51 protein-coding genes (1 of these 51 running past the window's edge) are annotated in these 57,671 nt (G+C 43.1%); 37 read left to right on the forward strand and 14 right to left on the reverse strand.

Annotated elements, in window-relative coordinates:
• Window positions 1–133 precede the first annotated feature (133 nt).
• The 4 genes from V6C11_RS07725 (at window position 134) to V6C11_RS07740 (ending at window position 4,983) form a co-directional block, all read left to right on the forward strand.
• On the forward strand, window positions 134–844 hold the full coding sequence (locus V6C11_RS07725; protein WP_333530561.1) for a hypothetical protein: 711 nt from the start codon (window positions 134–136) through the stop codon (window positions 842–844).
• Between the two features lie 88 nt (window positions 845–932).
• Window positions 933–1,604 carry a response regulator transcription factor gene (locus tag V6C11_RS07730; RefSeq protein WP_333530562.1) on the forward strand — a complete coding sequence of 224 codons (672 nt, stop codon included), beginning with the start codon at window positions 933–935 and terminating at the stop codon, window positions 1,602–1,604.
• Complete coding sequence (locus tag V6C11_RS07735; protein ID WP_333530563.1) at window positions 1,601–2,914, forward strand: sensor histidine kinase; 1,314 nt, start codon at window positions 1,601–1,603, stop codon at window positions 2,912–2,914. Before V6C11_RS07730 ends, V6C11_RS07735 begins: the two co-directional genes overlap by 4 nt.
• Before the next feature lie 284 nt (window positions 2,915–3,198).
• Window positions 3,199–4,983, forward strand: a complete 1,785-nt coding sequence (locus V6C11_RS07740; RefSeq protein WP_333530564.1) for a transporter substrate-binding domain-containing diguanylate cyclase — start codon at window positions 3,199–3,201, stop codon at window positions 4,981–4,983.
• A gap of 235 nt (window positions 4,984–5,218) precedes the next feature.
• On the opposite strand, the gene V6C11_RS07745 is transcribed toward V6C11_RS07740, so the two are convergent.
• Window positions 5,219–7,012, reverse strand: a complete 1,794-nt coding sequence (locus tag V6C11_RS07745) for a MutS family DNA mismatch repair protein (RefSeq protein ID WP_333530565.1) — start codon at window positions 7,010–7,012, stop codon at window positions 5,219–5,221.
• Window positions 7,013–7,186: 174 nt separating this feature from the next.
• Between V6C11_RS07745 and V6C11_RS07750 the strand changes: the two genes are divergently transcribed.
• From V6C11_RS07750 to V6C11_RS07765, 4 genes are all read left to right on the forward strand, one after another.
• Window positions 7,187–8,866 (forward strand): putative bifunctional diguanylate cyclase/phosphodiesterase, encoded by a 1,680-nt coding sequence (locus V6C11_RS07750; RefSeq protein WP_333530566.1) that lies wholly within the window; start codon window positions 7,187–7,189, stop codon window positions 8,864–8,866.
• Window positions 8,867–8,994: 128 nt separating this feature from the next.
• A complete protein-coding gene (locus tag V6C11_RS07755) occupies window positions 8,995–10,362 on the forward strand; it encodes an N-acetylmuramoyl-L-alanine amidase (RefSeq protein WP_333530567.1) in 1,368 nt (455 codons plus the stop codon).
• Window positions 10,363–10,455: 93 nt separating this feature from the next.
• Entirely contained in the window at window positions 10,456–11,064 is a 609-nt protein-coding gene (locus V6C11_RS07760) for a LysE/ArgO family amino acid transporter (protein WP_333530568.1), read from the forward strand.
• 122 nt (window positions 11,065–11,186) lie between these two features.
• Entirely contained in the window at window positions 11,187–13,100 is a 1,914-nt protein-coding gene (locus V6C11_RS07765) for a methyl-accepting chemotaxis protein (protein ID WP_333530569.1), read from the forward strand.
• 294 nt (window positions 13,101–13,394) lie between these two features.
• Here the strand turns inward: V6C11_RS07765 and rarD are convergent, their stop codons facing one another.
• Window positions 13,395–14,348 carry an EamA family transporter RarD gene (rarD, locus tag V6C11_RS07770; RefSeq protein ID WP_333530570.1) on the reverse strand — a complete coding sequence of 318 codons (954 nt, stop codon included), beginning with the start codon at window positions 14,346–14,348 and terminating at the stop codon, window positions 13,395–13,397.
• A 159-nt stretch (window positions 14,349–14,507) separates the two neighbouring features.
• Between rarD and V6C11_RS07775 the strand changes: the two genes are divergently transcribed.
• Both V6C11_RS07775 and V6C11_RS07780 read left to right on the forward strand, forming a co-directional pair.
• Window positions 14,508–15,233, forward strand: a complete 726-nt coding sequence (locus tag V6C11_RS07775) for a YwiC-like family protein (protein WP_333530571.1) — start codon at window positions 14,508–14,510, stop codon at window positions 15,231–15,233.
• A gap of 647 nt (window positions 15,234–15,880) precedes the next feature.
• Entirely contained in the window at window positions 15,881–16,579 is a 699-nt protein-coding gene (locus V6C11_RS07780) for a response regulator transcription factor (RefSeq protein WP_333530572.1), read from the forward strand.
• Window positions 16,580–16,630: 51 nt separating this feature from the next.
• Here V6C11_RS07780 and V6C11_RS07785 read toward each other — a convergent pair whose 3' ends face one another.
• Together V6C11_RS07785 and V6C11_RS07790 are read right to left on the reverse strand one after the other, a co-directional pair.
• A complete protein-coding gene (locus V6C11_RS07785; protein ID WP_333530573.1) occupies window positions 16,631–17,005 on the reverse strand; it encodes a YlbF family regulator in 375 nt (124 codons plus the stop codon).
• Window positions 17,006–17,071: 66 nt separating this feature from the next.
• Window positions 17,072–17,806: a YkgJ family cysteine cluster protein gene (locus tag V6C11_RS07790; RefSeq protein WP_333530574.1), complete on the reverse strand. Its 735-nt coding sequence runs from the start codon at window positions 17,804–17,806 to the stop codon at window positions 17,072–17,074.
• Between the two features lie 529 nt (window positions 17,807–18,335).
• On the opposite strand from V6C11_RS07790, the gene V6C11_RS07795 reads away from it, so the two are divergent.
• The 7 genes from V6C11_RS07795 to V6C11_RS07825 all read left to right on the forward strand — a co-directional run bounded on the left by V6C11_RS07795 (window position 18,336) and on the right by V6C11_RS07825 (window position 27,834).
• Complete coding sequence (locus tag V6C11_RS07795; protein ID WP_333530575.1) at window positions 18,336–18,938, forward strand: 4Fe-4S dicluster domain-containing protein; 603 nt, start codon at window positions 18,336–18,338, stop codon at window positions 18,936–18,938.
• Window positions 18,939–18,940: 2 nt separating this feature from the next.
• Window positions 18,941–19,813, forward strand: coding sequence for a CoB--CoM heterodisulfide reductase iron-sulfur subunit B family protein (locus V6C11_RS07800; protein ID WP_333530576.1), 873 nt, complete (start codon window positions 18,941–18,943; stop codon window positions 19,811–19,813).
• A gap of 430 nt (window positions 19,814–20,243) precedes the next feature.
• Window positions 20,244–21,416 (forward strand): sulfate adenylyltransferase, encoded by a 1,173-nt coding sequence (gene sat, locus V6C11_RS07805; protein WP_333530577.1) that lies wholly within the window; start codon window positions 20,244–20,246, stop codon window positions 21,414–21,416.
• A gap of 349 nt (window positions 21,417–21,765) precedes the next feature.
• Window positions 21,766–22,209 (forward strand): adenylyl-sulfate reductase subunit beta, encoded by a 444-nt coding sequence (aprB, locus tag V6C11_RS07810; RefSeq protein ID WP_333530578.1) that lies wholly within the window; start codon window positions 21,766–21,768, stop codon window positions 22,207–22,209.
• A 35-nt stretch (window positions 22,210–22,244) separates the two neighbouring features.
• Window positions 22,245–24,122: an adenylyl-sulfate reductase subunit alpha gene (gene aprA, locus V6C11_RS07815; RefSeq protein ID WP_333530579.1), complete on the forward strand. Its 1,878-nt coding sequence runs from the start codon at window positions 22,245–22,247 to the stop codon at window positions 24,120–24,122.
• 315 nt (window positions 24,123–24,437) lie between these two features.
• Window positions 24,438–25,682 (forward strand): CoB--CoM heterodisulfide reductase iron-sulfur subunit A family protein, encoded by a 1,245-nt coding sequence (locus tag V6C11_RS07820; RefSeq protein WP_333530580.1) that lies wholly within the window; start codon window positions 24,438–24,440, stop codon window positions 25,680–25,682.
• Window positions 25,683–25,686: 4 nt separating this feature from the next.
• Complete coding sequence (locus tag V6C11_RS07825) at window positions 25,687–27,834, forward strand: hydrogenase iron-sulfur subunit (RefSeq protein WP_333530581.1); 2,148 nt, start codon at window positions 25,687–25,689, stop codon at window positions 27,832–27,834.
• 285 nt (window positions 27,835–28,119) lie between these two features.
• On the opposite strand, the gene V6C11_RS07830 is transcribed toward V6C11_RS07825, so the two are convergent.
• Window positions 28,120–28,281 carry a hypothetical protein gene (locus V6C11_RS07830; protein ID WP_333530582.1) on the reverse strand — a complete coding sequence of 54 codons (162 nt, stop codon included), beginning with the start codon at window positions 28,279–28,281 and terminating at the stop codon, window positions 28,120–28,122.
• A 1,207-nt stretch (window positions 28,282–29,488) separates the two neighbouring features.
• Between V6C11_RS07830 and V6C11_RS07835 the strand changes: the two genes are divergently transcribed.
• The 3 genes from V6C11_RS07835 to larA all read left to right on the forward strand — a co-directional run bounded on the left by V6C11_RS07835 (window position 29,489) and on the right by larA (window position 33,331).
• Window positions 29,489–30,607: an HD-GYP domain-containing protein gene (locus V6C11_RS07835; protein WP_333530583.1), complete on the forward strand. Its 1,119-nt coding sequence runs from the start codon at window positions 29,489–29,491 to the stop codon at window positions 30,605–30,607.
• 98 nt (window positions 30,608–30,705) lie between these two features.
• Window positions 30,706–31,842 carry a S1C family serine protease gene (locus tag V6C11_RS07840; protein ID WP_333530584.1) on the forward strand — a complete coding sequence of 379 codons (1,137 nt, stop codon included), beginning with the start codon at window positions 30,706–30,708 and terminating at the stop codon, window positions 31,840–31,842.
• Window positions 31,843–32,080: 238 nt separating this feature from the next.
• A complete protein-coding gene (gene larA / locus V6C11_RS07845; protein ID WP_333530585.1) occupies window positions 32,081–33,331 on the forward strand; it encodes a nickel-dependent lactate racemase in 1,251 nt (416 codons plus the stop codon).
• Window positions 33,332–33,349: 18 nt separating this feature from the next.
• On the opposite strand, the gene V6C11_RS07850 is transcribed toward larA, so the two are convergent.
• From V6C11_RS07850 to V6C11_RS07860, 3 genes are all read right to left on the reverse strand, one after another.
• Window positions 33,350–34,627, reverse strand: coding sequence for a polysaccharide deacetylase family protein (locus V6C11_RS07850; protein ID WP_333530586.1), 1,278 nt, complete (start codon window positions 34,625–34,627; stop codon window positions 33,350–33,352).
• A gap of 6 nt (window positions 34,628–34,633) precedes the next feature.
• Entirely contained in the window at window positions 34,634–35,812 is a 1,179-nt protein-coding gene (locus V6C11_RS07855) for an MFS transporter (protein WP_333530587.1), read from the reverse strand.
• Window positions 35,813–36,038: 226 nt separating this feature from the next.
• Window positions 36,039–36,497: a divergent PAP2 family protein gene (locus V6C11_RS07860; RefSeq protein ID WP_333530588.1), complete on the reverse strand. Its 459-nt coding sequence runs from the start codon at window positions 36,495–36,497 to the stop codon at window positions 36,039–36,041.
• 220 nt (window positions 36,498–36,717) lie between these two features.
• Here V6C11_RS07860 and V6C11_RS07865 point away from each other — a divergent pair, with 220 nt between their 5' ends.
• The gene (locus tag V6C11_RS07865; protein WP_333530589.1) at window positions 36,718–37,770 is read left to right on the forward strand and encodes a glycosyl hydrolase family 18 protein; all 1,053 of its coding nucleotides are present in this window, start codon (window positions 36,718–36,720) and stop codon (window positions 37,768–37,770) included.
• A gap of 25 nt (window positions 37,771–37,795) precedes the next feature.
• On the opposite strand, the gene V6C11_RS07870 is transcribed toward V6C11_RS07865, so the two are convergent.
• Window positions 37,796–37,945, reverse strand: a complete 150-nt coding sequence (locus tag V6C11_RS07870) for a hypothetical protein (RefSeq protein ID WP_333530590.1) — start codon at window positions 37,943–37,945, stop codon at window positions 37,796–37,798.
• A gap of 184 nt (window positions 37,946–38,129) precedes the next feature.
• On the opposite strand from V6C11_RS07870, the gene V6C11_RS07875 reads away from it, so the two are divergent.
• The 5 genes from V6C11_RS07875 (at window position 38,130) to V6C11_RS07895 (ending at window position 42,986) form a co-directional block, all read left to right on the forward strand.
• Window positions 38,130–38,351 (forward strand): ferrous iron transport protein A, encoded by a 222-nt coding sequence (locus V6C11_RS07875; protein ID WP_333530591.1) that lies wholly within the window; start codon window positions 38,130–38,132, stop codon window positions 38,349–38,351.
• A 25-nt stretch (window positions 38,352–38,376) separates the two neighbouring features.
• The gene (feoB, locus tag V6C11_RS07880; protein ID WP_333530592.1) at window positions 38,377–40,329 is read left to right on the forward strand and encodes a ferrous iron transport protein B; all 1,953 of its coding nucleotides are present in this window, start codon (window positions 38,377–38,379) and stop codon (window positions 40,327–40,329) included.
• A gap of 4 nt (window positions 40,330–40,333) precedes the next feature.
• Window positions 40,334–41,572 (forward strand): D-alanyl-D-alanine carboxypeptidase family protein, encoded by a 1,239-nt coding sequence (locus V6C11_RS07885; protein WP_333530593.1) that lies wholly within the window; start codon window positions 40,334–40,336, stop codon window positions 41,570–41,572.
• Between the two features lie 62 nt (window positions 41,573–41,634).
• Complete coding sequence (locus tag V6C11_RS07890; RefSeq protein WP_333530594.1) at window positions 41,635–42,084, forward strand: Fur family transcriptional regulator; 450 nt, start codon at window positions 41,635–41,637, stop codon at window positions 42,082–42,084.
• Between the two features lie 191 nt (window positions 42,085–42,275).
• Window positions 42,276–42,986 carry a DUF421 domain-containing protein gene (locus V6C11_RS07895; protein ID WP_333530595.1) on the forward strand — a complete coding sequence of 237 codons (711 nt, stop codon included), beginning with the start codon at window positions 42,276–42,278 and terminating at the stop codon, window positions 42,984–42,986.
• Between the two features lie 63 nt (window positions 42,987–43,049).
• Here the strand turns inward: V6C11_RS07895 and V6C11_RS07900 are convergent, their stop codons facing one another.
• Window positions 43,050–43,241: a hypothetical protein gene (locus V6C11_RS07900; RefSeq protein WP_333530596.1), complete on the reverse strand. Its 192-nt coding sequence runs from the start codon at window positions 43,239–43,241 to the stop codon at window positions 43,050–43,052.
• A 43-nt stretch (window positions 43,242–43,284) separates the two neighbouring features.
• On the reverse strand, window positions 43,285–44,127 hold the full coding sequence (locus V6C11_RS07905; RefSeq protein WP_333530597.1) for an Mrp/NBP35 family ATP-binding protein: 843 nt from the start codon (window positions 44,125–44,127) through the stop codon (window positions 43,285–43,287).
• Window positions 44,128–44,482: 355 nt separating this feature from the next.
• On the opposite strand from V6C11_RS07905, the gene motA reads away from it, so the two are divergent.
• Together motA and V6C11_RS07915 are read left to right on the forward strand one after the other, a co-directional pair.
• Window positions 44,483–45,286: a flagellar motor stator protein MotA gene (motA, locus tag V6C11_RS07910; protein ID WP_333530598.1), complete on the forward strand. Its 804-nt coding sequence runs from the start codon at window positions 44,483–44,485 to the stop codon at window positions 45,284–45,286.
• Window positions 45,258–45,971, forward strand: a complete 714-nt coding sequence (locus V6C11_RS07915; RefSeq protein WP_333530599.1) for a flagellar motor protein MotB — start codon at window positions 45,258–45,260, stop codon at window positions 45,969–45,971. Before motA ends, V6C11_RS07915 begins: the two co-directional genes overlap by 29 nt.
• Window positions 45,972–46,226: 255 nt before the next feature.
• On the opposite strand, the gene V6C11_RS07920 is transcribed toward V6C11_RS07915, so the two are convergent.
• From V6C11_RS07920 to V6C11_RS07930, 3 genes are all read right to left on the reverse strand, one after another.
• The gene (locus V6C11_RS07920; RefSeq protein ID WP_333530600.1) at window positions 46,227–46,382 is read right to left on the reverse strand and encodes a hypothetical protein; all 156 of its coding nucleotides are present in this window, start codon (window positions 46,380–46,382) and stop codon (window positions 46,227–46,229) included.
• Window positions 46,383–46,485: 103 nt separating this feature from the next.
• Complete coding sequence (locus V6C11_RS07925) at window positions 46,486–46,704, reverse strand: FeoA family protein (RefSeq protein ID WP_333530601.1); 219 nt, start codon at window positions 46,702–46,704, stop codon at window positions 46,486–46,488.
• Window positions 46,705–46,934: 230 nt separating this feature from the next.
• On the reverse strand, window positions 46,935–47,078 hold the full coding sequence (locus V6C11_RS07930) for a hypothetical protein (RefSeq protein WP_333530602.1): 144 nt from the start codon (window positions 47,076–47,078) through the stop codon (window positions 46,935–46,937).
• 180 nt (window positions 47,079–47,258) lie between these two features.
• On the opposite strand from V6C11_RS07930, the gene V6C11_RS07935 reads away from it, so the two are divergent.
• From V6C11_RS07935 to mraY, 9 genes are all read left to right on the forward strand, one after another.
• On the forward strand, window positions 47,259–48,155 hold the full coding sequence (locus tag V6C11_RS07935; protein ID WP_333530603.1) for a patatin-like phospholipase family protein: 897 nt from the start codon (window positions 47,259–47,261) through the stop codon (window positions 48,153–48,155).
• Window positions 48,156–48,425: 270 nt separating this feature from the next.
• Entirely contained in the window at window positions 48,426–49,232 is an 807-nt protein-coding gene (locus V6C11_RS07940) for a histidinol-phosphatase (protein WP_333530604.1), read from the forward strand.
• Window positions 49,233–49,457: 225 nt separating this feature from the next.
• On the forward strand, window positions 49,458–49,886 hold the full coding sequence (gene mraZ, locus V6C11_RS07945; RefSeq protein WP_333530628.1) for a division/cell wall cluster transcriptional repressor MraZ: 429 nt from the start codon (window positions 49,458–49,460) through the stop codon (window positions 49,884–49,886).
• Between the two features lie 74 nt (window positions 49,887–49,960).
• A complete protein-coding gene (gene rsmH / locus V6C11_RS07950; protein ID WP_333530605.1) occupies window positions 49,961–50,902 on the forward strand; it encodes a 16S rRNA (cytosine(1402)-N(4))-methyltransferase RsmH in 942 nt (313 codons plus the stop codon).
• A 37-nt stretch (window positions 50,903–50,939) separates the two neighbouring features.
• The gene (gene ftsL, locus V6C11_RS07955) at window positions 50,940–51,467 is read left to right on the forward strand and encodes a cell division protein FtsL (protein WP_333530606.1); all 528 of its coding nucleotides are present in this window, start codon (window positions 50,940–50,942) and stop codon (window positions 51,465–51,467) included.
• Window positions 51,468–51,509: 42 nt separating this feature from the next.
• Window positions 51,510–53,651 (forward strand): stage V sporulation protein D, encoded by a 2,142-nt coding sequence (locus tag V6C11_RS07960; RefSeq protein WP_333530607.1) that lies wholly within the window; start codon window positions 51,510–51,512, stop codon window positions 53,649–53,651.
• A gap of 121 nt (window positions 53,652–53,772) precedes the next feature.
• Complete coding sequence (locus tag V6C11_RS07965) at window positions 53,773–55,236, forward strand: UDP-N-acetylmuramoyl-L-alanyl-D-glutamate--2,6-diaminopimelate ligase (protein ID WP_333530608.1); 1,464 nt, start codon at window positions 53,773–53,775, stop codon at window positions 55,234–55,236.
• A gap of 244 nt (window positions 55,237–55,480) precedes the next feature.
• Window positions 55,481–56,854, forward strand: coding sequence for a UDP-N-acetylmuramoyl-tripeptide--D-alanyl-D-alanine ligase (locus tag V6C11_RS07970; protein ID WP_333530609.1), 1,374 nt, complete (start codon window positions 55,481–55,483; stop codon window positions 56,852–56,854).
• Window positions 56,855–56,884: 30 nt separating this feature from the next.
• Window positions 56,885–57,671: the 5' portion of a phospho-N-acetylmuramoyl-pentapeptide-transferase gene (gene mraY / locus V6C11_RS07975; RefSeq protein ID WP_333530610.1), read on the forward strand. 218 nt of this gene lie beyond the right edge of the window; the window shows 787 of its 1,005 coding nt (coding positions 1–787); its start codon is at window positions 56,885–56,887; its stop codon lies beyond the right edge, outside the window.

Here is a 57,671-nt window from a genome sequence, read left to right on the forward strand (position 1 = left end):
ACATCCCCATCAACCATATAATGTTATTTATTCAAACTTATTCCTGAATACCTTGTTTGGATGTACTTGAAATTGTAAGAATGAGTGAGTAAATGAAAGAAAAACTTATTTCATTGAGGGAGGAATAAACGAAATGAAAAACTGGCAAACCAAAGCTGTATCCACTCTTTTGGCCTTTGCTGTATTGGTACCCTCTGCTGCCTTTGCCGCTGATGCAGTCAATGGTAAGGCGGAGCTGGCAGGCCATAAAGGCTTTGCCCACCACCAACCCTTTAATCAAGAAAAACAGCAGGAGTTCAATGAGAAGCTTATTGAACTGGTAACCAAATATACACCAGACAGCTTGACAGAATGGCAAAGTGCCCTGGCTAAGCAGGACCAGTTAAGGGAAGAGATGAAGGACAAGCGGCCTGTCAATGAGCAAAGGCCGGAATTATCCGAGGAAGTAAAAGCTAAAGTAGAGGCCATCCGTGAAGATGTTAAAAATGGAAAAATAACCAAAGAACAAGCACAGGAACAACTACAGGCCCTTGGCCTAGAAAAGATCCGAGATAAAAAAGGCTTCAAAGGGCAACCTCAACTATCCGATAAAGCAAAGCAACAACTCCAAGTGACCCGGGAAGATGTAAAAAGCGATAAATTGACCAAGGAACAAACGAAAGAAGAAATGAAAAAACGCAATCTTGATCTTAGAAAAGACGCTAAAGATAACCCAATGGCTTCGTTCCATGAGGCAATAGCAGCCAACGATGAAACTAAAATTAAAGAATTTTTGCCTCAGATGTTAGAACAATTGAAGGAGAAAAACCAGCAGTTGTCCAATAAATTAACAGAATCAAATTAAGGAAGCAAAACCAGACTCCCTACTGATTGGGGGTCTGGGCTTTTTCATATGGGGCGGAAGGCCAATTTACAGGTAGGGTGTGTGGGAGATGTATCAAATTTTTTTAGTTGAGGATGAATTAAACTTAAACCAGATCCTAACCTCCTATTTGCAAAAGGAAGGTTGGGAAGTGCGGTCATTTACAAATGGGCAATCTGCCTTGGGAGTTATTGATGAATGTCCCCATCTCTGGATTCTTGATATTATGCTGCCGGACATTGATGGTTACCAACTGCTGCGACGCATTAAAGAGGAAGCACCAGGCATGCCGGTGATTTTTATCTCAGCCCGGGATGCTGATATAGATCGTATTATGGGTCTGGAAATGGGCAGCGATGATTATTTGGCAAAACCTTTCCTGCCCAGGGAACTGGTTATCCGTGCCCGGAGGGTTCTGGAACGGGTATACAATAAGTTTGCAGAGTTAGAAAAACCAAACCTATATCTGGAACCCTATCTGTTGGATGAGTCGAAGCGTGAAATCAGCAGGGATGACCGGGTTATTGAGTTAACCTCAAAGGAATATGATTTAGCGTTATTTTTTACTAAGCACAAGGGGCAGGCACTTTCTCGGGAGCAAATTATTAACTGGGTTTGGGGAGAGGATTATGTTGGTACCGACCGTTCGGTGGATGACTTGGTACGGCGCATCAGAAAAAAGCTGCCGGAGTTACGCATTGAAACGGTTTATGGCTATGGCTACAGGGTGCTGGCAAAATGAAAAACCTATCGCTGACGGTTAAAATATGGCTGGCCATTTCCGTGGTTAGCTTATCATTGTACCTGGTGGTACTAATCTTCACCCCTCATCTCATTCGCAGTTTCTTTAATGATAAAATGCTGGAACCGGTGCCGCCCCGCGAACCACCCAGGAGTCAAGTGGAACCACTGAATGACCGGGGTTTTCATATACGCAGTTTTATCATGCTGGGGGATGGAACAACCTTACCCCTGCAGGCTAAACAAGCTTTTCAGCAGTCCTTTTTACAAGAAATAAAGCAAAATGCAGAATCCCAGCTATTGTCTAAGGAACTCTATGAAAGCCGCAATGGGCAGATTGCCATTCGCTACGTTATAATCAAAGACATGGCTTATGAACGCCCCCTGTATCAGGTTATGTTTTTAAGAAAACCGGAGGAGGATCGGTTTGTCAAGGAGTTCTTATTTAATCTGATGCTCTATGTGGGGCTTGCTCTGGTGGCCAGTTGGTTTGTGTCGCTATTCATCGTGCGCTACCTCACCCGACCCCTTACGCTGATGGAACAGCATGTTAAGCGCATTGCCAATCGGAATTGGCATGAGCCTTTGGCAATAAAGAGAAATGATGAAATTGGCCAGTTGGCTGCCTCGATTGATACCATGCGACAGCAACTCATTCAACAAGATGAAACGCAGCAAACCATGCTGCAAAATATATCACATGAATTGAAAACACCGGTGATGGTTATTCGCAGCTATGCCCAAGCGATGAAGGATGGTATCTACCCAAAGGGTGATCCGAACGGGAGTATCGAGGTGATCGACGAAGAAGGGGCCAGATTGGAGAAATTAATTAAACAACTTCTTTATTTAACACGTCTGGATTATTTGTCAAACAGAAAGCCGATGCAGGAAGAGGTACAATTTGATAAGTTGATCGAAAAAAGTGTCCAGCGGCTAAGCCTGCAAAGGCCTGACATAACCCTGCAGTTAGACCTCCAGGAAGGTACCGTAATGGGTGATGCAGAAACCTTGCGGGCCATGGTTGAAAACCTTTTCGACAATCATCTGCGTTATGCAAAGTCACGAATTGAGATCAATCTCAGGTTTAATAGGAATCACGAAGTCATGCTCACCCTTTGGAATGATGGTTCCCAGATCGAGCCCCATATTTTACAGGGTATATTCAAGCCCTTTCAGAAAGGCCATGAAGGAAAATATGGCCTGGGTCTAACCATTGTACAGCGAATACTTAAATTACATCAGGGTGAAATTGTCCTGACCAATGAACGGGACGGCGTTTTGAGTGTTGTAAAAATGAAAGTAGATTAGTAGCCGGGGTCAGGCCCGCAGCATGGCAGGATTATGTTTTACTTTTACAATATTGCCATGCTGCAGGCCTGACCCCATTCAGTTTCCTTAAGTCTTCCGTTGTTGGGTTATTATGGCAGTTGAAAACCTTAAACTTGTATGGAGGAGATATATATTAGATAGTATAATAAGGGTTAACTTAGCCTGCAAAATTTTGAATTGTGTTTTTTGCATAGAGGGTTGGTTGAGTAAATAATCCATGTGGGGTACATATATCCGTTGCTTAGCTGATGGGGGAATGCTACATGATTCTTGATGGGTACAAAAACATTATTTTTTACAAACGGATGGTTAAAAAAACCCTGCTGGTAAGTATTTGCTGGTTTTTTGTAATGGTATTGGCAATCACTGCAGAGGCCCGGCCCTTAAATTTGACACAGGAGGAAAAGGAATATATTTCAAAAAACCCGGTACTAAAGGTAATAACGCTAGATGGAGCAGCACCCCTTCAATATGCTGATGAAAATGGAGAAATGCAGGGCATTTCCCGTCATGTAATGGATGAAATCTCCAAGCTGACAGGGCTTGTTTTTGAATATAAGATGGTAGATTCGTTGGATCAAGTCTTAAAAGAAAAAGCGGATATTTTTGTTGGGATTCCCTATAATTATTCCAGTTATTCCTTTCCTGACATGGTTTTATCCCGACCGTTTCTAAAGTCCTCAACGATTCTCTATGTACATTCTTCAGTCAATGCAAATAAACTGAATGATAAAATCTATGCTGCTGTAAAAGGCAGTAAACTTCCGAAAGGAATCAAAGAAGAAAATGCGATTTACTTTAACACCCGGGAAGAGAGTTTGGATGCCGTAGAATCTGGAGAAGCAGATTATGGTTATGGTAATGCATATTCGGTGGTATTTTATACACTTCAGAATGGCTATAATCATATTGTGACCATTCCACAGGAAAAGGAGCCAAGGGAATACTGCCTGGGGTTTATCAACAAAGATAAATTATTAGAAGTTATTATAAATAAATCATTGGGTGCAATCAGTGAAAATCAAATGCAGAATATCGTTCTGGATGTTACCTCCCATGTTGAAAGAAAAATTACCCCCGCAATGCTTTTTAAATCCTATGGCTCAGAAATAGCGGTCATTGCTTTTGTTGTCATTGCTTTACTGACATATGGAATTTATTGCAATATCAACTCAAATATCAAGCTAAAAGTGCAGAATAAACGGTATGAGGTTCTGGCTGAAATTTCCAACGAGTATCTTTATGAATATGACATAAAGAAGGATTTGCTGGTGTTGTCTGAGAAGTGCAGCCAGCTTTTTAAAATACAGGGAACCATTGATGAATCCAGCGGCATGCTGAAAAATAGCTTAGTGAATTTACAGTTTAAAAACCCCAATGCGGAATTGCTATGTAAACCGGAAAGATATAACACAACCTACGAAATAAAACTGCCTCTGGCTGACGGTGGGGCGGGCACGTTTAAAGTAATTAACTCCAGTGTATGTGACAGCAATGGAAAAGTAGAATATATCATTGGAAAACTAATTGACATCAGTGAGGAAGCTGCAGAAAAAGAAGCTCTTATTTCCAAGGCCCAAAGGGATGGCTTAACCGGTCTGTATAATGCTGCAACCAGTAAGGAGCTGATTGTGGAAAGGATCGCTCAGCGGTGCCATGGTACCATGGATGCTTTTTTGCTGGTAGATTTGGATTTGTTTAAAAATGTAAACGACCGTCTTGGCCATCATACAGGTGATCGGGTACTGCAAGATTTAGCAAGGGATTTGAAACGTATCTTCCGAAACACTGATATCATTGGACGTCTTGGTGGTGATGAATTCTGCATATATATGAAGGATATCCCTTCGGGTGAATTTGTGCAGAGAAAATGTCAGCAATTGAGTAAGTTTGTGCATAAAACCATAGATGGCGTAACAATATCCGTCAGCATTGGCATCGTATTGGTGAATGAAACAAAACCATATGAAAAAGTGTTTCAAGTGGCGGATGCTGCCCTATATCAGGCAAAGCGCAATGGCAGAGGACAATATGTTGTTTCCAGGTAAAAAAGATACTTTTCAATGATGAATGCCTTTTTGATAAAAAGTATCCTGAATTTAAGGGGGGTCTAGTTATACAACCTGACTTTTGTAGTTGAATCGATAAGAAACAGTCTTAAACCCTGATGAATAACTCAAAACCCGGTAAGCCTTGAAAGATAAGGACCGGGTTTTAATTTTTTGTTTTCTTTTCGCTAGAAGTATTTGTCGTGTCGACACAATGACTGCTTGTTTGTGTAGATTAAACATCAATACCAATCATTTTCATTAGAGCGATGGCATTGGTGGTCTGGGAAACCCCTTCCTTCAAGCGGTAATCGAAGGTCATTTCATTATTTATGATTGCGTCCGTAAAATGGTAATTTTTAATGCGTTGCGGATATTCTGATGCCAGGGTACTAAGCTCCAGGTCATGGGTGGTAACAAAACCAATCACCGATTGCTTGGCTAAATTTTTAATAATTGTTCTGGCGCCGGCTATGCGATCCCGGGAGTTGGTACCTCTGAATATTTCATCCAACAGGAAAATCAGAGGGTGGCCCTGGTTGGCAGCTTCTATGACTAATTTTATGCGTTTCAGTTCCGCATAAAAGGAAGAAATACTTTGCTCCAGGTTATCCTGAATTCGCATACTGGTGTAAATGTTCATGAGAGAACAGTGCATGTTTTTGGCGCAGGCAGGTGCTCCGGCATAGGCCAGCACAAGGTTAATACCCACTGTGCGCAGCAGAGTACTTTTGCCGGACATATTGGAACCGGTAATAATATGGATGGTCCCGGGCTGAGGCAAAGAGACATTGTTAGAGATTCGGGATGCTTCATTTATTAATGGGTGTCCCAGGTCGGTGGCCGAAAAGGATGGCCCAGCCTCAGAGACCTTGGGAAAGACCCAATGTGGATTGTCATGGGCCAGAGCTGCTATGCTGGACAAAGCTTCGAATTGACCGATAATTTCAAACCACTCTTCCAAAAATAGACCATACCGAGACTTCCATTGATCCATAGCACGTATTGTATAGAGATCCCAGAAGATTAAGGCATTAATAAAATGATAGACCACCGAGTTTCTTAAATTAATTAAAGTAGCTATTTTAGCCAGTGCCTTAATTTGTTGGGAAGCCTTTTGATCCTTCTGCACCAATTTTTTCTGGAGTGTCACCAGCAGTGGGGCCTGAAAAGTTGCTTCCTCAATATGCTTCAAAAGCAGCACAAGACGTTCCAATTCTTCTGAGATTCTTTCCGTATTTTGCAAGGATTTGGCTATAAAAACCTGACCCACAACTACCAATAGTACTTGCAAAATTAAGAGGGCCAAAGGCACAGAGGTAGGAACGATGCGATATGCCATTAAAATTAAACAGACCAAGGTGGTCAAGGGCAATAGCCAGAGTAGATAAATGTATGTTTTATTTGCCAAAAGGGGTCCTTGTTTGGCCCATTCCCATAAATTAACCAGGTCATTTTGCCTGTACTGGGTGGACATACCAGTGGCTTGCAGGTGTTGGCGCCAGGACAAGCGGGAGGATAAATCCTGAATCGCCATCTGGCGGTCGTTAATATCCTCTGCACGGGTTGGGCCAAGGAACAGCTTTGCTAGTGCCTGCTCTCCCGTAACCAGATTGGCGGCGTTGATATATTGAAAGAGTGAGTCTTGACCAAAGATATTGAGGTCACTGGCAAAGGGATGTTCCGGATCTAGAAATGATTCCCCACGCCAGGAAAACTTTGTCCAGTGGCCGGAAATTCTGGCCAAGGCCCAAAGATTAATCTGAAGCAAGTTTTCTATATGAATTATTTTCCTTCTTACTTTTTTATGCTTTTGTACCATTAGCACAAACACGAAAAGAACGGGTAGAACATAAAAATAAAAGTTTGGGAAACCCTTCATATAGCCATAAATCAATAAGCCAACCATACTTAGGGCGGCCAGACTGCGGTATAGAACAAGTGAATTATCTGTCTTCCTTAGCCCAGCTAGCTGACCTTCATACTGTTTCTTGTTGTTTTGATAATGCCTCTTTATCGTAGTTTCCATAAATTGCTCCCCAAGAGTTAATTTCTGTTATTCTATCATAAACCGAAGAGGTCATACAAAAATAAATAGATGACAGTACTTTTTTTATTACCAACTGAAGGTAATCCTGATTATTTATGGAAGTTAGTGAATAAACTATTTTAGCTAGATTAACAGGCGAGGGGGTGATGTTAGGTGCATTGTGAACAGGTGAACTTGCAGCAGTTTGATAAAGAATACTTTAAAACTATTTTCGAAAAGGCAGCCATGGGTATTGCTATCACCGATTTAGATGGCAGTTTAATTGAAAGCAATGCAGCACTGCAGCAAATACTGGGGTATAGTGAAGAAGAATTGATCGGTAAATCCTACAAGGAAGTTACTCACCCCGGTAACTTACAGGAAAGTACGAATTTATATCAGGAAATATTAACGGGAAAACGTGACTCCTTCGAAATGGTTAAACGGTATTTTCATAAGAGCGGCAGAATTATTTGGGCTAGGCTTATTGTTTCTTCTATACAACAAAAATTATTTATCTGTCTGGTGGAGGATATAACCGTACGAAAAAAAGCCGAAGAGCAAATGGCCTATCTGGCTACCCATGATTATTTAACCCAAATACCCAACCGATATTCATTAGAGGAAAGGCTAAAGAAGGCTATCGAGGAAGCCAAGGGCGGCCAGGCAAAGGCACTGGTACTGATCGATGTAGATAATTTTAATCTGGTTAATGACGTGCTGGGTCATGCTGGCGGCGATGAACTATTAATATCACTGGTGTCAGCTTTAAAAAATCATCTTGGAGCGGATGATTTCATTGCCCGTTTATCCGGGGACGAATTTGCTTTATTGCTAGAAGCGGAAAATTTACAGCAAGTAAATGAGGTAGCGGAAAAAATCAGAATGTCCATTGAACAAGCAGAGATCTGTATTGTCAGACAAAGGGTTTGTTATTACCTAACCATCAGTATGGGTGTTGTCATGGTGGATGGAACACTGGATAGCAAGGAACTTTTAACCCATGCTGATATTGCAGTGCGTATGGCCAAGGAAAGGGGGAAAAACAGGGTCGTGCTTATTTCCCCCAATGAAATAGCGGCTGCCAATTTTTCTAGGACCACGGAAATGGTTGATATTGTTCGGACGGGAATTAGAGAAAACCGCTTTATCTTACTCTTTCAACCGGTGGTAAACAATTACGAAGAAAACATCGTACACTACGAGGTTCTGCTACGCTTAAGGGACCCACAGGGGCAGATATTATTACCCGGGGAGTTTATTCCCATCGCAGAAAAATTTGGCTTAATGTCACAGATTGATCAGTTAGTGGTAGAGAGTGCCATAAAAATCCTAGAAAAGAATCCGGAAATCAAACTTTTTGTCAACCTTTCTGGCGTAAGTCTGGGAGATAAGAAACTGTTACAAATCATTGAGGGAGAGATTTTTAGCAGCGGGATAGATGCCTCTCGTCTGGGTTTTGAGATAACGGAAACCGTGGCAGTAAAGGATTTTGTTCAAGCAGGGCACTGGATTAATAGATTAAGAGAACTGGGCTGCCCCTTTGCCTTGGATGACTTTGGTATTGGTTTTTCTTCCTTTAATTATCTTCGGGAATTACCGGTGGATTATATAAAAATTGATGGTTCCTACGTGCGTAATATACACCAAGACCCTACTCAGCTGGCCTTTGTGCAGGCAATTCAAACAGTTGCCAATTCTCTAGGCAAAAAGACCGTAGCGGAGTTTGTTGAAAATGATGAAATTATTCAAGAACTCAGGAAACTGGGGGTAAATTTTTCCCAGGGTTATTACATTGGAAAACCAGCCGGAGAATCGCAATTTAGCGGAGGACACAAAGGGTATGAAGGCTAACGGCCTTTCATACCCTTTAATTTTCCTTTTAGGAAAGGGCGTTTGTCCGCCATAATCTTAAAAAGTTATAAATTCCCCCCCTAAACCACTTAATTTTACAGTATAATTTGATAGGGGAGGAGAGGACATTGAAAAAACTATACAGTATCATAATGATTGTTTGCTTCCTATTCGCAGCAACACCGGCACTGGCCAAGACACCAGAATTGATGATTAATGACCAATTCATTGAGACCGATGTTGCACCACAAATTATTAATAGCCGGGTATTGGTTCCTTTAAGGGTGATTTCCGAATCCCTTGGGGCATTTGTGGATTGGGAAAAAAGCACGCAAACTGTAACGATTACGGACCAGAACAATGTACTTAAATTAAAACTTAATAATAAAACTTCATATATAAATGGCATACCCAACCAGATGGATGTTCCGCCACAGATGATGGCCAATCGGACAATGGTACCACTGAGGTTTATCAGTGAACAGCTAGGTGCAACGGTAAATTGGCAGGGCAATGAAAAAAGGGTTATTATTGAGCGGGTTCAGAATAACCACCAGGACCAAGATGATGATGCGGATGGAAGTGGGTCTGTTAACAGAGAACTTACGGATATTTCCCTTGTAGAAACAGAAGACCAAGCGGTAATTGAAATATCCGTAAAACAAGGCACGAACAATGTTTTTGAGTTAAAGAATCCAGATCGGATTGTCTTTGATCTAGCGAATACAGCCCAAAGGGTGGGTGCTGACCCAACCATAGAGAGTCAATTTTTAGATGCGATAAAATTGGGTGTTCACCCTGGTGACGTAACAAGGGTGGTGCTCCAACTGAAGGACCGGACTACCACTGGGTATCAAGCAAACCAGCTGGAGGACAAGCTGATGATCACTTTGACCAAAAGGGAACCAGCACCACCCGAAGAAGGGTACACCAATAAAGTGGTTAACAGTCAGAGTAACCTTATTGTCATTGATCCGGGCCATGGAGGTAAAGACGTAGGAGCGATTGGAGCCAGCGGCAGATGGGAAAAAACCGTCAACCTAGCCATATCCCAGAAATTAAAAAATACTCTGGAGGACCGTGGCTTTTCTGTGGTAATGACAAGGGAAGAAGATGCTGCTTTCCTATCTTTAGACGAGAGAGCTCAATTGGCCAATCGGCTCAACCCCCTTTGCTTTATTAGCATCCATGCCAATGCTGCGGCGAATTCCGGGGTATCAGGATTAGAAACCTATGCATTTTACGGTAGCGATAAAACCCTTGCGGATTTAATTCACAGAGCTATTTTAACCAAGACCCATCAAGTGGATCGTAAGGTGAAGGAAGCAGGCTTCTATGTTATTAAACATACCAAAATGCCGTCCGTTCTAGTGGAGACAGGCTTCATTTCAAATCCCCAGGAAGATCAGTTCTTGTTTGAAGACAGCAATCAGATGCTAATAGCCGAGGCCATTGCTGAGGCTGTTGTCCAGTTTAAAAAGCTCTATCATAAATAGCGTTAACCAAGCTCAGCCAGATATTAAATAGGCTGAGCTTAATTTTGCTCTGGTCCTTCGTACTAGAAGTAACAGAGGATGGGAGGATTAGAAATGGATGCTTTTATTCACGGGTTTTTATTGGCCTTTGGTCTAATACTCCCCTTGGGGGTACAAAATGTTTTTGTATTTAACCAGGGAGCCAACCAACCCACCCTATTTAAGGCAGCTCCGGTTATTATTACTGCCGCAATTTGCGATACCATGCTTATAGCGATGGCTGTACTAGGTGTATCCGTCCTCGTACTAAAGCTTAACTGGTTAAATACTGTATTGTATGGTTTAGGAATAATATTTTTAATTTATATGGGCTGGGCCACTTGGCGCAGCACAGTTGGCAGCAACGCCGAGGAACAACCAGAAGCGATGCCTCCTAAAAAGCAGATATTATTTGCGGCCTCAGTTTCGTTACTCAATCCCCATGCTATTCTTGATACAGTAGGTGTCATTGGCACCAGCTCACTTCATTATTCCGGTAATGACAAGTGGCTGTTTGCCCTAGCAGCCATTCTAGTTTCCTGGTTTTGGTTTATTGGCTTAGCTTTGGCAGGTAGACTATTAGGCAAAAAAGATGGGGAGGGCAAGTGGCTTAAAGGGTTAAACAAAATTTCAGCATTGATTATTTGGGGTACAGCCGTATACCTTGTACATTCCTTGATTTAATTGACCCTTTTAGGTCAATATTTTGGCATTGTCAATTACAAGACATTTCACAATCTAGATAGTTGTTAAAATATGTTATTAATGCCATGAAAAATTTATAATATTCTGGAAGGGGTTGCATAATGAAGGGAGCGGGCAAAGTATGGTGGGGAAGTTTACGAGTGAGGTTGTTAATCTCATTTATTGTAATAACTTTACTACCCCTGGGTGGCTACAGTTTTTATAGCATTAACAAGTCAAAAATGATTCTTAAAGAACAATATGGTATCCAAACACAACAGTTATTAAGCACCAATTTAAGTGACATATTAGAGGCTGAACAAAGAATTGTCATGGAACTAGCCCATACCCCCATTGTAAAATCGATGAATTACCAACAAGCGGAGCCATATTTTCAACGTTTTATTAAGGATAACCCACAGTATTCTCACCTTTTAATTTGTGATCCCACAGGAACTGAAATTGCCCACTCAGAGGGTGCTGAACATCATGGGAAAAACATTGCGGATAAGGAGTATTTCAAAACACCTTGGGAAACGAGTAAATCTGTTATTGCCGATGCTACCTTTTCTACCAGCACAGGTCGCAAAATTGTCGGTTTGGGTGCCCCTATCTATAATGAAGCCAATGAAAAGATTGGGGTCGTGGTTGGTTTTATTAAATTAGAATTTATATCCGATCGTGTAACCAGTAAGAAGATATCCCAAAATGGCTATACCTTTATGCTAAATAAAAATGGTGAATACATTGGTCACCCAGAAACGAAAAAGCTACTGGAGGAAAACCCTCTCAAAGATAACGCCACGAATCAACAATACAAAGATATCCTAAAAAAGATGCTGGCCCAGGGAAGTGGTGTTGAGGAAACGGTTATTAATGATCATAAAATGATTATTAATTATAAACCAGCCAATATAAACGGGTGGTCTATTGCTGCCGTAAGCCCTCTGGAAGAAGTTTATGCTCTGTCTGACAAATTGGAGCAGGATACCTGGAAGGCAATGCTGATCATTGCGCTGCTTCTCTTAGTAGTAGTCACCTTCGTAACAAACTCCATTCTTAAACCAATTAAGCAATATGTGACACTGGTTGAAAAAGGCGATTTTTCCTACAGGATTACAGGGAATGATGAATTAGGAACAGCATTTAAAAAATTAGCTAATGATTTACAAAGGATGCTGGCATCGATTGACAGTGGAATTGAAAAACTAACATCATCTTCTGAGTTGTTTAAAAATATTTCAGAGACTTCCGCTACAGCTGCCAATGACGTTTCTGGAAAGGTACAGAATATTGCAGAAGCAGCGCAGGTTCAAAGGGGTAAAATGTCTGAAATTAATACCTTTATCAGCAAGTTAAATAAGCAACTATTAAAAATGCAGGAAGAACTGGAAAACAGCCAAAGTTCTTCAGACCAGGCCTATTTTACTGCAAAAAATGGCCAGCATTTGGTAAAACAAATGGCTTCCTCAATTGAGACACTGAACCAAAAAACCCACCAAATAAATACAATTGTGGATACCATTAGTTCTATTGCTGATCAAACGAATCTTCTGGCCCTAAACGCGGCCATTGAGGCTGCCAGAGCAGGTGATTCGGGCCGTGGATTTGCCGTGGTAGCAGAGGAAGTAAGAAAGCTGGCATCCCAAAGCTCTGATGCTACCAACAAAATCGGGGCCTTAGTCCAGGATATTAGAAGTGACATTGACTCAGTGGTTGTCCTAACTGTAAAACAGGGTAATTCGAATAATGTCGTTAGTGCCTTTGAGGATATATTGGCAAAAAGCCAGGTTACATCGGACGGAGTAGCATCTTTGGTTGCAGTGTCTTCGGAAATCCGACGTGATAGTCAATTAATAGAAAAAGAGGTAGGGCAATTTGCTTCAATTATTGCTAAGACTGCAGAAGATGCGGTTGGTATTGCGGAATATACCCAGGAGCAAACAGCCACAGTTGAGGAGTTAACCAGTTCTGCAGAAGAATTAAACAACTTGGCTGCCAATATGAGAGAAGAGATTAATCGATTTAAGTATTAGGAAACCATTCGGTCACAAAGCGCTTTAGTGGTAACAAAAACAAGACGCCGTCCCACAGCGATTTCACTGCAGGGCGGCATAGAAGACTCCTCAAATTAATTATGTACTCAGATTTAGAAAAAATCAATAATAATTGCCCGTCATAATGAAAATTTTCCCCTGTACTTTTTAGGATAAAAGTTAAAGGAGTATTGCAAAACTACTTTCAAGTAGCAAGCAATACTCCTTTTTTAACAATTTGTAGATTCCTAACGATCCTTTGCTTTGCTCGGGGTGACAGTATGCTGGCTTTTCCTAGGTAACCTGTCGCTTCCCGTGGGATAACTTCTTGTAAAGGATGGTTTCCAATTGAATAAAAGGCTTCGTTTTGGCCAGGGAAAAAATAACCAGGGCAAACCAGATGATTGAAAAAGAGAGTAAATGGGTATGGTTAAAGGGTTCGTGATATATAAATACACCGATCATTAATGCCAATGTGGGAGCAATATATTGTAAAAAACCTACCAGAGAGAGGGGGAGGCGTTTTGCCCCACTGGCAAACAGAATCAGCGGTACGGCTGTAACCACACCAGCTCCCATTAACAGCAAGGATAGATAGGGAACATCTAGGCCAAAGGCACCGGCGCCGTTTTTATGAACATATAACAAATACCCTAGGGCAAAGGGTGTCATAAATAGTGTTTCAATCGCTATACCGGTGATAGCACTTACATTTACCATTTTCTTACTTAAGCCATATAAGGCAAAACTTGTAGCTAAGATAATGACAATCCAAGGCATGGCACCTGAGTGCAGAGCCATATTCAAAACCCCTAGGGTAGCTAATAAGAAAGAAAACATCTGCCAAAAAGAGAGTTTCTCCTTTAATACGATGATCCCAAGCAATACACTAATGAGAGGGTTTAAATAGTAACCCAAACTGGTTTCTATAATATGATTGTGATTAACAGCCCAGATATAAGTAAACCAGTTTACAGAAATTAAAGCGGAAGCTAAAAACATGGCAAAAAGTTTTTTCGGTTGTGAAGCGATTTGCCGAAATTCACAAATAAAGGATCGGAACTTACCGATGACTAACAACAATGCCAGTACAAACACAAAGGACCAGAAAAAGCGATGGGCCAGAATCTCATGGGAGGGGACACTTTGTACCATTTTCCAATAGATCGGGAGGATACCCCAGATTAAGTAAGAGCCACCTGTGACAAGTATGCCAAGGGAATGATTGTTTGTTTTTTTTATTTCCATTTTATTACCTCATAGATGTTTAAATATGTTTGCAATAAAGATTATATCACATAAAGGTTTATCCATCGGCAAGATATTATTAGATTATCATCCAAGTGTAATCCGTAGCACATACATCCCTTTGGCAATTCACTATACTAACCTATGAGGTGATTTTATATGTCTATTGTTTTGCCAAAGGAACATGGTGCTTGGGCCATGCTAATTGTGCCCTTTGTAGTGGGAGTAGTCCCTTATGGACCGACTTGGTTGCATTTGCCCCTTTTTTTAGGCTGGTTCTTCCTATATTTATCTTCCTGCCCACTGCGGATGCTTTTTCGAAATCCACAACAAACCAATAAACCTGTAAAATGGCTTGCTATATATAGCATCATCGGGACGACGTTTCTCATGATTCCCCTTTACTATCATTGGCAATTATTGTCCCTGGGTTTGCTGATGGTACCTCTATTAGGGGCAAACCTATATTTTGCAAGGGTGAAGCGTGAGCGGGAATTTGTAAATAATTTAAGTGGTATAGCAGCTTTGTCCCTGGGGTCTGTGGCCAGTATCTATGTAGCCGTAGGTGCTTGGACAGAGGAAGCCTTCTGGGTTTGGCTTTTTTGTGTGTTGTTTTTTGGTGGCAGCGTGTTCTTTGTTAAAACAAAGATACGTGAAAGGAATAATACCGTATTTCTCTATTACTCGTGGCTTTATCATGGTTTGCTGGTGTTATTACCTATTTTTCTATCCGAGTTTTTGCTTGCCCTTGCGTATTTGCCTAGTTTTGCTCGCTCCACTGCCCTCACCAAAAGAGAAATGTCCCCGTTGCAAATCGGTCAGGTGGAGATCTTGAATTCCCTATTCTTTACCGTAGCTATCATCAATTATTTAAAGTTAGCATAAAAGCTCAATCCCGCCCCAATGGAGCGGGATTGTTTTTCACTAGCAGAAACTAAAAAATAGGAAGGATGCTAGGAGAAGAGAAAAACTAGGGCTGCCACCCGCGTCTAGGGACTTTCGTGCCCTTTAGGGTATGACGCAAGCCAAGTTTTTCTAATGATTTCTGATTACAGAAGGGACAATAAATCTTTGGTGCAAAATAATAGTAGTAAATAGGGTAAATTGGTATCAGGGCTAGGAACCAAGCCCAGGACCATTTTTTAACCGGTGTAACATTTCTCTTACAGTTTAAGCAATACTTTTTCTCCCTCAATATAAATCACCCAATTTCCACTCTTTTTATACGATCAGAAAGTATAAGATATTGTTACCTAAAATACCAATGCTATGCTTCCACTTACGCAATGATTATTAAAAATGCAAGCTAAGTTTTTCGAGCTTAAGTGGATAAACTGTGTATAAGTCTGTGGACAAGGCGGTGTTTGTGTGGATAAATGTCTAATAAAATGGGATAGAGAGCATCGGAAAGGATACGCCAAAATAGTACTATTTAAAAGTGGAAAAAAATAATTAGTAATTATAGAAGGAATAAGCTAAATGTTTCCGAAGTATTTAGTAATAAATGTGTTTCTGGAGGGTAGTGGGTAATCATGAGCAATGGAACAATATTAATTGCGGACGATGATCATAGAATTGTCAAGATTGTTTCTCATAGTTTAGAGCAAGAGGGGTACAGAGTTATTACCGCTAAAGATGGGGAAGAGGCAGTTCAAATAGCCACAACCATGAAGCCAGACCTTGTTATTATGGATATCATGATGCCTAAACTTGACGGTTTAGAGGCCTCCCAGAAAATTAAAGCGAAAGTCGATGTACCCATCATAATTTTATCCGCCAAAGATGACGTTGTGGATAAGATAGTTGGTTTTAAAATGGGTGTAGATGATTATCAGACCAAACCTTTTAGTCCGGCGGAACTGGCCCTAAGGGTAAAAGCAGTGCTCAGAAGAAGCAAGCCAGTACCTGGGAATAAAAACAAGGAAATATTAGAGTATAACAATTTTTACATTGAATATGCCACTCGTTTAGTCCGTGTATGGGGACAGGAGGTCACTCTGACAGCAAAGGAATTTGATATGCTCTGGTTGATGGCATCACATCCTAATCAGATTTTTTCCAGATTGCAACTCCTTGAGCAGATTTGGGAAAGTCACTTTGAAGGTGACGAAGATACCGTTACCGTACACATTCGTAGACTAAGAAGAAAGATTGAACGGGATGCAGCCAGACCGGAATTAATTAAAACCGTTTGGGGAGTCGGCTATAAATTTGAAGCGGCCAAAGAATAACTAAAAAACAATGACCTGCACGAAGCATGTCATTGTTTTTTTAGTTATTCTTTAGTTAGTATCATCCTCAGTCATTGCTGGTTGCTCTTTGGCGCGGATGCCCTCACGAATCTTCGTACTGATGAGGGACATGATGCCTTGGAACTTTTCATGGGCCTCAAAGGAAGCTTTAACCACAGGGTTTTCAATGGCCTTAGCCTCTGTTTCCTGCATTTTTTGCTTGTCCTCTTCTGTTAATGGAAGACCGGCCAATTTCTTTTGTTGTATTTCCATTTGTAGCTTTTGTAAGCCCTCAACTAGGCTGCGGGCATTTTGGTCGTGCAGTAGGTTCGTTTCAGCTTGCTTCATATTGAGATATTCATCCGTTTCTGACAAGATCTTTCCTAATTCCACACACATATCGAGGGCTTCGTTGATTTTTGCCATGATATCTACCTCCTAATGTTAATTTCTTCACGGGTAAAGGAAATCCTCCCCAAAGGTAACTGAAACCTAGAATTGAAAAGCGAAGGCCTTGTCCAATATACTATCCAGCAATTCTCTGTTTCCTTCATTATATTGTTTCATTACTTTTATTTTTCGAGACCGTGCACCGGACCCTAAAATCGTATTTGCCAGATGTATCGGGTAGGGGAGCAGTGTACCCTCTTGGTCTACTAGGTCCTGGGAAAAATAATAGCAATCTAAGGTTCCGATCTGAGCGGCATAACCTGCTAATGTAGATTTTGCCAAATAAGAACCCATATCAGAAGTAACTTTATCACACCAAGGCAATTCGTAATCAATTATTTCCTGAGGGATAACCAGGTCATATTCTTCTTTAATCTTCTTGGCCAGTTGATGCAAACCGCGGTTACCTGTTTCAAAATCTTCTTTTGATAACAGGCCGTAAGAACGGCAAGTGAAGGGGCGCACCTCATATACCGAACACTGATTGCTTTCATTTAAAAAAGGACACTTTTGATTGCGATCGACTAATTCCAGATAAAAATATTCCGCAGACTTTTTTACAATGTTTTTCCATTCTGATTTTTGCTTGTCCCGAATATATCTATACAAATTTAAATATTCAATAAAGAAAGCAGGGGGACTACCCCAATTGCAGCATGTAGCACAGCCGATGCAGGACGTTTTAGGGAGTTTTTCATAGACTTCGGAGAGCTTAGTAAAAAAGTTGTTTTGGTCAGCTTTGCTAAGAGCAGAATATAATTCCACCTGTTGCAGCATAGATTCATCTCCTTAAATTTTTTTCCTGACTATGTACTAATTATAACAAATAACTGGCTGGCTGGCGATGCAGGAATAAAAAGAAGTTAATAAAAAGATTTTTGTAAAAAATTAAAGGATAATATATAATCACCTAGAATTATAGATCTAGAATTTATAGTTAAATAAAGCACAAGCAAAGGTCGCGTGAACGACAAGTTTACAGAGTAATTGCGAGAAAAAAGCATAAATATTAAACTTTTTAAAGAAATTTAGTGATATCTCTGCTTGTCAACTAAAAACGGTGGTGCTATAGTTAAATTAAGAAACCCCTTAAATCGTCAAATTAGTGTTATAAATTTCAATTATTAAGGTAATTCCTAAATGCGTTATATTTATTTAAAGAACGAAACAAGGAGGTGTCTGGAGGCATAACTGTGCTTGTGTGTGTTCGGATATTCACAAGGCCGAAGGGCTGCATAATTGAATGTCCGCTTGCTTTTGGCCAGTTAACAGTTTAAGAGTGCCCGAAGGGAAGTGAGGGAATTCAATGTCAGAAGCGATTGCAACGAAGAGGGCCGTGGTGAAATATGACTCGAAATTTACCAAAAAAGTCTATGGGATGGAAAATGGTAAATGGGTTAAGATGTGTATGCAATGTGGTATTTGCCCCACAACCTGCGCCCTCAAAGAAAAAATGGATCTTTCCCCAAGACGGATAATTCAGCTGATTCGGGCAGGTCATAAGGATGAAGTTCTTAAGGCCAATACGATGTGGTTATGTACTTCATGTTATACATGTGCCTGTCGTTGTCCCCGTGGAGTTCCCATGATGGATGTAATGCATGACTTGCGGCACCTAGCGGTGGAGAATGGTTATAGTCACGATTCCCAGGCTATGGCTGAAGTTTATGCCAAGGATGTTGCCAAGCGAGGACGCATTTGGGAAGGTGGACTCACACTAAACTATGGTTTAAAAATTGGTCTGGGCAGATTTATCAAGATGGCCTTAGATTTGCAAGATGTTGGTAAAAATATGATGCTTCATCGCCGGTTGACCCTTTTACCCCCAAAGGGTGTCAAAAACCCTGACAAACTCAGAGCAATATTAGAACGAGCTTCAGAAATTGCCCAAAGGGAGGGTGGCCACTAGTTATGAAGTACACATTTTACCCTGGCTGTGCCAGTGAGGGGACAGCCGTTAGTTACCATCACTCCGCTCTAGAAGTGGCAAAACTTCTGGGGTTGGAAATGAAAGAAATTGAAGATTGGAATTGTTGCGGCTCAACCGTGACATCCAGTGTCATTGGCCAATTTGCGGCCGATGTATTAGCTTCCAGAAATTTGGCCTTGGCTGAAAAAACAGGTCCAGAAGATGTTGTTACAACTTGTAGTTCCTGCTATGCTATATTGGGGAACGTAAATAAGAAGTTCAACAGTGAGCATTTTAAGGCAAATGCCAATGATGCCCTCAGTAAAGACAGTCTTAGTTATCACGGTGGGCTGAATGTGCGTATGCTGTTGGATGTAATGGTGTCTGAAGTGGGTTTAGAAAACATTGCCGCTAAAGTGGTCAAGCCCTTAAAGGGACTAAAAGTAGCTGGTTATGTGGGCTGCCAAACAGTAAGGGCCCTGAGGGAATTTGACAACTGGGAAAACCCTACCTTTTTAGATAACATAATTGACACCTTGGGCGCAGAACCTGTTAATTTTTCTCACAAACTCAAATGCTGCACAGGTGCAATGGCTTTAAGTTCTCCTGAGGTAACGATATCTGCACTATATCCCATCTTAAAAAGTGCCCATGATGCAGGAGCTGACCTAATTGTAACCCCTTGTCCCCTGTGTCAAATGAACCTAGACGCCTATCAGATTAAAGTCAATAAAGTATATGGCACGAACTATAACCTACCGGTATTATTCTTTACCCAGCTCATGGCTTTGGCTTTTGGTTTAGATAAAAAGAAAGCTGCTCTGGAATATTGCATTGTATCACCGGACAAGGCACTCCAAAGCCTTGGGGCATAATGTAGAAAAAAGTAGAAAAAGATAATTATTTTTTGCACAAAATCTTATAAAATTTATGAAAGTTAGCAGGAATATCAAAATATAGATAGAATAAGAGAAAGTAAAGAAAATCACAAACAAGACAAAAAAGTACCTTCCGGTACCCACTTTAGATAGATAGGGGTGGGGATGTTGTGAATGCAGTGGGGTATTCAAATAAAAAGTTGCGTTTTTCGACAGAGCAAATCCTTTGCCGTTCAGAAAATGTGACTCGACTTAATCTTAACCAACTTAGCAATAAGCAATCCTGGCAGGTTAGTTGATTGAAAAATTGGTTAGATAGCCCCTTGCAGAAAAAACATCAGCCAAGTGGTGCATCTCCATAAGTGTTTGGATTCACAAAATAAGGACTAAGTCCAAATTGTTACATTAAATAAGGGAGGCGTTATTAATGGCATTAGTTCAACCCCATGGTGGCAAACTGACCCCGGTTTTAGTACCTAGGGAACAGCGTGCTGAAATGCAAGCAAAAGCTGAAAAACTGCCCGTAATCCGCATGAGTTCTCGGGAATCCTCCGATTGCTTGATGCTCGGCATGGGTGCATTCTCTCCTCTGACTGGCTTTATGAAGCAAGCCGACTACGAAGGTGTTGTAGATAATATGCACCTAGCCAACGGTTTAGCTTGGCCTCTGCCTGTAACCTTGGCAGTTACCAAGGAACAAGCTGCTAACATTGAAATTGGCAGTGAGCAAGCTCTGGTTGACGATGAGACTGGCATTTATGTTGGTATTATTACCGTAGCTGAAAAATACGAGTATGACAAAGTTAAAGAATGCAAAGCTTCTTTCTTTACCGATGATGCTGAGCACCCTGGCGTTCAGAAAGTAATGGAGCAAGGCGAAGTTTACATCGGTGGCGACATCGTAACCTTCTCCGAAATGGGCTATGCTACCAAGTATGCTGGCTACTATGCTCACCCAGCAGAAACCCGTGCCCTGTTTGAATCCAAAGGCTGGAATACGGTTTGCGCATTCCAAACCCGTAACCCCTTGCACCGCTCCCACGAGTTCCTGTGCAAAATCGGTAACGAAGTTTGTGACGGCCTGTTCCTACACCCCATCGTTGGTAAACTAAAGAAGGGTGACATTCCCGCCGAAGTACGTTTCGAAGCTTACAAAGCCCACATGAAATATTACTTTAACGAAAAGACCATCGAAATGCGTGTATATCCCATGGAAATGCGCTATGCTGGTCCTAAAGAAGCTATCCTGCACGCTATCTTCCGTCAAAACTTTGGCTGCAGCCACATCCTCGTTGGTCGTGACCACGCTGGTGTAGGCAGCTACTACACTGCATACCAAGCTCAGGAAATCTTTGATGCCTTCAAGCCCGGCGAACTTCTTTGCCAGCCCATCAAAGTAACCTCTGCTTACTACTGCACCAAGTGCCAAGGCATGGCAACAGAAAAGTCTTGCCCACACGGCCCAGAAGATCGCATTGCTATCAGTGGCACCAAAGTTCGCGAAATGTTTGGCCGCGGCGAACTGCCACCGCTGGAGTTTGGACGTAAAGAAGTACTTGAAATCCTCACTAAGTACTATCAAAGTTTAGATAACAACTAAGCCTAACTTAAAATTCCCTGCTGATAGTAGAATGTAAATAAAACGAGTCAACCTCGATTTCTCACATATTCTACAACATTCGACATTTCGTAGCTGTCGGTAGAACGACAAACCTTGTCTTAATACAAAAAATACTAAATAAATTGATATGGTGGTTGTTCATATGCGAACACCACTATATCATAAGAAAATTTTTAGTCTTAAGATGGGTTCTGTTTGCAAACCCTTCGGAGTTTCCGAAAAACGAAAGTGTCGTGGTAGTGAGGGAGTATTATATTAGACAAGGTGTGTTTTAATTAGCAATTAAAGACGTAAAGTCTTTAAATTTAAGCAATAGGGAGGTAAAAAAATGCCTAGCTTTGTAATTGCTGAAAAGTGCGATGGTTGCAAAGGTCAAGACAAAACCGCTTGCATGTACATCTGCCCCAACGATCTGATGGTTCTGGACAAAGAAAAAATGAAAGCCACCAACCGTGACGTATCCCAATGCTGGGAATGCTACTGCTGCGTTAAGATTTGCCCTCAACAGGCTATTGACGTTCGTGGTTACGCTGACTTCGTTCCCATGGGTGCCAGCTGTGTGCCCCTCAGAAGCTCCGACAGCATTATGTGGACCGTTAAGTTCCGTAATGGCATGCTGAAGCGCTTTAAGTTCCCCATCCGTACCACTGAAGAAGGTTCCGCTGTTCCTGACGGTGGCTATACTCTAGACCAAGAAGATTTAAACAACCAGTTGCTCTTCACCGAGCCCTATTCCACCGGTACTGCTGAACTTCCTGGCCTGAAGAAGTAATTGAGATAATTAACTATCGGAGGAGGTTAAAAATAATGCCGAACTTTGAAACTGTAGTAGTTAATACCGACATTCTTATTCTTGGTGGCGGTATGGCAGCCTGCGGCGCAGCCGTTGAAGCAGCTTACTGGGCTAAGAAACAAGGCGACATAAAAATTACTTTGGTTGATAAAGCTGCCATGGACCGTTCTGGTGCTGTTGCCATGGGTCTGTCCGCTATTAACCAATATCTAGGTGTAGCTAAAGGCGAAAACACCGTTGAGGACTATGTAAAATACGTTAAGAACGACTTAATGGGTATTGCCCGTGATGACCAAGTCGCTGACATCGCCCGTCACGTTGACTCTTCCGTTCACCTGTTTGAAAAATGGGGTCTTCCCATTTGGACCAACGACGAAGGCAACTACGTTCGCGGTGGCCGCTGGCAGATCATGTTAAACGGTGAATCCTACAAGATTATCGTTGCGGAAGCTGCTAAGACTGCCATTGGCACAGACAACATTTATGAGCGTGTATACATCTGTGAGCCCATCATGGATGGCGACAGAATCGCTGGTGCTATTGGTTTCAGCACCCGTGAAGACAAGATATATGTATTCAAGGCTAAAGCCGTTCTAGCTTCCATGGGTGGCGCAGTAGGCGTATTTAAGCCTCGTTCCACTGGTGAAGGTTTAGGCCGTTCCTGGTATCCTCCTTTCAGCTCTGGTTCCTCTGCATATTTCACAATGGCTGCTGGTGCTGAAATGACCTGTCAAGAAGTTCGTTTCATTCCTGTACGCTTTAAAGATGCTTACGGCCCTGTAGGCGCTTGGTTCCTGCTCTTCAAATCCCGTGCTGTTAACGGTTTCGGCGAAGAGTATATGGTTACCCGTCGCTCTGAATTAGACAACTGGGGTCCCTATGGCAAAGTTAAGCCGATCCCTGCTAACCTGCGTAACTATCTTGGTATGCTGGATGTAAGCGATGGCAAAGGCCCCTTGTTCATGGAGACCGACGAAGCGATTGCTAACTTAGCTAAGAAATACGAAGACGATCCCAAAGCCTTCAAGAAGAAAATGAAAGAACTTGAAAGCGAAGCTTGGGAAGACTTCCTAGATATGACCATTGCTCAGGCTCTGTTATGGGCTGCTTCCAACATCGCTCCCGAAGAAAAGCACTCTGAAATCGCTGCTGCTGAACCTTACTTCATCGGTTCTCACTCCGGTGCTTCCGGTGCTTGGGTTTCCGGTCCTGCCGACATCGCTCCTGCTGAATATCAGTGGGGTTACACCAACATGACCACCGTTAAGGGTCTGTTTGCTGCCGGCGACGCTTCCGGTGCTTCCAGCCACAAGTTCTCCTCCGGCTCCCACGCTGAAGGACGTATTGCTGGTAAGGCCATGGTTCGTTTCGTAGTAGAAAACAACCAAGAGCCCAACCTTGACGATGCCAAAGTTGAAGAATTAAAAGCTAAGATTCTGAAGCCTCTGGCTACTTTTGAACAGTTCAGTGGTTTCTCCACCGATCCTGATGTTAACCCCAACTACATCCTGCCCAAGATGTACATGTTCCGTCTTCAGAAGATGATGGACGAGTATGCTGGCGGTGTTGTTGCTAACTTTACCACCTCCAAGACTCTGTTGGGCGTTGGTCTTGAGTTATTAGGAATGCTGAAAGAAGACGGCGAAAAGCTTGCTGCACGTGACCTACACGAGTTAATGAGATGTTGGGAAAACATTCATAGGACTCTACAGGCTGAGTCCCACATTCGTACTCTGCTGTTCCGTGAAGAAACTCGTTTCCCCGGCTACTACATGCGTGCTGATCTACCCAAGTTGGATCCCGAGTGGGAAGTATTCTGTAACTGCAAATACGATGCAGCCAACAATGCTTGGGAAATGATTAAACGCCCCATCATCCGTCTGGTTGACTAATTAAGTACCTTATAGTTAAATAGATAGCTGAATAGTTATCGGCCCGTGGCCCTGCGGCCACGGGCTATTAAAAAAAGATGGCCTGGGTGCAAAACGCTTATTGGGCCCTTTACTCCAGGTGGCCAAGAGGGTGCCTGGCTTTTTTGCTTTTATATTTTTAGTTATAAAACAGTGGCTTCCGCCTGGCTAATATCAGATAATACCTAATATTAGCCAGGCGGGAGCTGGAAGTTCCCAATACCTGGCATGGCCTTATTTTTACGATTTTTATCACCTATCCAAGCATTGTTAACAACTGGACTAGGGAGTGAGAAAATGGCAAATAAAAGCATATTAGTTGTAGGTGGCGGTATAAGTGGTATTACCGCTGCTGTGGAAGCTGCCGAAGTGGGTTATGAAGTATTCTTAGTTGAAAAGAATTCTTACTTAGGCGGTAAAGTATCTCAAATTAACGAATATTTCCCCAAATTATGCCCGCCAAACTGCGGCTTGGAAATTAATTTTCAAAGAATTAAAAAGAATCCCAAGATTCATGTTATTACATTAGCAGAGGTTGAAAATATTGCTGGTCAAGAGGGTAATTTTGATGTCACAGTCAAGATGAATCCCCGTTATGTGACCGAGGGTTGTACAGGCTGTGGTAAATGCGCGGAAGTATGCCCGGTTGAAAGTGCCAATGCCTTTAACTTTGGTCTTGATAAAACCAAAGCAATTTTCCTGCCCCAACCCTTTGCTTTTCCAATGAAATATATCATTGATAACACTGCCTGCACCGGAGCCTCTTGTGGTAAGTGTGTTGAAGTATGTGAAGTGAAGGCTGTAGACCTAAACATGCCCGCTAAGACGATGAACCTGAATGTAGGAGCTGTTATTTGGGCCACTGGCTGGGATTCCTATCCAGTGGAAAAACTAGCGAACTATGGCAGTGGTACTGTTGCCAATGCGGTTTCCAATATTACATTGGAAAGACTAGCTTCCTATACAGGACCTACCCAGGGTAAAATTGTTCGCCCATCAGATGGAGCTGAGCCGAAAAACATTGCCTTTGTACAGTGTGCCGGTTCCCGTGATGAAAATCACCAGCAAGCTTGCTCCTCCGTTTGCTGTATGGCAACCCTGAAGCAAATCGATTATGTCAAGAGACAATATCCGGATGCCAAGGTTACCATTTATTACATGGATATCCGGGCCATGGGTAAGCACGAAGACTTCTTTAATAAGATTAAAGAATATGATATTACCATGATTAAGGGCAAGCCTTCCGAAATAACCGAGGATGAGGCTAAAAATGTTATCGTTTTTGCTGAGGATCAAAGTATTCAGGAAGTTACCGAACTGAAGTATGACATGGTAGTATTGGCCACTGGTATGGCACCTACTACCGCTGCTGCTAAGTTGCCAGCGGAAGTAGCTTATGATGTAGACGGTTTTGTTCAGAGTGGTTCCGTACCCGGTATTTATGCTGCGGGCTGTGTTGCCAAACCCGGTGATGTTGCTTCTTCCGTGCAAAGTGCTACCGCTGCTGTTCTAAAAGCCATCCAATCTACGGTAAGGGGGTAAGACAATGGCTAAAAAACTAGGGTTTTTCATGTGTACTGGTTGCGGCATTGGCGAAGCCCTCGACACAGCGGCTTTAACCAAAGTGGCAGCTAAGGAATATAAAGTTCCTGCTTGCAAAGAACATGGCTACCTCTGCTCTGCGGAAGGTGTAGATTTAATCAAGGCTGAAATTGAAGCGCAGGCTATGGATGGTGTGATCATTGCAGCCTGTTCCAACCGTATAAACGGTGATGTGTTTAATTTCCCCGGTGTTTATCTGGAGAGAGTAAACCTGCGTGAACAAGTTATTTGGAGTCATGAGGCCGATGACGAAGATACCCAAATGCTGGCTGAAGACCAGATTCGTATGGGCTGTGAAAAAACAAAAGCCTCAGAAGTACCTGCTCCCTATATTGGCGAAAACCTTTCCAAGACCGTTTTGGTTGTTGGGGGCGGCTTAGCTGGTATGACAGCAGCTTTAGAAGCTGGTAAAGCTGGCTATTCCGTAGTTCTGGTAGAAAAAGAAGCTGCTCTGGGCGGTTGGTTAAACAAAGTTTACAAAACCACTCCGATGGCTGCTCCCTTTACCGCGCCAGAGGATCCCAATGTTGCCGGCCGTGTGGCTGAGATCGAAGGGAATTCCAACATTAAGGTTTATACCGGTGCTGTAATTGATAAAATTGCCGGTGGCCCCGGTATGTTTGATGCGGAAATTAATCAGGGTGGCAACATCGCTGCTGAAAGAGTTGGAGCGATTGTGCTGGCCACTGGTGCCAAGCCAAACGTTGAAAACCTGGATTATCTGGGTTATGGCAAATACCCCAACGTTATTACCCAGGCTGACTTCGAAGAAATGGCTAAGTCCGGTAATATTGATGCACAAAAAGTTGTTTTCATCCAATGCGCTGGCTCCAGAGATGCTGAGCGTTTGCCCTATTGCTCCGCGGCCTGCTGCGTTGAAACCCTGAAGCAAACCTTAATACTCAAGGAACTGGCTCCTGAAGCTATGACCTATGTATTCTATAAGGATGTTCGTAGTTCTGGTCAATATGAGCATTTCTATAAGGCAGCCCAAGAAAGCGGCGCCGTATTTATCAAAGGCGAAATTAAAGAGGTTAGCGAAGCCGATGGTAAGTTAGTGGTGGAAGCGGAAGACATGCTGCTGGGCGGCGATGCTATGGTTGATGAGGTGGACTATATTGTACTGGCCAACGGTATGATTCCTTCCACTAAAGCCGCCGAAGATGCTGCTGCTGATCAGGAAATTGCAGAAAATATCCTTAATCTACAGTACAGACAGGGTCCCGAACTGCCCAATTTGAAATATGGTTTCCCAGATTCCCACTTTATTTGTTTCCCCTATGAAACCCGCCGTACGGGTATCTATGCCTGCGGTAGTGTTAGGGCACCTATGGATATGGCTAAAGCAGTTAGTGACGCCGCCGGTGCTGCCCTAAAAGCCATCCAATGTGTAGAAGTTACTGCCGGTGGAGCAGCTGTTCATCCAAGGAGCGGCGATCTATCCTATCCCGAATTCGCTTTACAGCGCTGCACCCAGTGCAAGAGATGTACAGAAGAGTGTCCCTTTGGTGCAATTAACGAGGATGAAAAGGGTAACCCACTGCCTAACCCCACCCGCTGCAGAAGATGCGGTACCTGTATGGGAGCTTGCCCAGAGCGGATTATCTCCTTTAAAAACTACTCTGTGGGCATGATTGGCAACATGGTTAAAGCAGTAGAAGTGCCTGAAGAGGATGAAGAAAAGCCAAGAATTCTTATCCTGGCCTGCGAAAACGATGCGATGCCTGCCCTGGATATGGCTGGTATCAACCGTCTGAAGTACAATTCCTGGGTGCGTATTATTCCTGTAAGATGCCTTGGATCTTTGAACCTGGTATGGATTGCAGACTCCATGTCCAAGGGCTTTGACGGTGTCATGCTGTTAGGCTGCAAACATGGCGATGACTATCAGTGCCACTTCATGAAGGGCTCTGAGTTGGCTGAAATACGTCTATCCAAAGTTTCTGAAACCTTGGATCGCCTTGGCTTAGAATCAGACCGTGTTCGCATGGTACAAATCAATATCATGGATTATGCTGAGTTGCCCAAGATCATCGATAAGTTTGCCGAAGACTTAGATGTATTTGGCCCCAACCCCATGAAAGGTTTCTAAATAAAAATAAACCCCGCATACAGCGGGGTTTATTTTTATCAGCAAGTTTAATATTTTAAGATAATGGTATAAGACTTTCATGCCATTAACGGTACTATCAAAGAATGAAAATTTAAGGTCATCCTGAGCAGTGAAGGATCACGCGTGTATCCTTCCATTGATAGAAGTTCCTCTACTAGCCCAGGATGACAGTTCGTTCGATTAACAGGCATAGAAAAGCGAAGGCTCGGGATAAAGTCCCTTGTGCCTGAAGGCACAAGGGACTTTATAAAATATTTGTTAGAACTAGTTCTGATTAGTAGCGTCAGGTTCTTCACGACCAACGGCAAAGAATTTTTTCATTATTTCTACCACCATTTTACTAGTTTCAATTTCATCGTGTACATTGCAATGATCCATTTTTGCTTGGGCCCAGTCAACAAAATCATTCATTTTCATATTTGCCATATTAATCCCTCCACGGTTATTATAGTTTTGAAAATTCAGAATCGTGACACACTAAGGGGGTTGGATTGCGAGGTAACCCTGTTAGGAACATCAGAGTGACAACTTTTCATTAATGTTCGAAAAAAGGGGCAGCACCTCCTAAAAAAATTTAATAAAATTCCGTGCAGCCTATTGCTAATGCGTCCCCTAAGTGCTACAATAACCGTAAGGTAGTGACAACTTTATAGTTGTCGTAGTGATTACTGTAGTGGATGAATATTCATCAAAAATCCAGGGCACATAGCCTTGGCTATCTTTGTTTCTGCTTGGAATTTGAGTTGATACTAGCATAAATAAACAATCAAAACAAGATACATATTTAAAAACTCCCCTTAATTTTTTACTATAAGGGGAGTTTTCTGCATGTTGAAAAATATAACATTTTTTGTAGTGCTGCGTATATTCATCTTGAGCTAGAAAAAAGAAGGATTTTGAGTTCTAATTGTGATTTCAAAAGGGCATATCATCCTATTATATACCTTCATTAAAGATGATGAGATGATGGTATCTGATAATAATTCAAATAAAGAGATCGATTTTTATAGCTCCTTTCCTACGGATAGAGCAGTTGTAATATAATAGAAAACCAATATAATTTCTGCTTGACATAATTAAGATTTGTGTGTTCGCCGGGAAAACGGTTCTAAACCCGGTCAATCTATGGGTAAATCATTTATATTTGGTGTTAATGTATTGCCTGAGACAGTACAGTTGGTCATAGGAAAAAGCTCACGAGGTAGTTCATAGCCAAAGATTCATTGATTGCTACCATGCCATTTTCAAAGCCAATCTTTTCGTCTTTAACGCCCAGGATAATTACAAGACAATACGATTTAGATTATGAACGTAAGGTTTGTTTTTAATAGACCGAATTAACCTTTCATCTGCCGTCCAAAATTCGCATACTTCGTTGGATTGTCTAGAGGTAATTTCTGCTACAGCTAGGTATGCAGCATCATATAAAGAGGGTAGTTTTTCTTTAAAACCACTTTTCAGAACATTTTAGCAACTCCCATTCTATATTTTTTCAAACAAGATTATTAAACATAGAGGGGATAGACGATTGCATAGGTGTAAAACAGAAGAATAGGTAAAAAAATGCATTTATCCAGAGGAATTTTATGCTAAAGGTAGAATAATTTACTCAGCATACAAGTGGAGGTACATGATGCGTCGGTTATCATTAGAATCAGTAAAACCTGGTATGAAGGTAGGGCGACCAATTCGCAACACTAACGGACAAATCCTCTTAAATGTTGGTACAATACTTAGCGAAAAGTATATTGCACGTCTGAAGTTATTAGGTTTGCATTCGATATACATTGATGATGGACTAATACCTGACGTTCAAGTGGATGATGTTATACCGGAAGAGACTAGGGTAAAGGCTATACAACAGGTAAAGAAATTACTGCAGTCGCATTCTGACTCAATGGGTGGGGGCATTTCAGGGACAGATAAAATCTACCCTACGATTAACGATATAATTGATCAGTTACTGGATAATACCAAACTAATGGTGGAACTTATTGACATACGGACAATGGATGATTATGTATTCGCTCATTCAGTAAATGTGTGCGTATTGGCATTGATGACTGGTATTACCCTTGGCTTTGAACGACCCAAATTATTTCACCTGGGAATGGGAGCTTTATTACATGATATTGGCAAAATACAAGTACCTAAAAGTATCTTAGATAAGCCCGGTCGCTTAACGGAAGAGGAATATGCAGAAGTAAAAAAACATCCTCAGTATGGTTTAAACATTTTAAGCAAAAATCCTCATGTCAGCAGCCTCTCCCGTCTTGTTGTCTACCAGCACCATGAAAGATACAATGGGGAAGGATATCCCCGACAACTAAAGGATTCAGAGATTCATCAATTTGCACAAATCACGGGTATGGTGGATATGTATGATGCTTTAACAGCAAATAGGGTTTACAGGAGAGGGTTCCCTCCCCACGAAGCCTATGAGATGATTGCTGGTTCAGGCAATTACTTATTTAATTTTGAAATAATCGAACCCTTTCTATCGAATGTTGCAGCTTACCCTGCAGGGTCCATTGTGGAACTAAGTACGGGTGAAATAGCAGTGGTGGTCAGTACGAAGAAGGGTTTTTCCTTATACCCCAAAGTAAGGATGTTAGTGGATAAGGAAGGAAATGCCGTACAAGAGCTAGTGGAACTAGACTTGCTTGGTTGTCGCAACGTTGTTATTTGTCGCGTGATTAACGATTTTGATTTTTCCCGGGTAGGACAGGGGATAAAATACAAAAGCCTATAAGATCCTGGCCTGGTCAGGATTTTATAATTTTAATGAACAGCTAGGGAATTCGCAAATTATTAACCAAATTAGTCAATACTAAAAGGGGAGGATGAGTTATGCATAGGTGGAGAAATATAGCTGTATTTACTTTAATGATTGCATTTTTATCAGGCATTATGTTTGCTGCTGGTTGCACCCTAATAAAGGATATCACCCCGAAGGAAAATATTAGTCAACAACAGGATGGAGTAGCCGATGCCAGCTTACCTGGGGTAGGTCCTGACACCATAGCAAATATTGTCGACAGGGTAAGCCCCGCGGTGGTTAAAATTACGACGGTGGTCGAGGTAGGCTACAATAATCCCTTTCATAATGACCCGCTTTTTCGCCAGTTTTTTGGTATAAATCCGCAACCCCAGTACCAGAGCGGTTTGGGTTCAGGGTTTATTATTTCGAAGGACGGCTATATTCTGACAAATGAACATGTTGTTGATGCAGCACAAAAGATAAGTGTTCTTGTGAAAGGACATCAAAAGCCCTTTGAGGCCAAGCTGGTTGGGGCTGATCCGTCAATGGATTTAGCTGTATTAAAAATAGAAGGGAAGGAATTTCCCACTTTACCCATGGGAGATTCAAACAAAATCCGGGTGGGTAATTGGGTTATTGCCATTGGCAGTCCCTTTGGTTTAGAAGATACAGTCACCATCGGAGTAATTAGTGCTAAGGAACGCCCACTGGAAATAGATAATCGAGCTTTTGAACATCTATTGCAAACGGACGCATCGATTAATCCCGGCAACAGTGGAGGTCCCCTTCTTAATTTAAATGGCGAGGTTATTGGTATTAATACCGCCATCAACGCCCAGGCCCAGGGTATTGGCTTTGCAATACCCACCAGCACGGTAAAAGAGATTCTTGATGAATTGATTGAACAGGGTAAAGTCCAAAGACCATGGCTAGGTATACAAATCCAGCAAGTTACCCCGGATATCGCCAATTTTCTGGGTTATGAGGGATCGACCGGAGCCGTTATTTATGGTGTGGTAGCAGGCGGGCCAGCGGCTAAAGCAGGTATCAAAGAGGGTGACATTGTTTTAGTCATAGATGGCACGAAGATAGAAAACCCGGATACCTTAATTAAAACAGTGCAGAAGAAAAAAATAGGTTCTAAATTAGAAGTGGAAGTGTTCCGCAAGGGCAAAACCCTAACCATAAATGTTGAGGCAGCCGAAAGGCCAGCAAATGTTAGGTAATGGCCATTGGCCTTCAGCCTTCAGTTTACGAAGTATTTAGTTAGTGGTAGCTTAAAACACTACAGTTGAATTGGCTGTAGTGTTTTTTTATTATGCCACCTATGATAGGGATACAGTGCCTAATCCCCTCAATTATAAAGACAATAAAAAGGCTATAGTTCAAAGCAATGGACAGATTTTCCCCCAAAACTGATGGCTGATGGCTGTTTTGGGATAAACTATGTGGCGGAGGTGTGAAATGGAATTTGATTTTGCTTACGGGCGTAATACAATACCCGTTTCTATTGACACTAAGAATATTGCTGCCATAGTAACACCAAAATTGCCCGGGTCCATTAACCAAGCGGTAGAGTTAGCCAGAGCCCTGGGTAAGCCCATTAATAGTCCGCCGCTAAGGGAGATTATTAAAAATAAAAGGCCAGCGTCCATTGTTGTTCTTGTAACAGATATTTCCAGGCCGGTTCCTTATCAAGAACTTCTGGTGGCCCTTATGGAAGAAATGCAGATTAAATCAGACGGCAAAGAGCAAATTAAATTTGTCATTGCTACCGGTGCCCACAGACCCAACACAAAGCAAGAGATCGAAGAAGTTTTCGGTCCGTTAGCCCAAAGTTATACTTTCATTAACCATGACTGCGATAAAGATCTAGTGAGTGTGGGGAAATTGGATGATGGTACGGAGTTGTGGATCAACAAAGAGGTGGCAGAGGCTGAGTTCGTTATTGTTACAAGCTGTATTATGCCGCATAACCTAGCTGGTTTTTCAGGTGGGCCTAAGATGATTTTGCCGGGTGTGGCTGGGAGATCCACCATTACAGCAAACCACAGCATGATGACCAGACCCAGGGTGGGACCGGGGAACATTCAGAACAACCCCATATCCAACCAAATACTGGCTGCTGCAAGGTTGCTGGGTGTGGACTTTAGCCTACATGTGGTATTGAATGATCAAAATAGGATTATCAAGTGCTTTGCCGGTGAACTGGAAAAAGCATGGCAAAAAGGCTGTCAGTACTGTGGTACTATCTACCGTTTGCCGTTCCCTGAACCAGCGGAGGTGGTAATAGCCGGGGCTGGGGGTTATCCCAGGGATTTAAACCTTTACCAAGCCGTAAAGGCACTGATAAATGGTGCTAGATTGCTAAAGCCCGGGGGAACGCTGGTTTTGATCGGGGAGTGCAGGGAGGGCATGGGTGAGCCATTATTTAAAGAATGGCTCATGAGGGGAAATCGTCCGGAAGAAATGGTTTCAAATTTTGAACGGCATGAATTCATTCTGGGGGGGCATAAAGCCTATGTACTATGTCAGGAGCTAAAAAATAAAGAAGTCATGATCATCTCTGAATTTGCCAAAATGAAAAATCCCGTGCCCTTCCTTAAAAATGCCTTGGATTGGTCGACGGCTGAAAAAATGGTCATTCAAAAACATGGGCCTGATTATCAAGCCCTGCTGATGCCCCTGGCCGGCTTGGTTTTTCCGTTGCATTAGTTGTTCGCTAAGGCTAGGCTACAAATATCGTCTAAGAAGCTCCTGCTTAGAAATGACTACCTTTTTTGGTACTAGTTTGCTCCACTGACGGCGCAGGTGGGATAATCCACCTGGATGCAGTAAAAAGAGCAGCCAACGCTGGTACCAAGCTACCATAAAACGAATAAAGGGGGAGAGGTCGCAGACCGTAAATCCCAATTGTGAGGTTCCTCTATGAATCATAGTAATACCAATCAGGGCCTTCGTTCCCTGACAGGCTGGGTCCTGGGAAATAGCCCGGGCCAGCAGTGGCAGGGAGCGACGGGTCTCCCTTAAGAGGGCCATGGCCGTTGCCTCGAGGGAACGGCCAGTTGTTGTAAGTTTTTGTAGAAAATCATTATTGAGATGAAGTTCGATTACCCTGTCCCCCGGGGTCAATAGAGTACCATCCGGTAGCTGCATTACTTTTCCTCGGTAATTTCTTACAGCAAGACGAAATAAAACATGCTCATCATTGCCCGCCGATTTCAGGCCAGCCATGCGAGCAAAGCACATCTCCCAAACCTGCCATAGTCTGCGCAGGTTTTTCTTCACCAAACCAGGGCCTTGGTAACGCATAAAATCCTCCATATTAATTGGTTCAAGCGTCCTTTCCCTAAGCTCTTGTAAAATCATCGGCAGGGCTTGCACCATTCGGGCAGGGCCCTCGGGCGCAGCACCAAACCCTGCGCTATGATCATGAAAGACAATGATGGAGCCAGGCTTAACCTTATTTGCTACCATTCTATGAATGCTTTCGGGTGAAGCCTTAGAATCCCAATCCCAGGTCATAAAGCTCCAAAGTATGGTCTTATCTTTTGTAAAAAGGATATAAAGGTATGTTGCAAGGTTAAAGACACCCCAGGAGGGACGAAAAAACTGTGGCCTTTTATTCGTGATGGACTGGATCGATCTGCGTCCCAGGGATATTTCCCGAATGGCAGCAAGGGGTCCCTGAAACCAAGCAAAACGGTGTCTATAGCCATGAGTACCCAGGCTATGCCCTGCCGCGGTAATGCGCTGAATTAATTCTGGGTGATTTTCGGCATACTTACCCACCAGAAAAAAAGTTGCCTTTACATTATAATGGGCAAGTATATCCAATACCTGGGCAGTGTAGTAAGCATCTGGCCCATCGTCGAAGGTTAGGGCCACTTTATCCCGGTGTTTGCTTCCCCGGTCATAGGTTCCTAACCTAAGAATTCTACCTAAAAAGGTTGGTAACAACATATAGAAAAAAATTATTATGTTCACAAGTTCAAAAACGTTAAAGGGCATTTTTTATCACTCCTGTTTTGTTAGTATATCATCCAGGGGATAGAATACATAAAACAACCCCATGCAGGCAAGGACAAAGGCACTGAGATAAATGGTTCCTGCCGGGTAAAGCAGAGAGGCAATGGCCCCGCCCAGTGAGGGACCCACCGCAATGCCTAGCCCCTCCATGGTTGTAAAAATACCCCAGCCAGTTGCCTGTTGCTCAGCGGGAATTGCCTTGGCCAAGAGGGAATTCCAGGCTGGAAGAATGATGGCGTAGGAAAACCCAACCAGAACAACTAATAACACAATGGTTTTTAGATGATAGATGCTGGGAAAAAGCAGCAATAAAATAGCAGTGCTAAGAAAACCCAGGGATAAAAGTTTGCGTAGTGAAAAACGATCTACCAATCTGCCCATGGGGATCAGAAAGAGAACGGCTGTTGCACCACCGGCTGTTAACAGTAAACCGTACTGTTGGGAGGTTAGTCCCAATGTCTGGGTGGCGTAGAGGGGTAATATGGGCAGCAGCAGGCTGGCTGCCAAGGTCTGTAAAAACATACCCGGTAATAATACATGAAGCACCATCGGATTTGAAGCTAGCTTTTTTACTTGACCCAGAATAGTAAAATTAATACGGGTGGTTTTGATGGCAAAGGGGATGGTTAAACCAATTATCAAGCTAAGACCCCATAAAATAATGCAAATAATAAAGGTGTCCTGGTAGCCTAGGGGTAGGATAAAATTAACTCCCACAGGTCCGATACCCATGCCCAGGAGCCAGGCAGAAAAAACAAGCCCCATTCTGGTAGCCCGATCGGAGCAACCGGTTGGGGCAACATTGCTGATAACAGCAAGCCAGACAGGAGTAAAGCCGAGGCCAAACATACCCGATAGCAATAAAGCAGGCCATAAGGATTTAGCATAGTACAGCCCCAATAAAGAAAGAAAGCTAATCAACAGGCCCAGCAGCAAGACAGGCCGCCCCCGTTTATCCAATAGGGAACCGGCCAAGGATTTGAGTAGAGTTTCCGTAAGATAGTGTCCGGATACCACAAGACCGGCAGCAAAAACGGAAAAGCCAAGGAAGTTAACAGAATACAATGGCCAAAAGGTCAGGAAAAATGCACTTCTGGCTAATTCCGTGATAAATAGCAAAGTAACAAAGGCGTAATCCCTGGGCGTTAAGTTTAGTGAACTAAGCAAAATTGTATCTCCCCGTAATAAACATCAGCTGGACTGGCAATGGGCCATAGGCCTTTTTTGTGTAAACTCTTGGATTTAGCTTATTACCATTAGCTGATTGGTTTTTCATATTATCATGAACTAACATTTACAACCGCATATGACGGCGCGCCTTGAGCCATAGGCCCGAAAAGAAGACATGCACAAAAAGCTCAAGGCCCACGGCTCATGGCCCATGGCCAAAAAGCTAAAAGACCACAGTAGCCATCACAACCCCAATTATCGCCCCGGCTAAAACTTCCGCAGGGGTATGGCCAATTAATTCCTTCAGTGCCTTAAGGTTTTGTTTTCCATCCTGACGTCCCATTTCTTCAAGCATCTGGTTTAAAATTTTGGCATGAATTCCTGCTGCCCGCCTGACACCCATGGCATCGTACATTACAATGAGAGCAAAAATAGCAGTGATGGTAAAGAGAGATGAAGACCAACCGTATTGCAGCCCGGAAGCGGTAGCCAGTGCTGTTACCATGGCCGAGTGGGAACTGGGCATACCACCGGCCTCAAAGAATCTTTGCCAGCCCCATTTTTTACTTTGGATGTTTGCCAGGATTCCTTTAGTTGATTGGGCAATCAAAAAGGCAGATAAAGGAGCAAAGAGAATTTTATTTAGCCAAAGCCAGTAATAGATTTCTGACAATAGTTTCACCTCAAAACATACTTTACAGACAAATATACATGATATATTCTCTAATGGATTTTGTAAATCCTTGCTTCGTTGTGAATAATAGCACTGGTTAAGAAAAGTTTAATAATTACAGGTGCCAATTGACAAAAATGGTAACATTATAGGGGTTCATCAAAGATTTACTTCCTGTTAAGATTTTAGATAGGGCCTGGGGCCCAATAAAAATTTGGCAGGAGGAATTATGACAAAAAGAAAGTTGACAACCTATGGTTTACTATTTCTGTACCTGTTATCCTTTAATTTTATATTTTTCTCAACTTCGGTCGAGGCAGCACAGACAAAGCCAGTGGTAATGGGGTATTACTCCAAGGATTGGTATACAGATAAAGATTCATATCATTCCCTGGCCAAATATGCTAACTATATGGATTACATAGCAACATTTACCGCTCGCATTGACAGCAATGCTAATTTAATTACAGATTTCATGCCCTCAGAGGGTATTGCTGAGGCCAAGGAAAAAAAGGTAAAGCCTTTACTTGTCGTACATAATATGTATAACGGTGGGATTGACTCGGGTTCCGCAGCAGCGGTCTTGGGCGACCCCAATAAACGATGGAAATTAGCCAATAATATTACCTCGTTGATTAAAAAACATGGTTATGCCGGGGTAAATATAGACCTGGAAGCTGTTCCCCCCCGGAACAGAGATGATTATAGTAAATTTCTTTGGGAATTAAAGGGATTGTTAAAACCCGGTGGCTATCTGCTTACTGCTGCTGTACCAGCTAAAAATAGTGACCAACGAAATAATAATTGGTCTGGCGCTTACAACTACAAAGAGCTGGGACAAGCATGTGATTACGTGATGCTGATGACCTATGACGAACATTGGTTTGGTGGAACTCCTGGGCCAGTTGCCTCATTGCCTTGGGTTCAAAGTGTATTAGACTATGCTGTGAAACAAATGCCCTCACAGAAAATTTTATTGGGCCTGGCAGGCTACGGCTATGATTGGTCGGCCCAGGCTAAAACAAGATCAATTAAGTGGAAAGACGTCAATAATCTAGTCAATCAAAGGGGTGCCCAGATTCTTTGGGATAATACCAGCAGCACGCCCTATTTTTATTACTGGAAGGGTACCGAAAAGCATGAAGTCTGGTTTGAGAATAAATATAGTCTTGGCATTAAAATGGGACTTGTGAAATCATATAAACTGGGCGGTGTTGGTTTTTGGCGCCTTGGTTTTGAGGATGACACCTTTTGGCAAACGATTAATCAACAAATACGCTAGCTTTTTAGGGGAGGCCCGTGCCTCCCTATGCTTTTTCCTTGATCACAGGAATTAAAATGATTTTTTGATTGTCTTCTGACAGAGTATTTATTTCAGCTTGGGCAGCACCCAATAGGCTCATTTGCTCCCCGGATAGATTCACTGTTTTCAAACCTGCCCAATTCATATCGGCCATATCAAATGCCTCCTTTTCTGATTCTGAAACTATTATTACCTATATAGCATAATCTATTAGCAAAACTCTGAGGCGTTGTCACCTTGCTCGGACCAAAAAAACCTTGCCTTGTAGGCCATCGGCAATTATAATTAAATTGACACTGATAACCATTATCTGTTATAAAAGCCATGGAGGAAATTGTATGACACTCGACAAATGCAAAAGAGGACAAAGAATTAAAATAATGAATATTCCCAATGAGGTGATCCGGTCTCAGGCAATCCGGTTTGGTATCTCCGAGGGGGCCGTTGTGACCTGTGAAGAGGTTGTTCCTGCAGGTCCTGTCGTGGTTGGTATGTTTAAACAGCAAATTGCCATCGGCAGGGAATTGGCCCGAAGCATTGCCGTGCAACCGATTAGTTAGTAAGAATATAAGATGAGGGTAAAGAATGCAATATAATCAAACACTCACCACCGGGGTTAGCGGAAGAAATATCATTCTGGTGGGTAATCCGAACGTGGGTAAATCATTGTTTTTTAATTACCTGACGGGAAGTTATGTGGATGTGGCAAACTTCCCCGGTACAACAATAAATGTTATATGTGGACGCTGCGGCCAGGATGCCGTAACCGATACCCCGGGTATTTATGGAGTTTCCTCTTTTAGTGAGGAAGAAAAAATTACCCGGGATATTGTTTTGCATGGGGATATATTGCTTAATATTGTCGATGCGGTGCATCTGGAAAGGGATTTATTTCTTACCCAGCAGCTCATTGATACTGGGCGTCCGATGGTAGTTGCCCTAAATATGATAGACGAGGCTGAAAATCAGGGCATCAAAATAGATATTGTGGTGCTAAAGGAACTTTTAGGGGTTCCGGTGATTGCCACCGTAGCAGTAGAAGAAAAGGGATTGGAACAGGTGCGGCAAGCCATCAATGAGGCTAAGTCTGGTCGGGTGTTGTCGGTGGTGGAAGAAAAATTGGCGGAATTGCCTGATACCATATCCCGTGCTGAAAAACTGCTAGTGCTGGAAGGTGATCCAATTGTTTCAGCAAGAAATGGTGTTGAACCGGGTCCTTATCGAACACTCTTTTACACGGAAAGACGGAATTGGATCAATAAAGTGGTATCTATGTCAGTTAGAGAAACCAGCACGCGGGAGATTTTGGGCTCACGGCTAAGCCGCTGGATGATTCAGCCTGTTACTGGTATCCCACTGTTATTATTAACTTTATTTTTGCTTTATCAACTTATTGGTGTCTTTGTGGCCCAAACTGTGGTAGCATTTACGGAAGAGTTTATTATGGGTGAGTATTTTCAACCCCTCGCTAAGGCAATGGTTGGCCAGGTAGTGGCACCTGGCACAGCGGTAAATGAAATTTTGGTAGGGCAGTTTGGCGTTATCACGATGACCGTTACCTATTTGATTGGTCTATTGTTGCCTTTAGTGTTAGGTTTTAATTTTGTCCTGGCCCTCCTGGAGGATACCGGTTATTTGCCTAGGATAGCAACCCTATTGGATCGCATTTTAACCTTCTTTGGTTTAAATGGTCAAGCTGTTATTCCTCTGGTATTGGGCTTTGGTTGTGTAACGATGGCTTTAATGTCCACACGTTTGCTAGGTTCTGATCGGGAACGACGCATAGCCACGATTATCTTGGCCTTGACAGTTCCTTGTTCCGCTCAATTAGCTATTATTGCCACGATGTTGGCCGGGCTGGGCCCTGGCTTTGCCGTGGTATATGGTATGCTAATTTTTAGCGTGTTTATTGCCGGAGGAACTTTGTTAGATAAGGTTATCCCTGGAGAGTCTTCTTCCCTTTGGATTGATCTTCCTCCCTTGCGTTTGCCTCGTATGGGTAACGTCTTTAAAAAAACCTGGAACAAGAGCAAGGAATTTATTACAGAAGCGGCTCCTTTGTTTGCTTTAGGAGCGTTAGTCCTTGGCTTACTTGAGGTGTCGGGGATCTTAGAGGCCATCGAAAATGCACTGGTTCCCCTTACAGTAAGCTGGTTGGGACTACCCAAAGAGGCAGCCAGTGGCTTTATCATGGGGGTCATACGACGGGAATTTGGTACGGCCGGTCTTTTTACCTTTCCCATGTCGGATATACAAAAACTAGTGGCCCTGACCACCATCACTCTGTTTGTTCCTTGTATTGCCTCGGCCATGGTCATTTATAAAGAGCGGGGTTGGAAGGAAGGAACTGCCATTTGGGTTGGTGTTATTATTCTGGCATTTATTTTGGGTGGTCTAATCAATCAATTATTGATCTTTTTTATCAGCAGTTTTCCGTCGGCAGAACCCCTTACGATGTTGGGGGGTGTCATTCTAATAGGGCTGGCTATAATTTTAGGATTTAGTTCAATTATTCCCGGATCCTTTAGGAGCAGGTGATGTTGTGCGTAAGATTTGTTGCTGTATTCTTTTAGTTATGTTGTTAATATTGCCTTTTAATACCATGGCCTTGGCCGGGGAACCTCAAATTGTTGGAGAAACAGCTGTTTTACTGGATGCCAAATCAGGTACTGTTTTATATGGCAAGGAGGAACACAAAAAAATGTACCCTGCCAGTACCACCAAGGTCCTCACAGCTTTGCTGGCCTTAGAACGCTCCCAATTGACTAAGCAGGTTACCATTGGCCCCAATCCAAGCAAAGCTGGCGGAACATCCATTTGGCTGCAGGAAGGGGAACAGCTGACCCTAGAGGAACTACTCCATGCTTTAATGTTAAACTCTGCCAACGATGCAGGGGTTGCCATTGCAGAGCACATAGCAGGTTCAGTGGATAAATTTGCCGAGCTGTCCAATGAACGGGCGAAGCAAATTGGTGCCAAAGGTACCCATTTTACGAATCCCCACGGTATGCCCGGTAAAGAACATTATTCCACTGCCTACGATTTAGCCTTGATTGGTCGAGAGGCCCTAAAGAATCAAGACCTACGCAAAATTATTACCACCATTAATTACGAAATCCCCAGGGCTGATCCCGAGGCCCAAAAACACCTTTTTAATCATAACAAGCTTTTATGGAGCAAAACGTATGGTTATAAGGGTGCAACTGGGTTGAAAACAGGCTACACGGTTGATGCGGGTCAGTGCATTATCGCTTCCGCCGAAAGAGATGGCATGGAGCTTATTGCCGTGGTTCTGCGCAGCGAAGGTTTTAATATATGGACTGACGCAAGCAAATTGTTGGATTATGGCTTTGAAAACTTTACCAGCAGGCAATTAGTCAAGGGTGGTCAGGTAATGGCGGATGTACCAGTACAGTATGGTAAAGGTTCTGTCAAACTATTGACTAAGAATGATTTATATTATACTTTTCCAAAGGAAGGTAACATTGACCTCCATGTAACCACTGAACCGGATGAGGAAGTGTCGGCACCCGTCACCAAGGGTGAAGTTTTAGGGGCAGTGATTATCCGAAAAGGGGAAGAGATCGTGGGAAAGGTTCCCCTTGTGGCCCATGCGGCAGTACAAAGGGATTGGAAGATGACGCTAACAACCTGGTTTAAATGGGGTTTACCATTGTTGTTGTTTTTTCTTTGGCTGCGCAGGAGGATTTACTTAAGAAGAAAAAGACAGCAAAGATTAGCCCGCAGAAGGAAGTATTATAATTATCCAGAGCTCAAATAAGTACATTGACACCCCTGTTAAAAAGCAATATACTGGAAAAAAGCGTGGGTGGTGTCTTTCCTTTGAACAAAATTATAACCCAAGTTGGGGATAAATTAAGGTCTCACGATTATAAGTTAACCCCTCAACGGCAGATTATCTTGAAGGTTATGTTAGAAAACAAGGACAAACACCTTAGTGCAGAGGATGTTTATAACCTTGTTAAACGCAAGGCCCCGGACGTGGGCTTGGCCACTGTTTATCGAACCTTAGAGCTGTTTTTGGAGCATGAAATCGTTCATAGCGTAAACTTTGGCGATGGGCGTAAACGCTATGAATACGGGGACAGCAGTGAAGGGCATCACCATCACCATGCCATCTGTTTAAAATGCGGCAAAATCCTTGAGATCAACGAAGATCTCCTGGAGGTGTTGGAGAAGCAAGTAACACAGGATTATGGCTTTACCGTTACCGACCATGAGTTAAAGATTTTTGGTTATTGTAATGCTTGCAAGGAAAAGGGAAATATATAAACGGATAAAGGGACGATGTGAAAAAACCGCTTAAAACGTCAAGTTTTAAGCGGTTTTTAATTTAAAGGCATGGCCATTAGCATAAATTGGTCGCAAGCCCAGGAGACCATTCCCCTACATTAAATTTATATTACATTAATACAAGGGCAAGGCTTGGGTCATACTAGACTTACAGATCAGGAGTGAAAAGTATGGAACCCTATTTAGAAATTACACTGCGTGCGATTGGGGCCTTTTTTGGTCTTTTGTTGGTAACGAGGATATTGGGTAAGGAGCAGATGGGGCAACTCACAGCCAGTGATTTTGCCAATGCCATTGCCATTGGTTCCATTGCCGCAGAAATGGCCTCCGATCATAAGGAAAATGTCATGTACTATATCATTGCCATCGTTATCTTTGGTGGTCTTACCTATTTAAGTAGTTTACTATCATTGAAATTCAGACCTGTTCGCAAATTGTTGGAAGGCGAACCAATTGTTGTGGTGCAAAATGGAAAAATACTAGAAAAGAATATGAGAAAAGAACGGTACGATATGGATAATTTAATTATGCAGCTTAGGGAGAAAAATGTATTCCATCTCTCCGATGTAGAATTCGCCGTTTTAGAGCCAAACGGGAAACTGAGTGTTTTGTTAAAAAGTAACAGACAGCCCCTGACAGCCAGTGATTTGAATATCTCTACACAGTATCAAGGTTTATCAAGTGAAATCATTGTAGATGGTAAGGTAATTATACAAAATTTAGAGATGAATGGATTAAACCAGCAGTGGCTGTATAAACAATTAGATATGCAAGGGATCGATAGGATTGAAGAGGTAAGTCTGGCCAGTTTGGATACGTCAGGCAAATTATATATTGATAAATATGCTGATGATTTGCAGCACAATGTTCGATTAGTCTAGAGAATAAAAAAGACTAAGGTTGGAAGGCGAATTTCCAACCTTAGTCGCTGGAAAGGATAGAGACTAAGGATGATGGTTACCATCGCGGGATTTTTCATTTAATAGTCCCTTTAATTCCTCCATATTTTCATTGCTATTGGCATTGACGGGTAATAATTTTCCTCCGCAGCTACAACGAGATTGTTTGGCATCTTTGTGATACTTGCGGAGATATTCCACGATTTTTCCGCACTGGTTGCATCGAAACCGTATCATAGAACAAACCTTTCTCAACTTCACTGGTTTGGTTTAAAGACGATTAACTAACCTTTGTATTTACTTTAACTAGTTTGGGAATATCCTCAAAGGCTTTTGTTTTAGATTCTTCCACGAGGCCTTTATCACATAGCTGGCTAAACTCAGGCTGAATGGGGAGAACCTCCAACACGGGTAAATCATTTAGAGTATCTCCTTTTTGGAGGGCTTTACCAAAAAGCTCAAATTTTTCACCACATTTTGGACAAGTGGCGTAGGCCATGTTTTGAACGTAGCCCAACAGTGGGGTTTCCATAATCCCAGCCATGCGGACAGCTTTTTTGACCACCATCGCAGCTAGGTCCTGTGGTGATGTGACCACTACAATTCCATCAATGGGAATCTGCTGCATGACAGTAAGGGGAACATCCCCGGTACCAGGAGGCATATCAATCAAGAGGTAGTCTATTTCACCCCAATTTACATCCGTCCAGAACTGTTTAACAACATTGGCTATAATGGGACCACGCCAGATAACCGGCTCATCTTCTTGTTCCAATAATAGATTTAAAGACATAATGTTAATACCATTACTACTTACGGCAGGAAGCAGCAGCCCTTGACTTGCCGGAACCCTTTTAACCCCAAACATTTTGGGGATACTGGGGCCAGTTATATCTGCATCTAAAACCCCAACCTTATAGCCCATGCGACGTAAATTTACTGCCATTAAAGCAGTAACAGAAGATTTTCCAACGCCGCCTTTACCACTCATTACTGCAATGACACGGCCAATTTTACTTTGACCACCGGGATAGAGTTTAGGCGGTGCACTACATTTTTCTCCACCACATGTTCCTTCGTTCATTTCCCCGCAACTTGAACAATTGTTGCTTTCATTGCCCATGACTTTTCCTCCCCTTATGTAAAAAGATTTATATGTAGAGGGTGCTTAACCCCCTGAAAAATTATTGACATCTGTTCAAAACCATCTTATAACTATTGTGAACCATTGTCAATAAGTTTTTTGTTTATCAGCTTTTAAGCAGTTTTGATTGGATGCTCCCAGGTTAACCCCTGATTGAAGGTAAAAAGTAACTTATACATAAAGTAACTTATACATTATAGAAGGAAATTCTTTGCTTGATGGTGAATTTAATCTCCCAAAGATAAATCTGCCTGGACAAATAGGCAGATTTAATTTGCTAATGACGCAGCTCTAGAAATTCTGGGGCCTGTAATAGTTAATGAGGTGTGAGAAAGTGGAAAAATCAACGGTTATCGGTCTAACATTAGGTTTTTTGGCTGTCGGAACAGGTATGGTTCTAAAGGGGGCCAGTCTGATGGCCCTCTGGAACCCTGCTGCCATTATGATTATTGTAGTTGGGACTGCCGCCGCCGTTTTAAATGCTTTCCCTATGGATGAACTGAAAAAGGTTCCTAAACTGGTTAAGATTATCTTTAAAGAACCCCAGATTACATCCAAAAGAGAGGTAATTCATAGCTTTATGGCCCTGGCCACCATTGCCCGGCGGGAAGGTTTGCTGTTCTTGGAAAGTCATTTAGAAAGTATTGAAGATCCTTTTATTAGAAATGGCATGCAATTGGTGATCGATGGTGGGGATGCGGAATATGTGAAGTTGCTGCTGGAGGAAGAAATCTATGCCACCGAAGAAAGACACAGAGTGGGGGCACTTATTTTCACCCAGGCCGGTACCTATGCACCTACCCTAGGGGTTTTGGGTGCAGTGGTAGGTCTTATTGCAGCCCTAGGTAATTTATCAGATATTGAAAAACTTGGCCACTCCATTGCTGCGGCCTTTGTGGCTACTCTATTAGGTATCTTTACTGGTTATGTTTTATGGCACCCCATTGCCAACAAGCTAAAGCGCATATCCAGAAAAGAAATCGAAATTAAGCAAATGATTGTGGAAGGGGTTCTGGCCATTCAGGCTGGCAAATCTCCCATGGCTATCGAACAAATGCTCCTGGTCTACCTGCCTGTGTCCGAACGGAGAGCTGAGAGGGAGGAAAATAATGTCCAAGAAACGCAGGGAACAGCATGAGGAACACATGGATGAAAGCTGGTTGGTTCCTTATGCCGATATCTTAACACTGCTACTGGCGTTATTTATTGTATTATTTGCTTCCAGTACGGTGGATAATCATAAGTTTAATGCCATGAAGGAGTCTTTAAATGCTGCCTTAAACAGCGGGGCGGGGATTATGGATTCTAAAAACATGTCAGAACAATTGATTGATAAAAATCAGATTTCCCAGGACACCATTGTCGAATTACAGCAATTAAAAAGGCAAATGGATCAATATATTCAAGAAAACCAGATGGGCGCGGAGATTGAAACAAATATTACCAAAACTTCCCTTGTTTTAACCATTAGGGATCGTGCCCTGTTTGACTCCGGCAGTGCCGTGGTAAAGCCACAGTCCCGGAATATTATGGTGGCAATATCCGATATTTTGCAACAGTATCCCAAATACGAAATTCTGGTTTCTGGCCATACCGATAACCAACCCATCAATACCAGGGAGTTTGAATCCAACTGGGATCTTAGTTCCAAACGGGCTATCAATTGTATGAAAATTCTCCTGGAAAACCCATCATTGAGTCCCCATAGACTTGTGGCCGTGGGCTATGGAGAATACCGACCCATTGCAGAAAACACCACGGCAGAGGGGAGAGCCCAAAACCGTCGGGTGGAAGTTGTAATTAAAGAAAAGGTGATGGAGTAGTTTATGGCACAGTCTGAACAAGGCTGTGTTTTTTGTTTAGGAAGAATAATCTTGTCATCCTGGGCGGTAGCGAAGAATCTTGGGGACAGCCTTCCGATGCTAGAAAAGATCCCCGCTACAGCTCAGGATGACACAAAATTATCATTCTATGTCGGTGAAGACCTTCTACTTTAAACTTTCTGCTCACGGCTATTAAAAAGAAGTGTCGCTTCCCCACTAAAAAGTGGTTTGCGACACTCCGTTTCCTCTTAACCTTTACTTTTTCGTACCACATTTGGAGCAATTACCCGAGCAACCGCCGGGGATTGGTTCGCGGCAGCGGGGGCAGACCAGGGTGAATATTTCCATGGGATAACCACAGCGGGGGCAAATCCTGGTTAAATTGCATGTTGTTTTACTCTTTTCCTTCATTCGATACCACACCCTTTGTGGTGGTTTTACATGATTAATTACAGTTAATTTAGCCATCAACCCGGCCTTTTTTGGGGGTAGGAGCAGGTTCTTGAGCTGACGGCTAATTCAGATCAATATCAATTTCCTTGGCTAATTGACGACCCATGGCAATTTGTTGGCGGTTTTTGCGAATTACAATGGGACCAGCCGGAACCACTTCTTCACATGTCAGCCATTCGCCCTCAGCAATGCCAAAACGGATAGCTTGGGATCGGATAAATTCATTCGTAATGTTTTTGATTACAAAGGACTGACCTCTTTTTACACGGTCAAGGGTCATATCAATCAACTCCTCTGCTTGAGTTTAAGAATCATTATCAACATCAATTTAAAAAAATAGTTGTCATGTAGCATTCAGGATATAAATGAAAATGGTTATCATTTCTAAAGTTAGTATAGTCCTTAGCTAATCAGTTGTCAATCCCTCTTATAAAAAGTAAGATTTGGTTAATATATATTGTCCGTAAAAAGATAAAAAGGGAGTGTCGCCACTCCCTTTTTAGGCTGTTCCTATTTAGCTGTTTGAGTAAGGGGATGTCTTTCTGCCTCGGGAATATGGCCTAACCTTAGTTGCGGCAGGGTGACATTGTTTCCCCAATGCCATAGGCATCCTTTAGAACCGGGGGTTTGTTGTTTGATCCCTTGAATATCCATTTCATTACCTCCCTGTTTGATTTTTTTAGAATCATTTTATATTGTCCCCAGAACATCAAAGTCCATTAGAGAATTTTACTTGACAATATTTGTTTGAAAATTAGGGATTATTTAAAATCTCCATTCTTCACCACCTTAGGCTATTTTTCATAAAATGATGTCAAATAGGTGGTGATTGAAATGGCAAAAAAAATTGGCCTAGCATTGGGCGGGGGGGTTGTGCTGGGCGCTGCTCATGTTGGGGTATTAAAAGTTTTAGAAGAAAATAAAATAAAACCCCATATGATTGCTGGGACCAGTGCTGGCAGTATGGTAGCAGCCTTATATGCTTCCGGTTGGACTGTTTCGGAATTGGACGAAATGGTTCGAGGTTTAAGACCAGGCATGTTTATTGATGAGTTGGCAGCGGTTGAAAGTTTTTTTGCAATGTCCTTTCAATTATTATTAAACGCATTGAAAATGCCATACCCTTTTAGGGTTCCCTTGGGACTAATGAAGGGGGTAAAACTAGAACGCTTTATTCGGTCGATGCTAGGGAAAAAGGTTTTTGAAAAGGTTCCCCTGCAGTTGGTCATAACTTCTGTTGATATAGCCAGTGGCAAAAAGGTAATTTTTCTTAGTCGGCAGGATCGCTTAAAACTAGCTTCCCGGGAGGATCAAGTACTTATCAGCGGGGTGCCGGTATGGGAAGCAGTTCGTGCCAGTACTGCGGTACCCGGTATATATGAACCAAAAAGGATTTTGAATTTCCTTTTGGTGGATGGTGGTTTACGGGAAAATGTACCTGCCCAGGTATTAAAGGGGCTCGGGGCGGATGTTGTGGTTGCTGTGGATCTGGGTAATGATGGGGAAGAACCTACGGTACCCCGTAATGTTATTGAGGTAATGGAACAAACTTTGGATATTATTCGATCCGAAGCCCTGGAACATGTGCTGGACGGGAATGCAGATGTTCGTATAAGGCCTTTGTTTAAAGGAGTTGGTGCTTGGGATTTTCAAAAAATACCACATATCATTCATCAAGGGGAGCAGGCCACCCGCCAATTACTGCCGGAAATTTTAAGGGTTTGCCGATGAGAAAAGCCACCAGCCCTCAGGCAGCCGCTTTTTAAAATAGGTACTCGGGTTGTCAAAAACCTTTGTCAGCCTGAGCGTTGGCAAGGGTTTTCTTTCATTGGCAGGTTAAAACGAAGATCCTTCGTTAACGCTCAGGCTGACATATAATTTTCAATCTTTGCTGTTGCAGTTGATGCATGGTATTCTTAAAAAAAGAGGAAGGCGGATGGCTAGCGAGCAAATCGGTTATATAATAAACCAAATTTCCTCCTAAGGAGTGTATTGTTAACCATGAAAATAGACTACCATATTCACACCTTTCGTTGTGGACATGCAGTGGGGACTGTGGCTGAGTATGTGGCGGCGGCGAGGGGGAAGGGCTTTGTAGAATTTGGTTTTTCTGAACACTTACCCCTTTACTGGCTTCCTAAAGAGAAGAGGGAGCCTGGTTTTGCTCCTTTGGATGAAGAACTTCCTATTTATATTGCTGAGGTTCAACAAACCGGCAGGGAAAACCCGGATTTGTCCATTAAACTTGGTATTGAGGCGGATTTTATTCCTGGACAGGAACAAAAGTTAAAAAATATTCTGCTGGACTTACCCCTCGACTATGCATTCGGTTCGGTACATTTTCTTGATGATTGGGCCTTTGATGATCCGGCTAAAATAGAGGAATATAAAAAGCACGACATCTACGAACTCTACCGGAAATACTTTCACCATGTTCAATTGGCCGCTGCTTCCGGTTTATTTGACATCATTGGCCATCCTGATTTAATTAAAAAATTTGGTTTTAGGCCCAAAGTCCCTATCGATAACCTGTATCAGCAAACCGTTAAAGTTATCAAGGAGAATAACCTTTGTGTGGATGTCAATACGGCTGGGTGGCGCTATCCCTGCGCTGAATTGTATCCCTCACCAGACTTTTTAAAGCTTTGCTATGAATATGAGGTACCAATAACCCTAGGGTCCGATGCCCATAGGCCGGAGCAAGTGGGGGATGGGCTAGACCAAGCCATTGCTATTTTAAAAGAAATCGGCTACCGCCAGGTGGCGACCTTTACCGGGCGGCAGCGCAATATGGTTAAACTTGGCTAAACCAAAACAGAAGGATTAGGCATCCCTGCAAAGCACCATCCCAATTGGCGGTGGTGCTTTTGTTGTTATCCTAAAAATGACCATGAGCCGTGGGCAGGGGCTTTTTCAATAAAGTTATAAAATTTACGTGGAAAAAGAAGGGATTTATTTTCTGTGTAGCGAATTAAAAGTGGTGTAAAGTGGTAACAAGTGGTGGGAAATACCCAGAGAGTGGTGCAAGCTAACATGTTCATGGGGGAATTCCAACACAATATCGACCCAAAGGGTCGTCTTATAATCCCTGCCCGCTTCCGTGAAGGCCTGGGCGACCGGTTCATTGTCACCAAGGGATTGGACAACTGTCTTTTTGTTTACCCTCAGCAAGAATGGTCGGAGGTTGAACAGAAACTTAAGTCACTGCCCTTTACCAGGGCAGATGCCCGGGCCTTTGTACGTTTTTTCTTTTCCGGAGCCACTGAATGTGATGTAGACAAGCAGGGGCGTATTTTGTTGCCTAATAATTTGCGTGAATATGCCAAATTAGATAAGGAAACCATGGTGGTGGGAGTATCCAACCGGGTAGAAATTTGGTCCAAAGAGGAATGGGAGAACTATAATGCCAAGGCCGCAGCTTCCTTTGAGCAACTGGCCGAAAACCTTGTGGATCTACTTTAATCAATAGATTTTTATAATTGATAGGGTCTGGATAAACTATTAAAAACGAAATCAAACGGGGTTAAACCATAAAAATGGAATTTAAACATGTTTCTGTATTGTTAAACGAGTCAATCGAAGGGTTAAAGATAAATCCTCAGGGTATTTATGTAGATTGTACCCTAGGTGGTGCGGGACATAGTTTAGAAATATTAAAACGATTAGGACCGGCAGGAAAACTGATAGGGATTGATCAAGATCCGGCAGCCATTGCTAATGCTGTTGAAAAACTTCAGGGATTTGCTGGTCAGTTTTATGCAGTAAAAAGTAATTTTTACCAATTAAAGCAAGTGCTGCAAGAAATGGAAATGGATTTAGTGGACGGTTTCTTGTTTGATCTGGGGGTTTCTTCCTACCAATTGGATACACCAGAGCGTGGGTTTAGCTACATGCACGATGCGGAATTGGATATGCGGATGGGACCCGATCAACCTACGGACGCCAAGGAATTGGTTAATGGTCTATCTGAGGAAGAATTAACAACCATTATTCGTAAATATGGTGAAGAACGTTGGGCAAAAAGGATTGCCTCTTTTATTGTCAGGGAAAGAAAAAATAAACCAATTAACACCACCGGAGAACTAGTGACTGTCATTAAGGCAGCCATTCCTGCCGGTGCCAGAAGAGAGGGGCCGCATCCGGCTAAGCGAACCTTTCAGGCCCTGCGAATTGCCGTTAATAATGAATTAGGCATATTGGAAAAAGCCATGAAGGATGCTGTTACAGCCCTTAAGCCCGGCGGCAGGATCAGTGTTATTACCTTTCATTCCTTAGAAGATCGAATGATTAAAGAAACCTTTAAGGAATTGGCGAATCCCTGTACCTGTCCGCCGGCATTTCCGGTTTGTGCATGTGGTAAAAAATCCCAAATCAAAATAATAACGGGTAAGCCCATCGAACCCAGTCAAGAAGAATTAACAGTCAATCCCCGGGCACGCAGTGCAAAGCTAAGAATAGCTGAAAAGCTAAATATTTAATCCATTAAGTTCTAGGGTGGATGGAAGGTGCATAAGCTTGAGTGTAGTACAGGAAAAATTTATCTACTCACTGCCAGAGGAAAGACAATATGAGAACAAAAAAGCCAGCCAAAGGTTTTCCAAACGAGCGATACGCAGGGGAAAGGCCCTTGTTATCTGCTGTGTTATAGCATTGTTTGTTACCGGCGTTACCATAGCCTATTATTATTCCCAGATTGCGGAACTAGGCTATGAAATTAGCAAACTTCAAAAAGAATTGTCTAAATTGCAGGCTGAGCAGGAATATCTGGAAACACAAGCTAACCAATTAATGTCTTTACAACGAATTGAGGCCATTGCTACCACGAAGCTTGGGATGGTAAAACCAGACACCGGCGAAGTGGTTCTGGTTGCCGCCTTACCTAAGAACCCCGAAGAAACGGCACCAAAAGCCGCCAATCTAGAAGAACCTCAAGCAGCGACGACAAAAGCTGTCGGTGAAAGGGACAATGGTGACAAGATAGAAAAGGGGAAAAGTCCTGTTATTGAGGCCTTTTTTGATTTGGTAAGAGACATAAAAAAGTAACTTAGGGGGCGATAACCCTTCGGCCTGCGGGGAGGAATCAGGGTGAAAACAACAAACATTCTTGTACGTAGGAGGGTTACCTGTCTTTTTCTAATGGCCGTTGCTTTCTTATCCTTGATAATTTTTCGTCTTGCCTGGATTCAATTTGTACGGGGGGATGAACTGAGACAAGAAGGGATCATTAACCGGATGCGAGATGTACCTGTGGAGGCGAAACGGGGCAGTATCATGGATCGCAATGGAAATGAACTGGTGACCAGTGTTAGCGCGGATTCCATTTATGCGATTCCTAATCATATTGAAAAACCGGATCAGGTTGCATCCCAAATTGCCCCCCTGCTAGGCATGGATGTTGAGCAGGTTAAAAAAATAATTACCAAAAAATCCCGTTTTGAATGGATTAAAAGAAAAGTAGATTTTGAAGCTTCCCAAAAAATTAAGGATCTTAAAATAGAAGGCATTGGCTTTGCTGAGGAGAGTCGCCGTTATTATAAACAGGAAACGCTGGCTCCCCATATCCTGGGCTTTACTGGCACGGATAACCAGGGATTAATGGGAATGGAAGCGGCCTTTGAAGAGGAGCTCAAAGGGATACCTGGCAGGATTGTTATTGAGCATGATGCTGCGGGGCGGGAAATTCCCCAGGCACTGCACCAATATATTTCGCCAACCCAAGGAAATAATCTGGTCTTGACCCTGGATCAGACCATTCAGCACTTTGTGGAGAGGGAATTAGACAAGATTGTAGCTACCTATAACCCTAAGATGGCAGTAATTATTGTTATGGAACCCAAGACCGGTAAAATATTGGCTCTGGGTAATCGACCTACCTTTAACCCAAATAAATGGCGTGAAGTACCTCAAAGTGTCTGGGACCGCAACCCAGCGGTATGGTATAACTATGAACCTGGTTCAACCTTTAAGATTATTACTGCTTCCTCGGCCTTGGAGGAAAATACCGTTAAGGTCGGTGACCGCTTTTATGATCCGGGGTTTTACCAAGTGGCTGATCGAAAAATACGCTGTTGGAAAGTAGAAGGACATGGCAGCCAGAGCTTTGAAGAAGTGGTACAAAACTCCTGCAACCCAGGTTTTATTCAAGTGGGACTTGATCTGGGCAAAGAGAAATTTTATAAATATATTCGAGCCTATGGCTTCGGGCAATCCACAGGACTAGGGTTGCCGGGAGAGGCAAGGGGTATTATGATTCCCGAAAAGGATGCTACGAATTTAAACATTGCTACCATGTCTATTGGCCAGTCCATTGCAGTAACACCGATTCAACTCATTACGGCAATTAGTGCGGTGGCCAATGGCGGTATATTAATGAAACCACAGCTTGTGGAAAGAATTGAAGATCAGAAGGGGAAGGTCATTAAAAACATAGGACCCCAGGAAGTTCATCAGGTAATCTCACAAGAAACGGCGAATGTGACCAGTCAACTACTGGAGAATGTTGTGATGAAGGGCAGCGGTAAGAATGCTTTTGTGGACGGTTATCGTGCTGCAGGAAAAACAGGTACTGCCCAGGTAGTATCGGAGCGAGGCGGTTATGCCAGTGGCAAGTATGTGGCATCCTTTGCTGGTTTTGCACCGGTGAATGACCCGAAAATATCCGTTCTCATCATGGTTGCAGAACCTCAGGGAGGCATCTACTATGGTAGTCAAGTGGCTGCGCCGGTATTTTCACCCTTAGCCAAGGATATTCTCCGTTACATGGGAGTTCCTGAGCAAAAGGATTTACCGAAACCGAAGATCAATCCATGGGAAGTTGAAGAAGAACGGATTGAAGTGATCGTACCGAATGTAGTGAACTTACCCCTCGATGAATCACAAAAACTCCTTAGGGAGGCGGGGCTTGCCTTTGAGACAAGGGGCCAGGGTAAGGTAGTTTATGGCCAAATCCCAGAAAGCGGTGCCTTGGTATTATCAGGAACAACCGTTATTTTAGATCTTTCTGGCGCCGGAGGAGGCCAGGAAAAAGCAGGTGAACAGGTTTCGGTGCCTAACTTAAAGGGCATGACCATACGAGAGGCAGGAAATTTACTGGAAAGTCTGGGTTTGAAGTTAGAACCCACAGGTTCTGGCATAGCCAATACCCAAAGCCCCGCGGCAGGTGTCAAATTACTCAGGGGTGGCGTTGTAAAGGTTGAATTCAAACCACCAACGGACAATAAACCATAAGGGCCAAGGAAACCCTGGCCTCCCGTACCGGGGGGTCAGGGTTTTTAAGGCAGTTATTGGCATAAATCATTCTCAAATGGAAAGAATAGGAAGTATAATGAAAGGGTTGGGGGGGTTCGTATTGATATTAAAAGAATTGCTGCAGGCAATTCCCGTTGTTTCTTTGAGTGGAAATCAGGAAATAAATATTGAAGGCATTTGCTATGACTCCCGTCAGGTATCCCCTAAGACACTTTTCGTGGCTGTAAAGGGTTACCAAACCGACGGACATCAATATATTGAAAAGGCAGTGACGGCCGGAGCAGTGGCTGTGGTTTATGAAAGTGATGTTGAATTACCCGAAGGAATTAGTGGTATTAAAGTGGCAGACAGTAGAAAGTCTCTGGCTTTATTGGCAGATCAGTTTTATGGGCACCCTTCCCAAAGGCTTTCGATGGTGGGTGTAACGGGTACCAATGGTAAAACAACCACGACCCATTTGATTGCAGCTATTTGGCAAAGGGCAGGCATCAAACCCGGCGTCATTGGCACCATACACAATTTAATTGGCGAAAAGATCCTGCCAGTTACCAATACCACACCGGAATCTTTAGATTTGCAGAAAACTCTTGCTCAAATGGTTGAGGAAGAGGTCAAAGGGGTGGCGATGGAGGTTTCATCCCATGCCCTGGCCTTAAATCGAGTGGCCGGTGTTCATTATCAGGTGGCGGTTTTTACAAACCTTACCCAGGATCATTTAGATTTTCACCAAACCATGGAAAACTATCTGGCGGCCAAGGCCATACTCTTTGCCCAGGATATTCAATATGCCGTAATTAATGGAGATGACCCAGCTGCCGGGGAACTAAAGAAAAGTAGCCGGGGCAAAGTTTATACCTACGGAATGAACCAAGAGGTCGATGTGAGGGCTCAGGATATTCAGGTCACAGCCAAGGGGGTTCAGTTTGTGATCAGCGGTCCCTGGGGACAGCACCGGCTTCATTTAAAACTAACGGGTCGTTTTAATGTCTATAACTCACTGGCAGCCTATACCACTGGTATGGCACTGGGCTTTGACGGTGAAATTGTCATTGCTGCGTTGGAGAATGTCATTGGGGTAGCCGGTCGTTTTGAACTGGTTGATCAGGGTCAAAATTTTGCTGTGGTGGTGGATTATGCCCATACACCGGATGGCTTAGAAAATATCCTAACCACTGCCAGACAGATCACCAAGGGTAGGCTGATTACTGTCTTTGGCTGCGGTGGTGATCGAGACCGTACCAAACGCCCGATTATGGGTGAAATCGCCGCCCGCTATAGCGATATCCCAGTGGTGACCTCCGATAACCCCCGCACCGAGGACCCGCAAAGAATTCTTGCCGATGTGGTAGTGGGAGTCAACCGGGTCATGAGTCCGGAAAAATATTTGGTATTGCAAGATCGCCGTGAGGCCATTAATAAGGCCATTGAGCTGGCCCGGGAGGGTGATGTGGTGGTAATTGCCGGCAAGGGGCATGAAGATTATCAAATCATCGGTACCACGAAATACCCCTTTGATGATCGGGAAGAGGCCGCAGCAGCACTTAAAAAGAAAGCCACCCGCTAAATGGCTGTGGCCATGGGTCTAGTAAAAAGTTGGAAAGATGGAAAGTAGAAAGTAAAAGGGCTTTACACTGTTAACGGCACCAGCAGAAAATGAAAAATTTTTGTCATCCTGAGCGATAGCAAATTTAAGGGGTGGGAGATGAGAGGTTAGAAGTTAGATTAAGAAGTTATTTGGCAAAGCCGAATAAGAACAAGATCTCACATCCAACTTCTCACATCTCACCTCTCAAATTGGAGGTAGCCATATGCTTACTTATTCCATACAAGAGATTGCCCGGGTTACCGGTGGGAATCTGCTGCAGGGAAACCCTGGGGCAGTCCTAACAGGTATTGCTACCGATAGCCGTAAGGTAAAGAAGGGTGATTTATTTGTGGCCCTGTTGGGTCAAAGGGTGGATGGCCATGCTTATGTGCAAAAGGCCATCGAGCAGGGCGCCAGTGCTTTGTTGATTAGCAGCAGGGTCGATAGCAACCCGGATATCCCGATGGTATTCGTAAAGGATACCTTACAGGCCTTGCAACAATTGGCCAGTGATAACCGTTTCAGGCTGAACATTCCGGTGGTGGCTGTGACCGGCAGTAACGGCAAAACCTCCACCAAGGATATGATTGCAGCGGTACTCAATAGCCGCTATAAAACCTTAAAAACCGAGGGCAATTTTAATAACGAATTAGGTCTTCCATTAACCCTGCTCAACCTGAATGAAACCCACCAGGCTGCGGTGGTTGAAATGGGCATGAGGGGGCGGGGGGAAATTGATTTTTTGGCTCAACTTGCTAAACCAACCGGGGCAGTGATTACCCATATTGGTGAGTCACATATGGAACTTTTGGGTTCGGTAGAAAACATTGCCCTAGCTAAGACAGAAGTGCTGGCCCACATCGGAACCGAGGGTTTTGCCATTTTAAATGCAGATAGTCCCTACCTGAGGGAATTGGCCCAGGGCTGTAAGGGAAAAGTTTGGCTATATTCCCTGGGAAATGATGGTGATTTGCGGGCCGCCAATCTAAGGCCCGAAGCAGCAGGGATTCGCTATACGGTGTTCTATCCTGGCGGTGAGGGAGAAATCTACTTACCTGTTCCAGGTAGTCATAATGTGATGAACAGTTTAGCTGCCATTGGCGTAGGATTACAGTTGGGGCTAGATTTTACAGAAATTGCCCAGGGTTTAGAAAAGTTAGCCCTGACCCATTCCAGATTAGAAATCCTGCAAAGAAGGGGTCTTACCATCATTAATGATACCTATAACGCGAACCCCTCTTCAACCAAGGCGGCACTTAGGGTTTTGGCCGAGACAGCCAAGGGGCGTAAAATTGCTGTGTTGGGAAATATGTATGAATTGGGCAACATGGAACAATCCGGTCACTTTGAGGTTGGCGAGACGGCTGCTGCTATCCCCGTAGATTACTTAGTTACGGTAGGCAATCTGGCAGAGTGGGTTGCCAGAGGTGCTTTAGCTGGGGGATTGGCCCAGGAGAAAATTTATCCGTGTGAGGAAAACGCAAGGGCAGTGGAAGTACTGGGGGGTCTTGCCAGGGCTGGAGATACCATACTGATCAAGGGATCAAGAGGTATGCACATGGAAGAAATCGTTAAGGCAATGATGGAAGTAAACTAAAAAGGCAAGAGTTTAAGGAAGGGGAGCAAAATGGATTATACAGTGGTCTGGCTGGCCGCCGGGATTAGTTTATTGGTTACCCTGCTGCTGGGGCCCATTACAATACCCTTGCTGAAAAGATTAAAATTTGGTCAGACGATTCGTGCCGAAGGGCCTTCGGCTCATATGGCCAAAACAGGAACCCCCACCATGGGCGGTCTGATGTTTTTAATTGGCATAGCAGTAGTTGGGGTGTTTTTACTGCAAAGTAATGTTCCAGGCCGGGCTGAGGGGTTGGTGGTTTTGGCAGTTACCCTGGGGTACGGTCTGATAGGCTTTCTGGATGATTTTATTAAAGTGGTGTTAAAACGAAATTTGGGCTTAAAGGCAAGGGAAAAAATTATAGGGCAGGTAATTCTGGCTACGGTTTTGTCTGTGATTGCGGTCTTTCAACTGGGTCGTGGGACAGACTACATCATTCCCTATTCTTCTGGTATCAGCTTTGATCCCGGTTGGTGGCCCTTCTTTGCTTTAACCTTATTTGTTTTGTTGGGTACCAGCAATGGTGTCAACCTAACAGATGGCTTGGATGGCCTCGCCGCAGGAGCTACGGTATTTACAGCCGGCGCCTTTGCTATTTTGGCTTTCGTTACCGGCAAGATCGGTACAGCCATTGTATTGGCAGCCGTTGTGGGCGGTTGTGTGGGTTTTTTATTTTATAATCGGCATCCGGCAAGAGTATTTATGGGAGATACAGGGTCCCTGGCCTTAGGTGGGGCTTTGGGAGCGGCAGCGGTGGTGACACGTAATGAGCTGCTTCTCATATTAATTGGCGGAC

This window comes from Desulfotomaculum sp. 1211_IL3151 (genome assembly GCF_036763075.1).
Classification (GTDB): domain Bacteria; phylum Bacillota; class Desulfotomaculia; order Desulfotomaculales; family Desulfotomaculaceae; genus Desulfotomaculum.

What these genes read in the sequence shown, in the direction of transcription:
- aprA (WP_333530579.1), top strand. Translation starts at nt 22,245, where the DNA reads ATGCCGAACTTTGAAACTGTAGTAGTTAATACCGACATTCTTATTCTT.
- V6C11_RS07930 (WP_333530602.1), bottom strand. Translation starts at nt 47,078, where the DNA reads ATGGATATTCAAGGGATCAAACAACAAACCCCCGGTTCTAAAGGATGC.
- V6C11_RS07730 (WP_333530562.1), top strand. Translation starts at nt 933, where the DNA reads ATGTATCAAATTTTTTTAGTTGAGGATGAATTAAACTTAAACCAGATC.
- V6C11_RS07830 (WP_333530582.1), bottom strand. Translation starts at nt 28,281, where the DNA reads ATGGCAAATATGAAAATGAATGATTTTGTTGACTGGGCCCAAGCAAAA.
- V6C11_RS07925 (WP_333530601.1), bottom strand. Translation starts at nt 46,704, where the DNA reads ATGACCCTTGACCGTGTAAAAAGAGGTCAGTCCTTTGTAATCAAAAAC.
- aprB (WP_333530578.1), top strand. Translation starts at nt 21,766, where the DNA reads ATGCCTAGCTTTGTAATTGCTGAAAAGTGCGATGGTTGCAAAGGTCAA.
- V6C11_RS07765 (WP_333530569.1), top strand. Translation starts at nt 11,187, where the DNA reads ATGAAGGGAGCGGGCAAAGTATGGTGGGGAAGTTTACGAGTGAGGTTG.
- V6C11_RS07725 (WP_333530561.1), top strand. Translation starts at nt 134, where the DNA reads ATGAAAAACTGGCAAACCAAAGCTGTATCCACTCTTTTGGCCTTTGCT.
- V6C11_RS07785 (WP_333530573.1), bottom strand. Translation starts at nt 17,005, where the DNA reads ATGGCAAAAATCAACGAAGCCCTCGATATGTGTGTGGAATTAGGAAAG.
- rarD (WP_333530570.1), bottom strand. Translation starts at nt 14,348, where the DNA reads ATGGAAATAAAAAAAACAAACAATCATTCCCTTGGCATACTTGTCACA.
- V6C11_RS07780 (WP_333530572.1), top strand. Translation starts at nt 15,881, where the DNA reads ATGAGCAATGGAACAATATTAATTGCGGACGATGATCATAGAATTGTC.
- V6C11_RS07775 (WP_333530571.1), top strand. Translation starts at nt 14,508, where the DNA reads ATGTCTATTGTTTTGCCAAAGGAACATGGTGCTTGGGCCATGCTAATT.
- V6C11_RS07875 (WP_333530591.1), top strand. Translation starts at nt 38,130, where the DNA reads ATGACACTCGACAAATGCAAAAGAGGACAAAGAATTAAAATAATGAAT.
- V6C11_RS07825 (WP_333530581.1), top strand. Translation starts at nt 25,687, where the DNA reads ATGGCTAAAAAACTAGGGTTTTTCATGTGTACTGGTTGCGGCATTGGC.
- sat (WP_333530577.1), top strand. Translation starts at nt 20,244, where the DNA reads ATGGCATTAGTTCAACCCCATGGTGGCAAACTGACCCCGGTTTTAGTA.
- V6C11_RS07905 (WP_333530597.1), bottom strand. Translation starts at nt 44,127, where the DNA reads ATGGGCAATGAAAGCAACAATTGTTCAAGTTGCGGGGAAATGAACGAA.
- rsmH (WP_333530605.1), top strand. Translation starts at nt 49,961, where the DNA reads ATGGAATTTAAACATGTTTCTGTATTGTTAAACGAGTCAATCGAAGGG.
- V6C11_RS07760 (WP_333530568.1), top strand. Translation starts at nt 10,456, where the DNA reads ATGGATGCTTTTATTCACGGGTTTTTATTGGCCTTTGGTCTAATACTC.
- V6C11_RS07735 (WP_333530563.1), top strand. Translation starts at nt 1,601, where the DNA reads ATGAAAAACCTATCGCTGACGGTTAAAATATGGCTGGCCATTTCCGTG.
- V6C11_RS07745 (WP_333530565.1), bottom strand. Translation starts at nt 7,012, where the DNA reads ATGGAAACTACGATAAAGAGGCATTATCAAAACAACAAGAAACAGTAT.
- feoB (WP_333530592.1), top strand. Translation starts at nt 38,377, where the DNA reads ATGCAATATAATCAAACACTCACCACCGGGGTTAGCGGAAGAAATATC.
- V6C11_RS07800 (WP_333530576.1), top strand. Translation starts at nt 18,941, where the DNA reads ATGAAGTACACATTTTACCCTGGCTGTGCCAGTGAGGGGACAGCCGTT.
- V6C11_RS07865 (WP_333530589.1), top strand. Translation starts at nt 36,718, where the DNA reads ATGACAAAAAGAAAGTTGACAACCTATGGTTTACTATTTCTGTACCTG.
- V6C11_RS07870 (WP_333530590.1), bottom strand. Translation starts at nt 37,945, where the DNA reads ATGGCCGATATGAATTGGGCAGGTTTGAAAACAGTGAATCTATCCGGG.
- V6C11_RS07915 (WP_333530599.1), top strand. Translation starts at nt 45,258, where the DNA reads ATGTCCAAGAAACGCAGGGAACAGCATGAGGAACACATGGATGAAAGC.
- V6C11_RS07840 (WP_333530584.1), top strand. Translation starts at nt 30,706, where the DNA reads ATGCATAGGTGGAGAAATATAGCTGTATTTACTTTAATGATTGCATTT.
- V6C11_RS07895 (WP_333530595.1), top strand. Translation starts at nt 42,276, where the DNA reads ATGGAACCCTATTTAGAAATTACACTGCGTGCGATTGGGGCCTTTTTT.
- V6C11_RS07790 (WP_333530574.1), bottom strand. Translation starts at nt 17,806, where the DNA reads ATGCTGCAACAGGTGGAATTATATTCTGCTCTTAGCAAAGCTGACCAA.
- V6C11_RS07920 (WP_333530600.1), bottom strand. Translation starts at nt 46,382, where the DNA reads ATGAAGGAAAAGAGTAAAACAACATGCAATTTAACCAGGATTTGCCCC.
- V6C11_RS07795 (WP_333530575.1), top strand. Translation starts at nt 18,336, where the DNA reads ATGTCAGAAGCGATTGCAACGAAGAGGGCCGTGGTGAAATATGACTCG.
- V6C11_RS07970 (WP_333530609.1), top strand. Translation starts at nt 55,481, where the DNA reads ATGCTTACTTATTCCATACAAGAGATTGCCCGGGTTACCGGTGGGAAT.
- V6C11_RS07820 (WP_333530580.1), top strand. Translation starts at nt 24,438, where the DNA reads ATGGCAAATAAAAGCATATTAGTTGTAGGTGGCGGTATAAGTGGTATT.
- larA (WP_333530585.1), top strand. Translation starts at nt 32,081, where the DNA reads ATGGAATTTGATTTTGCTTACGGGCGTAATACAATACCCGTTTCTATT.
- V6C11_RS07935 (WP_333530603.1), top strand. Translation starts at nt 47,259, where the DNA reads ATGGCAAAAAAAATTGGCCTAGCATTGGGCGGGGGGGTTGTGCTGGGC.
- V6C11_RS07940 (WP_333530604.1), top strand. Translation starts at nt 48,426, where the DNA reads ATGAAAATAGACTACCATATTCACACCTTTCGTTGTGGACATGCAGTG.
- V6C11_RS07850 (WP_333530586.1), bottom strand. Translation starts at nt 34,627, where the DNA reads ATGCCCTTTAACGTTTTTGAACTTGTGAACATAATAATTTTTTTCTAT.
- V6C11_RS07740 (WP_333530564.1), top strand. Translation starts at nt 3,199, where the DNA reads ATGATTCTTGATGGGTACAAAAACATTATTTTTTACAAACGGATGGTT.
- mraZ (WP_333530628.1), top strand. Translation starts at nt 49,458, where the DNA reads ATGTTCATGGGGGAATTCCAACACAATATCGACCCAAAGGGTCGTCTT.
- V6C11_RS07900 (WP_333530596.1), bottom strand. Translation starts at nt 43,241, where the DNA reads ATGATACGGTTTCGATGCAACCAGTGCGGAAAAATCGTGGAATATCTC.
- V6C11_RS07835 (WP_333530583.1), top strand. Translation starts at nt 29,489, where the DNA reads ATGCGTCGGTTATCATTAGAATCAGTAAAACCTGGTATGAAGGTAGGG.